37 protein-coding genes, 5 tRNA genes and 1 rRNA gene are annotated in these 45,849 nt (G+C 74.0%); 23 read left to right on the top strand and 20 right to left on the bottom strand.

Annotated elements, in window-relative coordinates; all coding sequences use genetic code 11:
• Positions 1 to 129 precede the first annotated feature (129 nt).
• Both E1300_RS21305 and E1300_RS21300 read right to left on the bottom strand, forming a co-directional pair.
• Entirely contained in the window at positions 130 to 1,827 is a 1,698-nt protein-coding gene (locus tag E1300_RS21305) for an ABC transporter substrate-binding protein (protein ID WP_131758787.1), read from the bottom strand.
• 125 nt (positions 1,828 to 1,952) lie between these two features.
• Entirely contained in the window at positions 1,953 to 2,885 is a 933-nt protein-coding gene (locus E1300_RS21300; protein WP_131758786.1) for a glycoside hydrolase family protein, read from the bottom strand.
• 102 nt (positions 2,886 to 2,987) lie between these two features.
• Between E1300_RS21300 and E1300_RS21295 the strand changes: the two genes are divergently transcribed.
• The 8 genes from E1300_RS21295 to E1300_RS21260 all read left to right on the top strand — a co-directional run bounded on the left by E1300_RS21295 (position 2,988) and on the right by E1300_RS21260 (position 10,959).
• Positions 2,988 to 3,059: transfer RNA gene (locus E1300_RS21295), tRNA-Glu, on the top strand.
• A 4-nt stretch (positions 3,060 to 3,063) separates the two neighbouring features.
• A tRNA-Glu gene (locus E1300_RS21290) sits at positions 3,064 to 3,135 on the top strand.
• The gene (locus E1300_RS21285; RefSeq protein WP_370785077.1) at positions 3,100 to 4,383 is read left to right on the top strand and encodes an MFS transporter; all 1,284 of its coding nucleotides are present in this window, start codon (positions 3,100 to 3,102) and stop codon (positions 4,381 to 4,383) included. Before E1300_RS21290 ends, E1300_RS21285 begins: the two co-directional genes overlap by 36 nt.
• A 72-nt stretch (positions 4,384 to 4,455) precedes the next feature.
• Entirely contained in the window at positions 4,456 to 6,990 is a 2,535-nt protein-coding gene (locus E1300_RS21280) for a carboxylate--amine ligase/circularly permuted type 2 ATP-grasp protein (protein WP_131758785.1), read from the top strand.
• Between the two features lie 87 nt (positions 6,991 to 7,077).
• A complete protein-coding gene (locus E1300_RS21275) occupies positions 7,078 to 8,868 on the top strand; it encodes an N-acetylglutaminylglutamine amidotransferase (RefSeq protein WP_131758784.1) in 1,791 nt (596 codons plus the stop codon).
• A gap of 58 nt (positions 8,869 to 8,926) precedes the next feature.
• The gene (gene egtC / locus E1300_RS21270) at positions 8,927 to 9,691 is read left to right on the top strand and encodes an ergothioneine biosynthesis protein EgtC (RefSeq protein ID WP_131758783.1); all 765 of its coding nucleotides are present in this window, start codon (positions 8,927 to 8,929) and stop codon (positions 9,689 to 9,691) included.
• Positions 9,692 to 9,806: 115 nt separating this feature from the next.
• On the top strand, positions 9,807 to 10,343 hold the full coding sequence (locus tag E1300_RS21265; protein WP_131758782.1) for a cysteine hydrolase family protein: 537 nt from the start codon (positions 9,807 to 9,809) through the stop codon (positions 10,341 to 10,343).
• Between the two features lie 73 nt (positions 10,344 to 10,416).
• Entirely contained in the window at positions 10,417 to 10,959 is a 543-nt protein-coding gene (locus E1300_RS21260) for a hypothetical protein (protein ID WP_131758781.1), read from the top strand.
• 46 nt (positions 10,960 to 11,005) lie between these two features.
• On the opposite strand, the gene E1300_RS21255 is transcribed toward E1300_RS21260, so the two are convergent.
• The 4 genes from E1300_RS21255 to E1300_RS21240 all read right to left on the bottom strand — a co-directional run bounded on the left by E1300_RS21255 (position 11,006) and on the right by E1300_RS21240 (position 15,588).
• Positions 11,006 to 12,229: a L,D-transpeptidase gene (locus tag E1300_RS21255; protein ID WP_131758780.1), complete on the bottom strand. Its 1,224-nt coding sequence runs from the start codon at positions 12,227 to 12,229 to the stop codon at positions 11,006 to 11,008.
• A gap of 141 nt (positions 12,230 to 12,370) precedes the next feature.
• Positions 12,371 to 13,501: a L,D-transpeptidase gene (locus E1300_RS21250; protein ID WP_242619291.1), complete on the bottom strand. Its 1,131-nt coding sequence runs from the start codon at positions 13,499 to 13,501 to the stop codon at positions 12,371 to 12,373.
• A 175-nt stretch (positions 13,502 to 13,676) separates the two neighbouring features.
• Positions 13,677 to 14,396: a VC0807 family protein gene (locus tag E1300_RS21245; protein ID WP_242619290.1), complete on the bottom strand. Its 720-nt coding sequence runs from the start codon at positions 14,394 to 14,396 to the stop codon at positions 13,677 to 13,679.
• Positions 14,397 to 14,661: 265 nt separating this feature from the next.
• Entirely contained in the window at positions 14,662 to 15,588 is a 927-nt protein-coding gene (locus E1300_RS21240) for a LysR family transcriptional regulator (RefSeq protein WP_131758778.1), read from the bottom strand.
• 140 nt (positions 15,589 to 15,728) lie between these two features.
• Between E1300_RS21240 and E1300_RS21235 the strand changes: the two genes are divergently transcribed.
• Positions 15,729 to 17,066, top strand: a complete 1,338-nt coding sequence (locus E1300_RS21235) for a pyridoxal phosphate-dependent aminotransferase (protein WP_131758777.1) — start codon at positions 15,729 to 15,731, stop codon at positions 17,064 to 17,066.
• Positions 17,067 to 17,095: 29 nt separating this feature from the next.
• Here E1300_RS21235 and E1300_RS21230 read toward each other — a convergent pair.
• From E1300_RS21230 to E1300_RS50190, 3 genes are all read right to left on the bottom strand, one after another.
• Positions 17,096 to 17,180, bottom strand: a tRNA-Ser gene (locus E1300_RS21230).
• 53 nt (positions 17,181 to 17,233) lie between these two features.
• Positions 17,234 to 17,304, bottom strand: a tRNA-Ala gene (locus E1300_RS21225).
• A 15-nt stretch (positions 17,305 to 17,319) separates the two neighbouring features.
• A tRNA-Trp gene (locus tag E1300_RS50190) sits at positions 17,320 to 17,391 on the bottom strand.
• Between the two features lie 389 nt (positions 17,392 to 17,780).
• Between E1300_RS50190 and E1300_RS21220 the strand changes: the two genes are divergently transcribed.
• Positions 17,781 to 18,353: a hypothetical protein gene (locus tag E1300_RS21220; RefSeq protein WP_131758776.1), complete on the top strand. Its 573-nt coding sequence runs from the start codon at positions 17,781 to 17,783 to the stop codon at positions 18,351 to 18,353.
• Positions 18,354 to 18,404: 51 nt separating this feature from the next.
• Here the strand turns inward: E1300_RS21220 and E1300_RS21215 are convergent, their stop codons facing one another.
• Entirely contained in the window at positions 18,405 to 19,979 is a 1,575-nt protein-coding gene (locus E1300_RS21215) for a Na+/H+ antiporter (protein WP_131758775.1), read from the bottom strand.
• A 276-nt stretch (positions 19,980 to 20,255) separates the two neighbouring features.
• On the opposite strand from E1300_RS21215, the gene E1300_RS21205 reads away from it, so the two are divergent.
• Positions 20,256 to 20,816 (top strand): CGNR zinc finger domain-containing protein, encoded by a 561-nt coding sequence (locus E1300_RS21205; RefSeq protein ID WP_131758773.1) that lies wholly within the window; start codon positions 20,256 to 20,258, stop codon positions 20,814 to 20,816.
• Positions 20,817 to 20,855: 39 nt separating this feature from the next.
• Here E1300_RS21205 and folP read toward each other — a convergent pair whose 3' ends face one another.
• Complete coding sequence (gene folP, locus E1300_RS21200; RefSeq protein WP_131758772.1) at positions 20,856 to 21,698, bottom strand: dihydropteroate synthase; 843 nt, start codon at positions 21,696 to 21,698, stop codon at positions 20,856 to 20,858.
• A 222-nt stretch (positions 21,699 to 21,920) separates the two neighbouring features.
• Between folP and gmd the strand changes: the two genes are divergently transcribed.
• The 5 genes from gmd (at position 21,921) to E1300_RS21175 (ending at position 27,561) form a co-directional block, all read left to right on the top strand.
• Positions 21,921 to 22,955, top strand: coding sequence for a GDP-mannose 4,6-dehydratase (gene gmd, locus E1300_RS21195; RefSeq protein WP_131758790.1), 1,035 nt, complete (start codon positions 21,921 to 21,923; stop codon positions 22,953 to 22,955).
• Between the two features lie 52 nt (positions 22,956 to 23,007).
• On the top strand, positions 23,008 to 23,271 hold the full coding sequence (locus E1300_RS21190; RefSeq protein WP_131758771.1) for a ubiquitin carboxyl-terminal hydrolase 14: 264 nt from the start codon (positions 23,008 to 23,010) through the stop codon (positions 23,269 to 23,271).
• Entirely contained in the window at positions 23,271 to 24,821 is a 1,551-nt protein-coding gene (locus E1300_RS21185; RefSeq protein WP_131758770.1) for an MFS transporter, read from the top strand. The genes E1300_RS21190 and E1300_RS21185 overlap by 1 nt, the downstream gene beginning before the upstream one ends.
• Positions 24,822 to 24,943: 122 nt before the next feature.
• A complete protein-coding gene (locus tag E1300_RS21180) occupies positions 24,944 to 25,840 on the top strand; it encodes a LysR family transcriptional regulator (protein WP_131758769.1) in 897 nt (298 codons plus the stop codon).
• Positions 25,841 to 25,962: 122 nt separating this feature from the next.
• Positions 25,963 to 27,561, top strand: coding sequence for a Na+/H+ antiporter (locus E1300_RS21175; protein ID WP_131758768.1), 1,599 nt, complete (start codon positions 25,963 to 25,965; stop codon positions 27,559 to 27,561).
• A gap of 106 nt (positions 27,562 to 27,667) precedes the next feature.
• On the opposite strand, the gene E1300_RS21170 is transcribed toward E1300_RS21175, so the two are convergent.
• Positions 27,668 to 28,579 (bottom strand): Lrp/AsnC family transcriptional regulator, encoded by a 912-nt coding sequence (locus tag E1300_RS21170; protein WP_131758767.1) that lies wholly within the window; start codon positions 28,577 to 28,579, stop codon positions 27,668 to 27,670.
• A gap of 779 nt (positions 28,580 to 29,358) precedes the next feature.
• On the opposite strand from E1300_RS21170, the gene E1300_RS21165 reads away from it, so the two are divergent.
• From E1300_RS21165 to E1300_RS21140, 6 genes are all read left to right on the top strand, one after another.
• Positions 29,359 to 30,795 carry a GuaB1 family IMP dehydrogenase-related protein gene (locus E1300_RS21165; RefSeq protein ID WP_131758766.1) on the top strand — a complete coding sequence of 479 codons (1,437 nt, stop codon included), beginning with the start codon at positions 29,359 to 29,361 and terminating at the stop codon, positions 30,793 to 30,795.
• A gap of 144 nt (positions 30,796 to 30,939) precedes the next feature.
• Positions 30,940 to 31,431 carry a hypothetical protein gene (locus tag E1300_RS21160; protein ID WP_131758765.1) on the top strand — a complete coding sequence of 164 codons (492 nt, stop codon included), beginning with the start codon at positions 30,940 to 30,942 and terminating at the stop codon, positions 31,429 to 31,431.
• 197 nt (positions 31,432 to 31,628) lie between these two features.
• Entirely contained in the window at positions 31,629 to 33,080 is a 1,452-nt protein-coding gene (locus tag E1300_RS21155; protein WP_242619289.1) for an LCP family protein, read from the top strand.
• Between the two features lie 117 nt (positions 33,081 to 33,197).
• Positions 33,198 to 33,482 (top strand): hypothetical protein, encoded by a 285-nt coding sequence (locus E1300_RS21150; RefSeq protein ID WP_131758763.1) that lies wholly within the window; start codon positions 33,198 to 33,200, stop codon positions 33,480 to 33,482.
• Between the two features lie 83 nt (positions 33,483 to 33,565).
• Complete coding sequence (locus E1300_RS21145; RefSeq protein WP_306440665.1) at positions 33,566 to 34,639, top strand: enolase C-terminal domain-like protein; 1,074 nt, start codon at positions 33,566 to 33,568, stop codon at positions 34,637 to 34,639.
• Entirely contained in the window at positions 34,636 to 35,202 is a 567-nt protein-coding gene (locus tag E1300_RS21140) for a P-loop nucleotide/nucleoside kinase family protein (RefSeq protein WP_131758762.1), read from the top strand. Before E1300_RS21145 ends, E1300_RS21140 begins: the two co-directional genes overlap by 4 nt.
• Positions 35,203 to 35,246: 44 nt before the next feature.
• Here the strand turns inward: E1300_RS21140 and E1300_RS52630 are convergent, their stop codons facing one another.
• The 7 genes from E1300_RS52630 to E1300_RS21105 all read right to left on the bottom strand — a co-directional run bounded on the left by E1300_RS52630 (position 35,247) and on the right by E1300_RS21105 (position 44,942).
• On the bottom strand, positions 35,247 to 36,509 hold the full coding sequence (locus E1300_RS52630) for a pentapeptide repeat-containing protein (RefSeq protein ID WP_242619288.1): 1,263 nt from the start codon (positions 36,507 to 36,509) through the stop codon (positions 35,247 to 35,249).
• Between the two features lie 6 nt (positions 36,510 to 36,515).
• The gene (locus E1300_RS21130) at positions 36,516 to 37,097 is read right to left on the bottom strand and encodes a class IV adenylate cyclase (RefSeq protein WP_131758761.1); all 582 of its coding nucleotides are present in this window, start codon (positions 37,095 to 37,097) and stop codon (positions 36,516 to 36,518) included.
• A 69-nt stretch (positions 37,098 to 37,166) separates the two neighbouring features.
• Positions 37,167 to 38,348 carry an RDD family protein gene (locus tag E1300_RS21125; RefSeq protein ID WP_165502921.1) on the bottom strand — a complete coding sequence of 394 codons (1,182 nt, stop codon included), beginning with the start codon at positions 38,346 to 38,348 and terminating at the stop codon, positions 37,167 to 37,169.
• 162 nt (positions 38,349 to 38,510) lie between these two features.
• Entirely contained in the window at positions 38,511 to 39,665 is a 1,155-nt protein-coding gene (locus tag E1300_RS21120) for an acyl-CoA dehydrogenase family protein (RefSeq protein WP_131758759.1), read from the bottom strand.
• Positions 39,662 to 41,632, bottom strand: a complete 1,971-nt coding sequence (locus tag E1300_RS21115) for an acetyl/propionyl/methylcrotonyl-CoA carboxylase subunit alpha (RefSeq protein ID WP_131758758.1) — start codon at positions 41,630 to 41,632, stop codon at positions 39,662 to 39,664. Before E1300_RS21115 ends, E1300_RS21120 begins: the two co-directional genes overlap by 4 nt.
• Before the next feature lie 8 nt (positions 41,633 to 41,640).
• Positions 41,641 to 43,173, bottom strand: a complete 1,533-nt coding sequence (locus tag E1300_RS21110; protein ID WP_242619293.1) for an acyl-CoA carboxylase subunit beta — start codon at positions 43,171 to 43,173, stop codon at positions 41,641 to 41,643.
• 56 nt (positions 43,174 to 43,229) lie between these two features.
• Entirely contained in the window at positions 43,230 to 44,942 is a 1,713-nt protein-coding gene (locus E1300_RS21105; RefSeq protein WP_131758756.1) for an acyclic terpene utilization AtuA family protein, read from the bottom strand.
• A gap of 101 nt (positions 44,943 to 45,043) precedes the next feature.
• Here E1300_RS21105 and E1300_RS21100 point away from each other — a divergent pair, with 101 nt between their 5' ends.
• Positions 45,044 to 45,673, top strand: a complete 630-nt coding sequence (locus tag E1300_RS21100; protein WP_131758755.1) for a TetR/AcrR family transcriptional regulator — start codon at positions 45,044 to 45,046, stop codon at positions 45,671 to 45,673.
• Between the two features lie 41 nt (positions 45,674 to 45,714).
• Here the strand turns inward: E1300_RS21100 and rrf are convergent.
• A 5S ribosomal RNA gene (rrf, locus tag E1300_RS21095) occupies positions 45,715 to 45,831 on the bottom strand.
• Positions 45,832 to 45,849: the final 18 nt, after the last annotated feature.

Genomic DNA, 45,849 nt, shown 5'->3' with positions numbered 1-45,849 from the left:
ATCGCGGCCCGGTCGGCCCGCAGCCGCCGCCACGTCCGCCGTCCCCGGGGCGGGGCGTCCGCGCCGGTCGCGGGGGCGGCCGCGGCGACCGCGGACACCTCGGTCTCCGGTGCGGTCACGGCGCGCCGGTCACTTCACCGAGACCGTCGACACGTCGTACCAGCCGCGCCACTCGTCGACGTAGGCGTTCTTGACGTCCTTGCCGTACAGCACCACCGTGCGCGGGTGGAACAGCGGGACGAGCAGCGCCCGCTCGCCGATCTTCGCGTCGAGCGCGCCCCACCGCGGCGCCGCCTGTGCGTTGTCGGTCAGCCTGCTGATCTCGTCGATCTCCTTGTTGACCGCGGGGTCGTCGAGCTGGGCCAGGTTGTAGTTGCCGCCGTCGCGCAGGATCTGCCGGCCGTCGAAGATCGGGATGAGGAACGGCCCGCCGGCCGGCCAGTCGGCGCCCCACGACTGGAGCGACAGCGGCGGCTGGGTGGCGGGCTTGCCGGTGACCGTCCGGTAGTCCTCCTCGCCGAGCTGCTTCTGCACGACCGTGACGCCGGCCTGCTTGAGCGCGTCCTGGACGGCCGCGGCGACCTTCGGCCCGTAGCCGTCGACGTCGGTGTTGGGGAACGCGAGCTCCACCTTGAGCCCGTTCGCGTACCCGGCCTGGGCGAGCAGCTCCTTGGCCTTCGCGGGGTTCCCGGTCGGCCCGGCGGGGAACGGGTCGTAGGGCTGCTGCCCGAACGCCTTGCCCTCCGGGAGGAACGTGGTGGCGGGCGCGGCGAGCGAGGTGCCGCCGACCGCGTTGACGACCGACTGCCGGTTGACCGCGTACGCGAACGCCTGCCGGACGCGGATGTCGTCGAACGGCTTCTTCGTGACGTCGAACGCCAGGTACTTCGTCTCGCCGAACACGCCCCGGGCGACGCGCTTGGCGAGGCCGGGGTCGCCGCCGAGCCGGGCGAGCTGCTCCGGTCCCACGGTGGTGTCGGTGGTGATCGCCTTCGCGTCGGCGCCCGCGCCGCTGACGAGCCGCTGGTTGATCACGGCCTTGTCCAGGCCGGAGGTGACCTCGATGCGGTCCGGGCAGCCGAGCCGCTGCGTGTCGACCGTCCGGTTCCAGTACGCGTTGCGGACGAGGACCAGCTTCTTGCCCTGCTCGTACTTCTCGACCTTGTACGGGCCGCTGGAGACCGGGGCGTTCTTGTACTTGATCCCGGTGTCCTTGGCCTTCGGCACCGGGGCGAACTGGGTGGCGGTGGCGAGGTAGGGGAAGTCGCCGTGCGGCTGCCGCAGCTTGAAGACGATCGTCCTGGCGTCCGGCGTCTCGATCGAGGCGAGGTCGCCGCCCTTGTACGGGCCCTTGTAGTCCGCGCCGCCGATGAGCCAGTCGTGCAGGTAGGGGGCGCCGCCGGGCAGGTCGGGCGAGAACGAGCGCTCGATGCCGTACTTGACCTCGGCGCTGGTGATCGGCGAGCCGTCGTCGAACTTCAGCCCGTCCTTCAGCGTGTACGTCCAGGTCTTCGCGTCGTCGCTCGGCCTGCCGAGGTCGGTGGCGAGGTCCGGGACGGGCTTCGTCCCCGCCTCCCCCGCGACCCGCGCCCGGGTGGTGAGCGTCCGGTAGACCAGCGAGGGCAGCGCGCCGCCGCCCGACGTGTAGAGCCGCGCCGGGTCGAACTCGTTCAGGCCGCTCTGGTTGAGGACGGTGAGCGTCCCGCCCTGGCAGGTCTTCGGGTCGAACGCGGTCGGCGAACCGGAGTCGGACCCGCCGCAGGCCACCGCGCCCGACGCGATGACCAGCGCGGCGGCGCCGAGGGGGACGAGCGGTCTCTTCCTCATGGGAGCTGCCTCTTCTAGATCCGGGCGCCCCGGATCGCGAGGCGCCGCACGACGGATCGGGCACGCCCGGGGGGCGGCACCGTGCGCAGCAACCTAACGCCCGATCCGCCCGAGATCAACTATTCCTACTTGTTTAGTGCAGTACCGTTACCGTTCCGGTGCAGCTCGGTGCGGATCTCGTGGGCGCCGTCCTCGCGCGTCACCTCGTAGTACACGCGCCAGGCGTCCGGGAGGGCGACCGCGCACAGGTAGCGCAGGCCCTCGCCGCGGTGCGGGGACCTGGCGACCGGCAGCGTCCCGTGCGCCGCCATCGCGCCGAACTCCGTCCCGGCGGCGAGCCCGGTGCGCTCCTCGTAGTTCTCCGCGGCCGTGGCGCGGCCGTCGTAGTAGGCGAAGACCCGCCCCTCGTGCGGGACGACGGCGGCGACCCGGACGCCCCGGGCGTCCCAGTGCCCCGGCCTGCCGCTCAGCGCGGTGCCGTGCCAGGTCCAGTCGAGGCCGTCGAGGCTGGTGGCGTAGTCGGTGACCATCTGGTCGGCCTCGTCGGGGTCGGCGAGGGGATGGCAGGACGCCCAGAGGTGCCACTGGTCCCCGTGCCGCAGGATCACGGGGTCCTTGACGCCCGTGCTCGCGCTGCCGGGGAGCACGACCCTCGCCTCCGCGTCCGCCAGGCCCTCCGGCGTGCCCGCTTCGAGGAGCTCGACCCGCCAGTGCTTGGTGCCCGGTGTGGCGCAGCTCACGTACAGCCGCCACCTGCCCTCGTCCGTGTGCACGAGCGCGGGCCGCTCCAGGGACTCGGCGCCCATCCGGTCCTTGTCGATGACCGCCAGCGTCTCGAAGCTCTCCCCGTCCGCGGACCGCGCCACCACGAGCGCGTACCCGCGCCCCTCCCCTATGGGACGGCGCAGCCGGTAGGCGAGGTAGGTCACCCCGTCCACGACGCACGCGCTGGGCGCGCCGGCCCAGTGGCCGGCGCTCTCGTGCGGCGGCGGCACGACCAGCCGCGAGCGGTCGGGACGCGGGGCGGGGAACGGCGGGCGAAATTCCCTAGTCAACATACCCGCATGATAGAGAATCCTGGTCCCGCGGATAAACCCGTTGCGGACGTCCTCACCCGGCGGCCACCATCGATACCACCGAGAGGCAAGCTCTCATCTCCAGGCGCGTTCGTCCAGTGGCCAGGACACCACGTTCTCACCGTGGAAACACGAGTTCGATCCTCGTACGCGCTGCTCGGGCCGGGTCGACTAACGGCAGGTCACCTCATTTTCGCTGAGGCAGGCGCGGGTTCGAGTCCCGTCCCGGCTACCCGTCCACGAGCGCGAGGGCGTCACCGTGCGCGAGGCCGCGGACGAGCTGCTGATGCGGCCCAACAACGTCAGCGCCCTCGTCTCCCAGCTCGGCGGGCTCGGCCTGCTGGAGCGCAGGCGGGACGCCGCCGACCGGCGCGTCGCGGCGGCCCGGGAGCGGCTGGCCGAGGTCCGGCGCGTCCGCTCCGCCCATGTCACCGGCGCGGTGCGCGCCCTCACCGACGGGGAGATGGACGCCCTCGGCTCCGCGCTCGGCGCGCTGTCGTCCTTGCGGCACCTCCACGCCCCCGCCGGCAGATCCTCCGGCACCCGATCCTCAGGCCCTCCGGCGGCGAACCGGCCCAGGGCGGAACCGCACCCCGCACGCCCGCTCGGCGGGCTGCTGATCGAGCACGTCGGCTGGGAGTCGGTGTTCTTCGTCAACGTGCCGATCGGCCTCGCCGCGCCGCTGTTCAGCGCGCTGGTGCTGCCGCGGAGCAGGAACGCGGCCGCCGCGGGGCAGCGCTTCGACGTGCCGGGCGTCGTCCTGCTCGCGCTCGGCCTGCTCGCGGTGGTGTTCGGCGTCGTGAGGGGCGAGACGTGGGGGTGGTCCTCGGCCGCCACGCTCGGCGCGATCGCCGCCGGGCTCGCCGTCTTCGCCCTGCTCGGCATGATCTTCTTCGTGATGCTGTACCTGCAGAACGTCCGCGGGTTCTCCCCCGTCGAGGCGGGCGTGCGGACGCTGCCGCTCAGCCTGGCCTCGGTCGCCGCCGCCCCGCTCGGCGCCGCGCTGACCGAGCGGTTCGGGCCGCGGTTCACGATGCCGCTCGGCATGCTCCTTCAGGCCGCCGCGTGCTTCCTCATGCTCGGCTGGGACGCGGGCTCCCCGTTCGCCGCGATGTGGCCGCCGTTCGTCGCGGGCGGCCTTCAGGCCAGCGTGCTCCAGATCGGCGGCGCGCTCGGCACCTCCGTGCTCGTCTCGCTGATCGACAGTCGGGTCGGCGCGACGCTGTACGGCGAGCTCATCTCCGCCGGGGTCCCCGCGTCCGCCGCGCGGAGCCTCGGTGAGGCGCGGGACGCGGTCGCGATGGGCGTCGCCCCGGTCTCCGCCGGAATGCCGGGAGATGTCAGGGCCGCCGTCGTCGCGGGGAGCGGCCAGGCGTTCATGAACGGCGTGCACACGGCGGTGCTGGTCACGGGCATGCTGTGCGTCCTCGGCGCCGTCCTCGCGGCCGCCGGGGTGCGGCGCCGGCCCGCCGCGCACTGAGCCCGCACCGCCGGTTACGAGTTTGTTTCGTTGTGATATGTCCGCGAAACAGAGGGAACCTAGGGTCGCGTGATGGGAGATCGCGCGAATGTGATGGCCGTCGGGGTGGAAGAGGAGTTCCACACGGTCGACCTGGAGCGGCACCGCCTGCTGCCGCGGGCGGACAGCCTGCTCCAGCAGCTTCCCGAGGACCGCTTCGGCGCCGAGCTCCAGCGCTCGGTGGTCGAGACGAACAGCAGGCCGTTCGTCCGGCTGGCCGACCTGGCCGAGGACCTGGCCGCGCTGCGCCGCGGCGTCGCGCGGGCGGCCGAGCCGCTCGGGCTCGGCATCGTCGCGGCGGGCACGATGCCCGTCGCCGACCTGGACGCGCTGAAGGTCACGCCCGACCCCCGGTACGAGAACATGCTGGAGGAGTACCAGGCGCTGGCGCGCGAGCAGCTGATCTGCGGCGCGCAGGTGCACGTGGACGTCGGCGACCGGGACGTCGCGGTCCGGGTCGCCCACCGGCTCGGGCCGCGGCTGCCCGTCCTGCTGGCGCTGTCGGCGAGCTCCCCGTTCTGGCTCGGCTCCGACACCGGGTACGCCAGCTACCGGACGCTGCTGTGGTCGCGGTGGCCGACGACGGGCCCGTTCGGCCCGTTCCGGGACGCCGCCGAGTACGACCGCGTGGTGCGCGACCTGGTCCGCTCCGGGGTCATCAGCGACCCCGGGATGCTCTACTTCGACGTCCGGCCGTCGGCGCACCTGCCGACGCTGGAGCTGCGGATCTGCGACGCGTGCCCGAGCGTCGAGGACGTGGTGCTGCTCGCCGGGCTGTTCCGCGCCATGGTGTCGGCCGAGCTGGAGGCCGCCGCCGCGGACGCGCCGCCGGCCCCGATCCCGAACGAGATCGTCCGCGCGGCGACGTGGCGGGCGGCGCGGTCGGGGCTGGAGGGCGAGCTGGTCGACCCCGACGGCGGCGGCCCCGTCCCGGCGCCGGAGCTGGTGCGGCGGACCCTGGACGGGCTGCGCCCGGCGCTGGAGGAGCACGGCGACTGGGAGCTCGTCGGCGAGCTGGCCGAGCGGGCGCTGCGCGGCGGCGGGTCGGCGGCGCGGCAGCGGCGGGCGTTCGTCCGCGGCGGGTTCGGCGAGGTCGTCGAGACGCTGATCGCCGAGACCCGCGCGAACACCGAGCCGGCGTCCGGCGCCGGCCCGGCGCGGCGGAACGTCGTCGCGATGCTCCGCGGGTACGACGCGTCCGCCGACGAGGCCGTGGTGTTCGACGGCAGCGCGCGCGGACCGTACGGGCTGCTGCTGGACGCCCTGGAGCGGATCGGCCCGGACGGCCTGGCCGAGCGCGAGCGCCTCCGCGACGAGGTGCAGCGCGGGCTCGGCATGACCTTCCACGTGGACGGCGAGGAGCAGGACCGGCTGTTCCCCGTGGACGTCCTCCCCCGGATCGTCGCCGCGGAGGACTGGGAGCCGCTGCGGGCGGGCCTGCGGCAGCGCGTCCGCGCCCTGGAGGCGTTCCTGCGCGACGCCTACGCCGACCGCGAGGCCGTCCGGGACGGCGTCGTCCCGGCGTGGGCCGTGGACGAGGCGCCGTGCCTGCGCGAGGACGGGCGGCTCGTGCCGCGGGACGCGGTGCGGTGCGCCGTCGCGGGCATCGACCTGGTCCGGGACGGCGCGGGCCGCTGGTCGGTGCTGGAGGACAACCTGCGGGTGCCGTCGGGCATCGGGTACGCGATGGCGAACCGGTGGCTGACGTCGCGGATCCTGCCGGAGGTCGTGCGGGCGTCGCGCTCGCCGGGCCCGGCGCGCGCCACCGCGATGCTGCGGGACGCGCTGGCCGCCGGCGCCACCGGGGGCATCGCGCTCGTGACGCTCGGCGAGGAGGACTCGGCGTTCTTCGAGCACCGCCTCCTGGCCCGCGAGCTCGGCGTCCCGCTGCTGACCCCCGACCGGCTCAGCGTGGACGAGGACGGCGTGCGCGCGGACGGCGAGCGGATCGAGGTGATCTACCGCCGCATCGACGAGGACGAGCTGTTCGAGGCGCCCGGCGCGGACGGCCGCCCGCTCGGCCCCGGGCTGCTGGCGGCGGTCGAGCGGGGGCTGCTGCGGCTCGCCAACGCCCCCGGCAACGGCGTCGCCGACGACAAGGCGCTGTACGCCCACGTCCCGGCCCTGATCGAGTACTACCTCGGCGAGAAGCCGCTGCTGGACAACGTGCCGACGTACCTGTGCCGCGACCCGCGGGCGCGGGAGGAGGCCCTCGACCGGCTGCCGGAGCTGGTCTGGAAGCCGGTCGACGGCTACGGCGGCAATGGCGTCGTGATCGGCCCCGACGCGTCCCGGGACGAGCTGGAGGACGTCCGCGGCCGCGTCCTCGCCGAGCCGGGACGCTGGATCGCCCAGGAGACCGTCCGGCTGTCGACGCACCCGGTGTTCGACGGCGGCCGGCTCCGGCCGCGCGCGGTCGACCTGCGGGCCTTCGTCGTCCAGGGCGCCGCCCAGGGCACCGGGCCGGCCGTCCTGCCGGTGGCGCTGACCCGGGTCGCGCCGGAGGGCAGCCGGATCGTCAACTCCTCGCAGGGCGGCGGGTCGAAGGACACCTGGCTGATGCAGTGACCCGCGGACCCGGATGACGTTCCCGAGCCCCGACCACCCCCTGTCCCCGAGAGTAAGGAGTCAGTTCATGTCCCCCCGGAGGCGCCGATGTGCGGGCTGAGCGGTGAGGTGCGCCTGGACGGCGCGGCCGCCGATGTCGAGGCGGTCGCGCGGATGGCCGCAGTGATGGAGCCGCGCGGCCCGGACGGCGCGGGCGTGTGGGCGTCCGGGCGGGTCGCGCTCGGGCACCGCCGCCTGAAGATCATCGACCTGTCGGACCGGGGCGCGCAGCCGATGGTGGACAGCGACCTCGGGCTCACCGCGGTGTTCAACGGCTGCCTCTACAACTACCCGGAGCTGCGCGAGGAGCTGCTCGCCGAGGGCTACCGCTTCTTCTCCACGTCCGACACCGAGGTGCTGGTGAAGGCCTACCACCGGTGGGGCCGCGACTGCGTCGACCGGTTCAAGGGCATGTTCGCGTTCGCGATCGTGGAGCGGGACTCCGGGACGGTCGTGCTCGGCCGCGACCGGCTCGGCATCAAGCCGCTCTACCTGACCCGGGGCGGCGGCCGGATCCGGTTCGCCTCGACGCTCCCGGCGCTGCTGGCGGGCGGCGGCGTGGACACCGACCTGGACCCGGTCGCGCTGCACCACTACATGACCTTCCACTCGGTGGTGCCCGCGCCGCGCACGATCCTGAAGGGCGTGGAGAAGCTGCCGCCCGCGACCGTCCGGACGATCCCGGCGGACGGCGGCCGCGAGACCGACCACATCTACTGGCGGCCCGGCTTCACCCGCGCGTCCGCGCCGGGGCACAGGGAGATGGGGCGCGCGGAGTGGAGCGAGGCGGTGCTGGCGGCGCTGCGCACGGCGGTGGACCGGCGCATGGTCGCGGACGTGCCGGTCGGCGTGCTGCTGTCCGGCGGCCTCGACTCCAGCCTGATCGTGGCGCTGCTGGCCGAGGCCGGGCAGCGCGACCTCGCCACCTTCAGCATCGGCTTCAACGCGGCCGGGGGCGAGAGCGGTGACGAGTTCGCCTACTCCGACCTCGTCGCGGAGCGGTTCGGCACCGACCACCACCAGATCCGCATCGACGACGCGCGGCTGCTGCCCGCGCTGACCGGCGCGGTCGCGGCGATGAGCGAGCCGATGGTCAGCCACGACGCGGTCGCGTTCTACCTGCTGTCGCAGGAGGTGTCGCGGCACGTCAAGGTCGTCCAGTCGGGGCAGGGCGCGGACGAGGTCTTCGCCGGGTACGACTGGTACCCGCCGCTGGCGGGCGTCCCGCGCGGCGAGGCGGCGGACGCCTACGCGCGCGTGTTCTTCGACCGCCCCCACGAGGAGCTGAAGGGGATCCTCAACCCGGACCGGCTGCTCGGCCGGGACGCCGCCGCCGAGTTCGTCCGCGCCCACTTCGCCGAGCCCGGCGCCGACACCGCCGTCGACGCCGCGCTGCGCCTCGACACGACCGTGATGCTGGTGGACGACCCGGTCAAGCGGGTCGACAACATGACGATGGCCTGGGGGCTGGAGGCGCGCACGCCGTTCCTGGACCACGACCTCGTCGAGCTGGCGGCGGCGTGCCCGCCCGAGCTGAAGCTCGCGTCCGACGGCAAGGGCGTCCTGAAGGACGCGGCCCGCGGCGTCGTCCCGGACGAGGTCATCGACCGCACCAAGGGCTACTTCCCGGTTCCGGCGATCCGCCACCTGTCCGGCCCGTACCTGGACCTCGTCCGGGAGGCCCTGGAGGCCCCGGCGGCGAAGGCGCGCGCGCTCTACCGGCCCGAGTACCTGGAGCGGCTGCTCGCGGCGCCGAGCGACCACCGGACGACCCTCGGCGCGAGCCAGCTGTGGCAGGTGGCGCTGCTGGAGCTGTGGTTGCAGAGCCACGGGGTGTGAGCCGTACGGTGGGCGAGCAACATGTCCCCCGACGGCTTCGTGAGGAGAAACCACGCCGATGTGCCGCCACTTCGCCTGGATCGGTGCCCCCAGGTCCCTGCACGCGCTGTTCTACGAGCCCTCCTACGGGCTCGTGGAACAGGCCAAGATCCCGCGCTGGCAGCAGATCGGCCTCGTCAACAAGGACGGTTTCGGGGCGGGCTGGCACCATGACGGCCGCACCTCCGTCTACCGCGTCACCACGCCGATCTGGGAGGACACCGGCTTCCCGGCGACGGCGCGGGACCTGCGGGCCGGGTGCGTGCTCGGCGCGGTGCGGGCGGCGAGCCCGGGCATGCCGATCGAGCGGACCGCGAACGCCCCGTTCACCGACGGCGCGGTGCTGTTCAGCCTGAACGGCCAGCTCGACCTGGCGCGGACGGCGGAGCTGCTGGAGCCGGGCCGCGAACCGGAGTCCGGATGCGATTCGGCGTTCCTCGCGGCGCTGCTGTGGCAGCGCCTCGACGCGGGCGAGCCGCTCCCCGCCGCGGTGGAGAACCTGCTGTACGACGTCGTCGCCCTGGACCCGGCCGCCTGCCTGAACATGCTGGCCACCGACGGCGCGCTGGCCGTCGCGACGACCTGGGCCGAGACGCTGTGCTACCGGCGGGAGCCGGACGGCGTCCTCGTCGCCAGCGAGCCGCACGACGACGCCGGCGACTGGACGACCGTCCCCGACCGGTCCCTGGTCGTCGCGGACGCGTCCGGCGCCGATGTGCGGCCGCTGCGGCCGGTCCCCGAGGCCGCGCCGGCGGTCGTCCCCGGGGAGGCCGTGCCGGGCTGAGGGCCCGGCTGAGCCTCAGGCGGAGATCCGGGCGCCCGTGCCGCCCGTTCCGCGCTCCTCTCACGTCCGTGCTGGGAGGACGTGTGGAACCGGCGTGCACGGGCATGGCGGGATCATGACCCGGACCGCACTGATCGTCATCGACATGCTCAACCCGTACGACCACGAGGACGCCGACCGGCTGACCGGCAGCGTCGAGGCGGTGGTCGGGCCCCTCCGCGACCTCGTGGCCCGGGCCCGGGAACGGGACGACGTGCGGCTCGTGTACGTCAACGACAACCACGGCGACTTCGCGGCGGCCCGGGAGGACCTCGTCCGCGGGGCGCTGGAGGGGAAGCGGCCCGACCTCGTCGAGCCGCTCGTCCCGCCGGAGGACTGCGCCTTCCTCGCCAAGGTCAGGCACAGCGCCTTCTACGGCACGCCCCTGGAGTACCTGCTCTCCCGCGACGGGACCGAGAAGGTGATCCTCACGGGGCAGGTCACCGAGCAGTGCATCCTCTACAGCGCGCTGGACGCCTACGTCCGGCACTTCCAGCTCGTCGTGCCCAGGGACGCGGTGGCCCACATCCACCCGGACCTCAGCGACGCGGCCCTGCGCATGATGGAGCTGAACATGCGGGCGGAGATCGTGGACTCCGCCGACTGCCTCTGATCCCCGCGCGTGGTCCCGCCCTGCGGGGACGCGCCGTCCCGTTTACCCGGGAGGCACCGGGTACAGGACGCGCATGGACAAGTCGGACGCCCGCAGATACCTGGAGATCTACCTCACCGACCACGCCGCGGCGGCGGCGGGCGGCGTGGAGCGGGCGCGCAGCACCGCGCGGGCCCTCGCCGGCTCCCCCGAGGGGGACCGGCTCCAGGGGCTGGCGGACGACATCGCCGCCGACCGGGGCGCGCTGCTGTCGATCATGAAGTCGCTGGGGATCCCCGTCCGGCAGTACAAGGTGCTGGCGGTCCGGGCGGGCGAGCTGGCCGGGCGGCTGAAGTTCAACGGGCGCCTCCGCGAGCGCTCACCGCTGACCGACCTCGTGGAGTTCGAGGCGCTGCGCCTCGGCGTCGAGGGCAAGGCGGCCTGCTGGCGCGCCCTCGCCGCCCTCACCGACCAGGAGCCCGCCCTGGACGCCGACGAGCTGGCACTGCTCCAGGACCGCGCGCAGGCCCAGATCGACCTGCTGGAGAGGCTCCGCAAGGCCGCGGTCGACGAGGTCTTCCGCGGCCGGGCGGGGCGGCCTTCGAGCACGCCGGCCTCCGCCGAGCGGCCCGGCTGACGGCCCGGCCGGGGCCCGGCTGGGGCCCCGACCGGATCAGGCCGGATCAGGCCGTGGTCACGGTGCGGTCGAGGGCGCTGCCCTTGACCCACTTGTTCCAGGACATCTGGTAGAAGCTCCAGCCGTTGTCCCAGGCGAGGCCGCGCTTGGTGCCGGTGATGACGACCGGGTCGCCTCGGTAGGACCAGTTGTAGAACCACTGGGCCTTGGCGGGCGGGGAGTTGAGGCAGCCGTGGCTGACGTTCTGGTGGCCCTGCGCCCACACGGTCGAGGCCATCGAGTGGATGTACTCGCCGCTGTTGGAGATCCGCACCGCGTGCGGGATGACCTCCTTGTAGCCGCCGTTGGCCTTGTCCTCCGGCTTCACGCCCATCCACTCCGACGTCATGATCGCCGGATTCTCCTTGCCCATGGTCAGGTGGATGCCGCTGGTGGTCAGGTAGGTGTCGACGCCGTTGACGACGCGGCCGCCGCGCCCGGCGCTGATGCCCCAGCCGTTGACCTTCCTGCCGTTCTTCTTGACGACGAGCCGGTGCGTCTTCGTGTTGACGGTGATGAGGTGCGCGTCGCCGATGCGGAACCTGCGCGTGTAGTCGGCGACGCCGTAGGTCCGCTTGCCCGCCTTGACGCCGGACAGCTTCGCCGTGAGCGTGACCGACTGGTTCGGCTGCCAGTACTCGCCGTTCTTGGTGCGGAAGATCACCTGGGTGTCGCTCACCCAGAACCACGCGCCGGTGGCCGCCTTGGTCGACTTCACCTCCAGCGCGCGCTCGACGGCCTTGCGGTCGCCCACGGCGCGGTTGAAGGTGACGATGATCGGCATGCCGACGCCGACCTTCTCGCCCTTGGTCGGGCTGACGTCGGCAATGTCGAGCTTGTTCGCCGCCTTGAGGGTGCTGAACTGCCCGGTCAGCGTGGTGGACTTGCCCTTCGGGCTCTTGGCGACGGCCGTGTAGGCGTACTTGGCCCCGGGCCGCAGCGTCCGCGACGTCCAGCTCGTCTTGTCGGCCGACAGCGCGCCGTCGACCGGCTTGCCCTTGAGGGTGACGCTGACCTGCTCCAGCGTCCCCCCGGTGGCCTTGACGACCACGCCCTCCTCGGGCTTGGCCTTGGTGTCCCCGTTGCCGGGGTTGATCGTCACCTGCGGGGCCGCGGAGTCCCCCTTGCCGCCGACGGTGACGCCGTCGTCCTTCTCGCCGCCGGAACAGGCGGTCGTGAGGAGCAGCACGGCCCCCGCGAGCCCCGCGCCCGTCCGAACCCCTGCGGACATACTCCGCTGCACCAGTACCTCCAGGAAACCCCGCCGTCTACCAGGGGAACAATAACGACAAAAGTCGTCGATCATGCCATGACCCGGGGTTTTGGCGGTAGTCCGAGATCAAAGCGTTGCAAGTGGGCGGATCCGGACGCCTCAGGAGAGGGCGCTGCCGCGCTTCCACTGGTCGAAGGGCAGCTGCCAGTAGCTCCAGCCGTTGTCCCACTCGACCTCCCGGTCGCTGCCCGTGAGATCGATCACGTCGCCGCGCTGCGCGATGTCGTAGAACCAGCTCGCGTCGGACGGGCTGACGTTGAGGCAGCCGTGGCTGACGTTCGCCGACCCCTGCGAGCCGACCGACCAGGGCGCCGAGTGCACGTACTCGCCGCTGTTGGAGAAGCGGACGGCGTGGTTCACCACGGTCTTGTAGTAGCCGGGGTCGCCCTCCTGACGGCCCGGGGACGTCATGGTGACGGGGTCGCCCTTCTCCATGAGGAGGTGGACGCCGCTGGTCGTGGTGAACTCGCGCGTCTCCCCGTTGCCCGCGCTGAACGGGATGGTCCGCAGCGTCCTGCCGTCCCGCTTGACCGTCATGTGGTGGCCGCCGATGTTCCCGGTGGTGATCTGCGCGGCGCCGATCGTGATCGTCCGCCGGACGTCCGCGGCCCCGTAGACGCCGCCGCCCGCGTTGACCCCGGCGAGGTCCGCCTGGAACCGGACGGTCTGGTGCGGCTGCCAGTAGGTCTTCGTCCGGTAGATCACCTGGTCGGAGCCGACCCAGCGCCAGGCGCCCTCGACGGGCTTGTCGGGGGTGACCTTCAGCGCCCGCTCGACGGCGGCCCGGTCGGTGACCGGGCGGTTGAAGCGCAGGATGATCGGCATGCCGACGCCGACCTTCTCGCCCGCGAGGCTCGGCGTGACGTCCTCGACGGTGAGCGTCCGCTCCGGCTTGAGCGTGGTGAACGTGCTGGTCACCGTGCGAGTCTTGCCGCCGTCGCGGGCCTGGGCGGTCACCGTGTAGGACGTGCCCGGCACGAGCGTGCGGGTGGAACGCCACTTTCTGCGGCCGTCCATCCGGCCGGTGATCGGCGCCCCCGTCGCGCCCTTGACGGTCACGTTCTCCAGCTTGCCGCCGCCCGCCTTGACCTCGATCGTCCCGTCCGGCCTGACCTGGGCGGTCCCGTTGGCCGGGGTGATCGTCACGGCGGACCCCGACCCGCCGGAGCCCGCCGAGCCCAGCCCGCAGCCCGCCGCGAGCAGCGCCACCGCGCCCGCGCCGCCGGTCACCACGATCCTGAAACGCCCCTTGACCCGCACAAACTCCCCCAAGTCCCAAGGAGTCACCCCGGTTGGTGACATCCCGCTGTTCTCTGGGAGACGGCCCGAAGCGGCGGAAAGTTCGGGTCCGGACGGTGATCAGGCCGGTGGCCGGCCCGTGCCGAGGCCGCTGATCAGGCCGGGGTCAGGCGGGGCCGGGCTCGGCGTTGACGTGCCGGACGCAGCGCTTGAAGCCCCAGACCGAGACGCCGACGCCCACGGCGCCGAGCCCCGCGACCAGGCCCGTGCGGACCCACAGGTACATGCCGAGCGACTCGTTGAAGAGCATCCAGAGGCTGATGAGGACGTTGGTGAACAGCACCATCGACCACAGCAGGGAGATCCGCAGGAAGAACTGGTGGACCCTGGCGTGCCGGAGGAAGGCCTCGGGGATCGGCGCCATGTCCCTGGCGAGCTTCTTGGCGAGCGGCCTGCCCAGCGGGACCGAGGCGAGGAACGACATGCTCACCATGAGCGTGCCCAGGGTCGGCTGGAGGAAGTAGATCACCGCGCTGTGGGTGGCGGCGGCCAGCCCCGCCCGGACGGTGACGCCGACCGCGGCGAGCATGAGCATCCCGGAGACGCCGTGCCCGCGGAAGTAGCGCCAGGCGATGCCGCCGTAGACCCAGGCGACGGCGGCGACGAGGGCGCCGTTCAGGCCGAGCAGCACGAGCGCGGCGTAGAAGACCGCGACGGGCGCGACGACGCCCTCCAGGAAGCGGGGCAGCGCGTGCAGGAGCAGCGCGGTCACCCGCGGGAGTTCGAAGTGGTGGTCCTTGTGCCGCTCGCCCTCGGCCGGTGGCGTGGGCGCGGGCGGGGCCGTCCCCTCGGACGGGCCCGCGGGCTCGGTCGCCGGTCGTTCCATCGAGCGCTGCGCTCCCCGATCGGTGTGCGTGGACATCGGTGTGCTTGGTCGCGAAGAGGTCACGATTCGCCCCACGGTACGTGATGCTCGGCACGCGCCCACCCGTTTTCGGCGGTTCGACGTGCCCTCGAGGGTTGGTTCGGCTCCGGGCGCCGGAAGGTGCGGGCCCCGTCCGCTTGCGGTCAGCGGTGAACCCGCGGGGCGGTTCCGGCCGTGGCGGCGGCGACCGTCCGGCGGGGCGGGCCCGCCGGGGCGTCCGGGCCGGTCAGCCGCCCAGTTCCGGGGGCTGGACGTCCCGGGCGGCGGCGTAGATCGCGCGCAGCGTGACGGCCACGGAGGGCCTGCGGACGCTGGCCGTCCGGGTGACGGCGTACACCTCGCGGGCGAGCGTGCACTCGGGGATGCGGCGCACCGCGACGCCCTGGTCGCCGGCCGCGAGCGCGAGCGCCGGGACGGCGGTGATCCCGATCCCCCGCGCCACCAGGCTCAGGATCGTGAGCAGGCCCTCGAACTCCCAGGGGACGGGGCGGGCGCCGCCGACCGTGTCCAGGAGCCGTTCCACGGCCTGCCGGGACGGCTCGCCGGGCGGGGCGGCCATCCAGGGCTCGTCACGCAGCTCCTGGAGCCGGACGGGCCGCTCGGGGTCCGACATGGGGTGCGAGTCCGGGACGACGAGGACCAGCGGGTCGCGGCGGAGGTGGAAGAACTCCAGCGCGGCGGGCGACTGGTCGGGGACCTTGCCGGTCCAGTCGTCGATGAGCGCGATGTCCACCTCGCCGTTCTGCACCTGCCGGACGCCGTCCCCGGGCCGGGTCTGCCGCAGCACGAACGTCAGCCCGGGGTGGTCGCCGAGGCTCTGCGCCAGGGCGGGGGCGAACGCGACGGCGGCGGTGGGGAAGGCGGTGACGACGACGCGGCCGAGCGGCGTGTCGGCCTGGGCCGACAGCTCGGCCTCGGCGGTCTCCACGAGCGCGAGGATCTCCTCGGCGCGGGCGGCCAGCCGGCGCCCGGCGTCGGTCAGCTCGGCGCTGCGGGCGGTGCGGTCCAGCAGCGGGACGCGGGCCTCCCGTTCGAGCGCCGCGAGCTGCTGCGAGACGGCCGAGGGCGTGTAGCCGAGGGCGGCCGCGGTGGCGGCGATGCTGCCGCGGCGGGCGAACTCGGCCAGCAGCCGCAGGCGGCGCACTTCGAGCATCAGCCCATCTTACGGTCACCATCGCCGAGACTCGCTTGTGATGATGCTCTGAGCGGGCAAGCATGAGGTGAACCCGGCCGGGTCGCGCACTGGAATCGCTCACTCACCCACCGTTGCTTCGCCATGCCTTGGAGTAGTCCATGCACGCCCAGAGCCCGTCCACGCCCGCCCGGCCCCTGCCGTTCGCCCCGCGCCCGGTGCCGCTGTCGGCGACACTCGCCGTGAACGAGGCGCTCCACCGCAAACGCGGGCAGGGCATGCGCGTGCTCCCCCTCGGCTTCGGCGAGGCCGGGATACCGATACATCCGGCGCTCGCCCGCGAGCTGGAGGCCGCGGCCGGACGGGGCGCCTACGGGCCGGTCGCCGGGTCCGCCGCGCTGCGCGCCGCCGCGGCCGGGTACTGGAGCCGCCGCGGGACGCCCACCGACCCGTCCTCGGTGGTCTGCGGCCCGGGCAGCAAGCCGCTGCTGTTCGCCCTGCTGATGGCGCTGGGCGGCGACGTGGTCGTCCCCGCGCCGAGCTGGGTGACCTACGCGGCCCAGACGGCGCTGGTGGGCGCGGAGCCCGTCCGGGTCGCGACGCCGCCCGGGGAGGGCGGCGTCCCGAGCCCGGCGCTGCTCGCGGACGCCGTCGTGCGGGCGCGGCGCCGCGGGCGCACGGTGCGGGCCGTGGTCGTCACCCTGCCGGACAACCCCACGGGCACCCTCGCCGCCGAGGACACCGTCCGGCGGCTCTGCTCGGTCGCGCGGGACCTCGACCTCGTGGTGATCTCCGACGAGATCTACCGGGACCTCGTGCACGAGCCCGGCCGGACGGTGCCGAGCCCCGTGCGGTTCGCGCCGGAGCGGGCGGTGGTGACGACGGCGCTGAGCAAGAGCCTGGCGGCCGGGGGCTGGCGCCTCGGCGTCGCCCGGCTCCCGGACGGCCCGTTCGGCCGGGCGCTGCGCGACAGCGTGCTCGGCGTGGCGAGCGAGGTCTGGTCCAGCGCGCCCGCGCCGATGCAGCACGCCGCCGCCTACGCGTTCGCCGAGCCGCCCGAGCTGGTCGAGCACGTCGACCGCAGCCGGCGGCTGCACGCGGCGGTGGCGGCGGCGGTCGCGGACCGGTTCGCGGCCGCGGGCGCCCGCGTGCCCCGTCCGCAGGCGGCCTTCTACGTCTACCCGGACCTCGGCCCGCTGCGGGAGGCGCTGGGCGAGGGGCACGGCGTGCGGACGGCGGAGGACCTCACGTCCCTGCTGCTGGAGCGTTACGGCGTCGGGGTGCTGCCGGGCAGCTCGTTCGGCGACCCGCCGGCCGCGCTGCGGATGCGCGTGGCGCCCAGCCTGCTCTACGGGGAGGACGACGAGCAGCGCCTGGCCGCGCTCGCCTCGCCCGCGCCGGCGGCCCTGCCCTGGATCGCGGGCGCGCTGGACCGGCTCGGCGAGGTCCTCGCCGACCTGGCGGAGAGCGCCGCCGCGCCGCAGCCCGCACCGGCCTGAGCGCCGCCATTCGGCGCGCCGCCGGAAAGCGGAGGGTAAGGGAGTCGAACCCCTTCGAGTTTCACCTCGACCACAGTTTTCGAAACTGCTGCCTTACCGTTCGGCCAACCCTCCTCGAACGTCCGCCGCCGGCCGGGAGGACCCGGCCGGCGGGCGGAGCCGCCGCGTGGACCAGCAGGGAGTCGAACCCTGGTCTCTTCCTTGCAAGGGAAGTGTGCTTCCGTTACACCACAAGCCCATTGATCATCTTCAGCAGGGGCGGAGGGAGTCGAACCCACTTTCCGCTGGTTTTGGAGACCAGCCGCCTAACCGGTGGCTCACCCCTTCGAGCCGTCCTTTCCGAACGCCCTTCCAGGATGCGCCGATCATGCGGCGGGCCGCAAAGCATTTTCCGCGCGGTTCGGGAATGCCTCTCGCGGCGGCCCGGCCCGGTGCCCGGGGAACGCGCGGCGCCGATCACGGAGCGGCATCCGGAGAATGCGAATCGTGGCGGCCCGACATAAAGATCACCGCCTTATCACGATCAACCGGCCTCCGGCCCGATATGCGCCCGACCGGCGCGTATAAGCGTGGTGTAAGGTCCAACGACGCAGAGGGGAACGTTCATCGACATCCCCGCCACGGGCCAAGCGGGAGTCCCGCCGGGCCGTCCCGTGGTAAACCCGAGACAGCGTGAAGTCACGTATGTGATGAAAGAAGGCGAGGGGGCCCGCCATGAGGCATGCACGGGACGGGGCTGCCGCGGCGATGAGCGCGGCCTCGAGGATCCTGGTGGCGCGCGGCAAGAACGAGCCTCAGGAGATGGAGAACCCGGACGTCGCCTGGGGCCAGCGCGCCCGGGACGGGGTCTGGGTGCCGACCAAGGACGGGCAGCGCCTGCACCTCGGCATCGACGTGGCCGCCGCCGACACGGTCGCCCAGGTGCTGCGGCCGAGCCTGCGGGTGTTCGTCGGCGTGGACGTCGACACCGACATCGTCGCGCAGACCACCGACAACGGTGTCCGGCTGCTCACCATCGTCCACGGCCCGGACGCCCCCTCGGAGTTCCGCTTCGCGATCTCCCTGCCGGACGGCCTGGCGCTGGAGGCGATGCCCTCCGGCGGCTACGACGTCGTCCACCTGCGGTACGGCGCGACCGTGGGGCGGCTCTACAACCCGTGGGCGAGCGACTCGATGTTCCGCCAGGTGAAGGCCGACTACGCGCTGGAGGGGTCGGTGATCACGATGCGCGTCCAGCACGCGGACGCCTACTACCCGGTCGTCGCCGACCCGCACTACGCGCGCTGAGCCCCCGCACCCCCGCCCGCTCGCGGAGCGGGGGCCCGGAACCGGGGCGGGTCACGCGCGGGTCTTCCTGATGACCACGGGGTCCTCGAAGTCGAGCTCGCGGCTGATCTCGCGGAGCGTCCCGGCCCCGATCCTGCCCTTGCGGTAGAGCGAGCTGAGCTTGCCGCGCTGCGCCCGGACGAGCTCGCTGCGGACGTGCTGGCTGTTCGGCGGGCGCGCATCGTCCCGGTCCTCGTCCTCCAGGAAGTAGCGGACGCGGTCCAGCCGGACCTCCAGCATCTGCCGGAAGGCCTCGGCGGTCTGCTCGTCGACCTCGTCCCGCTCGGCCAGCTCGTCCAGCCGGGCCAGCGCGGCCTGGAGGCCCGCCTTGCGCGCCACCATGGCCTCCTCCCGGCGGCGGTCCGACTCGATCAGCCCGAGCCGGCGCAGCAGCACCGGCAGCAGCGGCGCCTGCCCGACCAGCGTGATCAGCACGACCAGCGCGGTGAGCAGGACGAGGAGGCCGCGCTCGGCGCCGACGGCGGCGGGCAGCGACAGGGCGATGGCCAGCGAGATCGCGCCGCGCAGCCCGCTGAAGCCGATCACCGCCCGCTGCCGCCAGCCGAGCCCCTCCTGGCTGCGCCGGCCGCCGGGCAGCAGCCGGGCGAGCGGGCCGTTGCCGAGCTGCCACACCAGCCGGACGCCGACGAGGACGCCCGCCACGGCGAGGCTGACGAGCGCCACGCCGGTCCAGGTGTGGCCGCCGGGCTCGTGGAGCAGCTGCCGCATCTCCAGGCCGAGCAGGACGAACAGCGCCGACTCCAGCAGGAACGTCAGGACGCGCCAGAACGTGTTGCCGACCATGCGGGACGCGGGCTGGAGTACGCCCTCGCCGTGCGTGCCGATGAAGAACCCGGCGGTGACCGTGGCGAGCACTCCGGACGCCCCGAAATTCTCGGCCGGGATGTAGGCCAGGTAGGGGGTGACGAGCGACACGATGATCTGGCTGATGGGGTCCTGGATGGAGCGCCGGACGCGGCGGATCACGATGCCGGTGACCAGCCCGTACACCACGCCCCCGGCGGCGTACTGCGCGAGCCGCGCCGCGCCGTGCGAGAGCGTGAACCCGGTGCCGAGCGACTCGGCCGCCAGCCCGAAGATCGTCAGGGCCACGCCGTCGTTGATGAGGCTCTCGCCCTCCAGGATCGTGACGAGCCGGGCGGGGGCGCCGAGCCGCTGGAGCACGGCGGTGGCCGCGACGGCGTCGGTGGGCGCGACGGCCGCGCCGAACGCCAGCGCGGCGGCCCAGCCGACCTCGGGCAGGAGGGCGTGGACGGTCCCCGCGACCGCGACCGTGCTGACGGCGGTCAGCCCGAAGGCGAGCGCGACGATCGGGACGGCGTCGGCGCGGGCCTCGCGCGGCGCGGTGAAGAACGCCGCGTGGTAGACCAGCGGCGGCAGGAAGCCGAGCAGGACCAGCTCGGGCGGGACGACGACGTGCGGGAGGCCGGGCACGAACCCGGCGGCCATGCCGAACAGCACGAGAAGGATCGCGTCGGGCGCCTGGAGCCGCCGGGACAGCGCGCGGGCGAGCAGCACCACCACGGCGACGACCAGGAAGACGATGAGTAGCCGGTCCTCCTCCACGCCCCCTGTTGTGTCCCGATCAACGTCGGCTACGCGCGACCCGCGTCACTTTGCTGGAACGCGCCAACCCCGCGGCCCGCGCGACGGCCCGCGTGACCGGCCCGCACGTCCCGGCGGGGTCCGCGCGGACGGGGGCGCTCGGCGTCATATGCTCGGGTCCGGGCCGCGTTCCGGCCCCGGCGGCGTTGCCGGGCGCACGACCTCCCCGTACCGCGCCGGGTCCTGGGTCGGTCCCCCAGGTGCACCACGTCCCGGTCCCCCGAGACTGGAGTCATCGTGATCTTCACTCATGACACCGAGCACGCGCTCGCCGTCGTCGTCGATCTGATCAACACCGGGGCCGCGACCGCCGGCGCGGAGTCGATCGGCGGGGTGCCCGGGCTCCGCGCGTTCGTGGAGCGCAACGCGTTCAGCGACGTCGGCGAGCTGACCGACGCCGACCTGGCCCGGGTCATGGACCTGCGCGAGCGGTTCCACGCCGTCTTCCGGGCCCCGGACGTGCCGTCCGCCGTCCGGCTGATCAACGAGATCGTCGGCGAGGTCCGCACCACCCCGCACCTGACCGACCACGACGGCTACGACTGGCACGTGCACTTCTTCGCGCCGGGCGCCCCCATGGGCGAGCACCTGGCGGCCGACTGCGGCATGGCCCTCGCCTACGTGGTCGCGGCCGGCGAGTTCGACCGGCTGCGCACCTGCGAGGCGCCGGACTGCTCCCGCGTCCTCGTCGACCTGTCCCGCAACCGCTGCCGCCGCTACTGCGACAGCCGCACCTGCGGCAACCGCATGCACGTCGCCGCCTACCGGGCCCGCCAGCGCGAATCGGCCGTGCGATAGCGCGTTCCCGGGTGGCAGCGCGTTCCCGGGCGGGCGTTCTCAGGGGGTCAGGGCGGCGACGGCGGTGAGGGCGCGGCGGGCGGCGGCCACGTCGTGGACGCGGAACACGCGGGCGCCGAGCCAGGCGGAGACGCCGAGGACGGCCATCGTGCCCGGGCCGCGCCGGTCCACGGCCCGGCCGCCGAGGGTCTCGCCGATGAAGTCCTTGTTGGACACCGCGACCAGCACCGGCCATCCCGTCGCGGTCATCTCGCCGAGCCGGCGGCTGATCTCCAGCGACTGGCGGGTGCTCTTGCCGAAGTCGTGCGCGGGGTCGATGAGGACCGCGTCCCGGCGCACCCCGAGCGCCACCGCGCGCTCGGCCTCGGCGGTCACGTGCGCGAGCACGTCCGCCATGACGTCGTCGTAGCCGACGCGGTGCGGGCGGGTGCGGGGGGCGAGGCCGCCGGCGTGCGCGCAGACCAGGCCGATCCCGTGCGCGGCGGCGACCTCGGCGAGCCGCGGGTCCGGGCCGCCCCAGGTGTCGTTCAGCAGATCGGCGCCCGCCTGGGCCACCGCCTCGCCGACCTCCGCGCGCCAGGTGTCGACGCTGATCACCACGCCGGGGTGCCGGTCCCGGACGGCGGCGACGAGGTCCACCACCCGGCGCAGCTCCTCGGCGACGTCCACCTCGGCGCCGGGGCCGGCCTTGACGCCGCCGATGTCGATGATGTCGGCGCCCTCGGCCACGGCCCGGGCGACCGCGTCCAGGGCGGCCCCGAAGGCGTAGGTGGCGCCGCGGTCGAAGAAGCTGTCGGGGGTGCGGTTCACCACCGCCATGATCGCGCGGGGGCCGAGCCCGCGCCCGTTGAGCCGCAGCGGAGCGGCCGGTGCCGTGGTCATGATGGGCACACGCTCGCACATCGGGGGCGCCTCGCGCTACGCAGCGCGACCGCCCCGCACCAGCGCGGACGGGGGCCGCCGGTGAATCAGAAGCGAATTCGGTTCAAACGCCGCCCTCCCTCGTCAGCATCGCGGCGGGGTCGCTAACCTCGTAGGCCACGCACGTTGTGGGAGTCCGCCCGCGGCGGCCCGCGTCTGACCTATTCAGCCATGGAGGATCCGCTGTCCAGGCGAGCACTCATCACCGGCATCACCGGGCAGGACGGCTCGTACCTGGCCGAGCACTTGCTTGGGCAGGGGTACGAGGTGTGGGGCCTGGTGCGGGGTCAGGCGAACCCCCATGTGGCGCGCCTGCGCAAGCACATCGGCGACGTCCAGATCACCACCGGGGACCTCCTGGACCAGGGCAGCCTGATCTCCGCGGTCGAGCGCGTCCAGCCGGACGAGGTGTACAACCTGGGCGCGATCTCCTACGTGCCGATGTCGTGGCAGCAGGCCGAGCTGACGGCCGAGGTCACCGGCATGGGCGTGCTGCGGATGCTGGAGGCCATCCGCGTGGTCTCGGGCATCAGCCCGTCCCGGACGCCCGCGCGGGAGCAGATCCGCTTCTACCAAGCGTCGTCGTCGGAGATGTTCGGGATGGTCCGGGAGACGCCGCAGAACGAGAAGACGCCGTTCCATCCGCGCAGCCCGTACGGGGTCGCCAAGAGCTACGGGCACTACATCACGCAGAACTACCGCGAGTCCTACGGGATGTTCGCGGTCAGCGGGATCCTGTTCAACCACGAGTCGCCCCGCCGCGGCGCGGAGTTCGTCACCCGGAAGGTGTCGCTCGGCGCGGCCCGGATCAAGCTGGGGCTGGCCGCCGAGCTGCGCCTCGGCAACCTCGACGCGCGGCGCGACTGGGGCTACGCCGGCGACTACGCCCGGGCGATGCGGCTGATGCTGGCCCAGGACTCCCCCGAGGACTACGTGATCGGCACGGGCCAGACGCAGTCCGTCCGGGAGCTGGTGGAGTTCGCGTTCCGGACGGCGGGCCTGAACTGGGAGGACCACGTCGTCCTGGACGAGCGGTACACGCGGCCCGCCGAGGTGGACCTGCTGTGCGCCGACCCGAAGAAGGCCCGCGAGCAGCTCGGCTGGGAGCCCGAGGTCGCCTTCGAGGACCTGGTCACGATGATGGTCGAGTCGGACCTGCGGCTGCTGTCGGAGTCGGCGCGGCCCGAGGACGAGCCGTTCAGCCCCGACCACTGGTGAACCCCTGATCCCACCGGCCGGCGCATCCCCGCGGGCGTGCGAACATGCTCTTATGGCGACATGTGAACACGTGCAGAGCGTCCCGGCGCAGGACCCCGCCCCGGCGACGCCGCAGGGCTGCGCGGAGTGCCTCGCCGAGGGCACGCGCTGGGTCCACCTGCGGCTCTGCCTGGGCTGCGGGCACGTCGGCTGCTGCGACTCCTCCCCGATGCGGCACGCCACCAAGCACTTCAAGGACGAGGGGCACCCGATCGTGCGGTCCTTCGAGCCCGGGGAGGACTGGCGATGGTGCTTCGTCGATGAACTGATCGTCTGATGCCGGACGTCCGGCTGGGCACGGGGCCGGGCCGCTGGGTCCTGCTGGCCACCGTGCTCGGGTCGAGCGTGGCCATGCTCGACTCGACCGTGGTGAACGTGGCGCTGCCGAAGCTGGCGCGCGACCTCGGCGCCGACATGGCGGGCCTCCAGTGGACGGTGAACGCCTACACGCTCACGCTGGCCGGGTTCATCCTGCTCGGCGGCTCGCTCGGCGACCGCTTCGGGCGGCGGCGGATCTTCCTGGTCGGCGTGCTGTGGTTCGCGGCGGCGTCGGTCCTGTGCGGCCTCGCGCAGAACGTCGAGATGCTGGTGCTGTCGCGGGCCCTCCAGGGCGTCGGCGGGGCGCTGCTGACGCCGGGCTCGCTGGCGATCATCCAGGCGTCCTTCGTCCCCGACGACCGGCCCCGCGCGGTCGGCGCCTGGTCGGGGTTCGGCGGGGTCGCCGGGGCCGTGGGACCGTTCGCCGGCGGCTGGCTGGTGGACGCGGCGGGCTGGCGCTGGGTGTTCCTGCTGAACGTGCCGCTCGCCGCCGTCGTCGTGCTGGTCGCGGTGCGGCACGTCCCGGAGAGCGTCGACCCGGACGCCCGGGGCCGCTTCGACGTGCTGGGCGCGGTGCTGGCCGCGCTCGCCCTGGCCGGGACGACCTACGCGCTGACGGAAGCGCCCGGCGGAGGCACCGGCCCCGCTGTGATCGGCGCGGCGGGCGCGGTGGGCGTCGCCGCTGCGGTCCTGTTCGTCGTCGTGGAACGCGCCCGCGGCAAGGGACGGCACCTGCCCGGGGTCCGGTCCCGGCGGCCGGCGCCGCGGCCGATGCTGCCGCTGGACGTGTTCGCCTCCCGGCAGTTCACCGCCGTGAACGTCGTCACGTTCGTGGTGTACGGCGGGATGGGCGTGCTGTTCTTCCTGTTCGTCCTCAACCTCCAGGTCGTCTGCGGGTTCTCGCCGATCGCGGCGGGGACGGCGCTGCTGCCCGTCACGGTCCTCATGCTGCTGCTGTCGGCGCGGGCGGGCGCGCTCGCGCAGAAGATCGGCCCGCGGGTGCCGATGACGGCGGGCCTCGCCGTCGCCGCCTGCGGGATGTTCCTCGTCGGCCGCATCGGCGAGGGCGCCTCCTACGTCCGGGACGTGCTGCCCGCCGTGGCCGTGTTCGGGCTGGGGCTGTCGGCGGTCGTCGCGCCGCTGACCGCGACCGTCCTCGCCACCGCCGACGAGCGGCACGCGGGCGTGGCGAGCGGCGTCAACAACGCGGTGGCCCGCGCCGCGGGGCTCCTCGCGGTCGCCGCGATCCCGCCGCTGGCCGGGCTGACCGGCGACGCCTACGACGACCCCGCGGCCTTCTCGCACGGGTTCGGGATCGCGATGGCGTCCTGCGCGGGCCTGCTGGCGCTCGGCGCCCTGCTCAGCCTCCTCACCGTGGACGACGGCGCGCTGCGCCGGCCGTCCGGGGAGCGGTGCCAGCCGCAGGCCAGGAACCACTGCGCGGTCGGCGCGCCCCAGCTCCAGCCCGAAGCGGAGACCGTCCCCGCCGGGCGGGCGGGCGCCGGATAGCGCCGCGCGGCCCCCCGGCGTCCTTGATCACCAGGTCAGGGGCGCGGGGGCCGGGGAAATCTCCCCGGACCGATTCCGGCTATGTCCAGGACCGGATCCCGTCGTTGTCATACGGTCAGGGCATGAATCTGCGGCAGCTGCGCTACGTCGTGGCGACCGCCGACCACGGCACGATGACGTCGGCGGCCCAGGCCCTCTACGTCGCCCAGCCCGCCCTGTCCAGGGCCGTCCGCGAGCTGGAGCGCGAGCTCGGCGTGGAGCTGTTCGCCCGGTCCGGGCGGGGCGTCGTCCTCACCGCCGTCGGCGAGCAGGTGGTCCGGCAGGCCCGGGTGGCGCTGGACGCCGTGGAGGCGATCGAGGGCCTGTCGGGCGCGCGGGCGAACGGCGGCCGGGGGACCGAGCTGCGCATCGCCACGACCGCGTCCCTGGAGCCGGAGCTGACCGGCCGGCTGATCCCCCGCTTCGCGCGCGACCAGCCCGCGGTCCGGGTCCGGGTCGTCCGCTGCGAGGACCGCGACCAGGTCGCCGCGGCCGTGCGGGCCGGCCGCGCCGACCTCGCGCTCACCGACCTGCCCGTGCCGGGCGACATGGCGGCGCACCCGTTCGAGCAGCGGGAGGTGGTCCTGATCTCGCCGCCCGCGCTGAAGGTGCGCGAGCCGGTGCCGCTGACCGCGCTGGACGGCATGCGGCTCGTCCTGCCCGCGCGGGGCAGCGCGCGGCGCGCCGAGATCGACGTCATGCTGCGGCGCATCGGCGCGACGCCGGTGGCGGCCGTGGAGTCCGACGAGCGCGGGGCGTGGCTCGGCTGGGTGCGGGCCGGGATGGGCTCGCTGCTGTGGTACCGCAACCAGGTCGACGACACCGAGGGCGTCACCGTCCGGTCGTTCATGCCGCCGATCACCCGCATGATCGGGCTCGTCCACGCGCACCGGCGGCTGCCGCCCGCCGCCCGCGACTTCCTGGCCTTCGCCAAGGAGACGTCCCGCGACGCCCGCGGCCACCCCACCGACCTGCACTAGGGCTGCCCCAGGCGCCACTCGGGGCTCCGGCCGCCACGGGAGGCCCGCGACGGACGTCCGGTGGTGCGCCCGATGTCGCCCGATGTCCGGAGACGTCGCGGCGCCGTGGGATCATCTGGCAGGTGGAGACGACGCACGCACTGTGGTTGCTGGCCATCCCCGTCTGCGCGCTGCTGGTGGCCGGGACCGCGCGGCGCGCCGGCCTGTCCGCGCCGCTGGTCCTGGTGATCGCGGGCCTGCTGGTCTCGTTCGTGCCGGGCGTCCCGGAGTTCGAGCTCGACCCCGAGTTCGTCCTGTACGTCTTCCTGCCGCCGCTGCTGTTCTCCGCGGCGTGGCAGAGCTCGTACTACGACCTGCGCGAGAACGTCCTGTCGATCGGGCTGCTGTCGGTCGGGCTGGTGCTGTTCACCACGTTCGCCGTCGGGTACGCGGCCTACCTGCTCGTCCCCGGGCTGCCGCTGTCGGCGGCGTGCGTGCTCGGCGCGATCGTGGCGCCGCCGGACGCGGTCGCGGCGGTCAGCGTCGCGCAGCGCCTCGGGCTGCCCCGCCGGGTCGTGACGGTCCTGCTCGGCGAGAGCCTGTTCAACGACGCGACGGCGCTCACCGCGTTCCGGGTGGCGGTCATCGCCGCGACGGGCGCGGGGTTCACGCTCGCCGACGGCGTGCTGCGCTTCCTGTTCGCCGCGGCCGCCGGGGCCGCGGTGGGGCTGCTGCTCGGCCCGCCGCTGCACTGGCTGCGGACCCGGCTGAACGACCCGCTCGTCGAGAACGGCGTGGCGGTCGTGGCGCCGTTCGCCGCCTACCTGCTGGCCGAGACGGTGCACGCGTCCGGCGTGATCGCGGTGGTGGTCAGCGGGCTGTACCTCGGCCACCGGTTCACCGAGTCGCCCGCCGTGACCCGGCTGATCGGGCACTCCTTCTGGAAGGTCATGGTCTTCCTGCTGGAGAGCGTGGTGTTCCTGCTCATCGGGCTCCAGCTGCCGCCGGTGATCGACGGGCTGTCCGGCTATCCGTGGCCGCGGCTGGCGTGGTGGGCGGTGGCGGTGTTCGGGGTGACCGTCGCGGCGCGGTTCGTGTGGGTGCTGCCGGCGTCGTTCCTCCCGCGGTGGCTGTCGCGGCGGGTGCGGGAGCGCGACCGCGACCTCGGCTGGCGCGGCCGGGTCATCGTGTCGTGGGCGGGCATGCGCGGGGTGGTGTCGCTGGCCGCGGCGTTCGCGATCCCGTTCGTCACCTCGGCGGACCGCCCGTTCCCGGGACGCGACCTCATCCTGTTCCTCACCTTCACCACCGTCCTCGGGACGCTGCTGGTGCAGGGGCTGACGTTCCCGGCGCTGATCCGGATGCTGCGCGTCGGCAGCGACCGGGAGCGCTACACCGACACCGTCGCGGAGGCCGGCGCGCAGCACGCGGCCGCGAACGCGGCGCTGGAGCGGCTGGCGGAGCTGACCGCCCGGGAGGAGCTGGACGAGTCGGTCGTGACCCGGCTGCGCGAGCTCGCCGAGCAGCGGCAGCTCCGGGCGTGGGAGCGGCTCGGCGGCGGGACGGGCCCGGAGGGCGAGGAGGTCCCGACGACGACCTACCGGCGGCTGCGGCGCGAGATGCTCGCGGCCGAGCGGGGGGTGTTCATCCGGCTGCGGGACGAGCGGCGCATCGACGACGAGGTGCTGCAACGCGTCCTGCACGAGCTGGACCTGGAGGAGGTCGCGCTCAGCCGCGACTGACCGGCGCCCGGCCGCAGGCCGGGCCGTACACCCGGCCTCGGCGCCCCGGCCACACGGCCCGGCCGGTGCCCCGGCCGCGGTGTCCGCCGCGGCCGGGGCGCCCGTCTCACTGGCCGTTGAGCGGCTGCTCCGGGAGTTCGACCGCGTAGGACTCCTTCACCACGTCCAGGTGGTGCCAGGACTCGCGGACCGTCACGCCGGGCACGGAGCGGATGGCGTCGAGGACGGCGACGAGCTCCCCGCGCGAGCCGGCCTCGGCCTGCCCGACGATGTCGTAGCGGCCGAACCCGGTCGCGAGGTAGCGGACGCCCTCCTGGGCGGCGACCGCCTCGGCGACCTTCCGCAGCCCGCCGGTGACCACCAGGCCGAAGCCGCCGAGCTCGGCGGCGCCGAGCGCGAGCGGGTCGGCGAGGCCGGTGACCTGGATGACGCCGGTGCGCATGAGCCGGACCACCCGGGCCCGGGTCGCGGCCTGCGAGAGCCCGATGATGTGCGCGAGCCGGGTGTAGGGCGCGCGGCCGTCGCGCTGGAGCTCCTGGAGGAGGCGCCAGTCGATGTCGTCGAGGGTGACCTCGCCGAGCTCGCGGACGACCGCGTGCGTGTCGCGCACGGTCGAGACGGAGCGGAACACCTCGGCCGAGCGCACGCCGTGGACGGACCGGATGTGGTCCACCTCCGCCGCGAGCGCGGCGTCGTCGCGGGTGCGCACCTGCGCGACCAGGTCGTACGGGCCCGCGGTCAGCGCCGTGAAGCTGACGGCGGGGCGCTCGGCGACGGCCGCGGCCACCTCCCGCGCCGAGCCCTCGACGGTGACCGAGACGTGCCCGATCGCCTCGGCTCCGACGACGGCGGCGTGCACGATGCCGACGACGCGGACGACCTGGGTCTCAAGGAGGTTCTGCACCCGTGCCCGCACGGCCGTGCGGGAAAGCCCGACGCGGTCGGCGAGCGCCTGGAACGTCGCTCTGCCATCCCGCTGGAGCTCGCGGACGAGCACGGCGTCGACCGCATCCAGCACGACTGTCCTCCTCGACATGTGATGAATCGTTTTGCCAGCAACTGCAAGATCATTCCATTTCGGGACGGTCTGACGTCAAATATTGATCTTGCTCGTGTTCGCCCTGCCCGGCGACCGTCGAAGCGTCGGTGTTCGGTTCTGGACGGCGCCGAATTCGACGCCGCGTCAACCGGCCCGGGAGCGCAACGCCGCCGGGCGCGCACCGGGCGCCCGGCACGGCGGCGCGCCGGGCGGAGGCCGGCGGGACGGCCGGCGCGGTGGCGGGGATCACGTCGCGGGGTGCCGCGCGGGCGGGGCGGCCCGCGGCGCGGACGAGCGCGGCTGACCGGGTCCAAGTGCGTGTCCTGCATGCGCTTCTCCCGGTGTTCTGATGTCACGCCCCTACGGCGGGTCGGCCGTCCACGCGAGGCACATGTAAGAAAAGTGCATCGGTGGCGCACTTACGTCAAGAGGTAACTTTACAGAGAGCTAAGCCTCACGTTGCACCGTTTTCCGCCTTGTCCGCACAGTCACCGGCGTTACGGCTGGAAGCGGGCGGACAGACCGTTCAGAATCATCCGGACGGACCTTGGGGACAGACGGTCATCACCCCGGAGCACGGTTCCGGTCCGCCCTCCCCCTCACGGCGGCGCAGGGGCCGGTCCGGGCACGTCGGGGGCACCGGGGCGGGGCCGGGGCGCGGGGCCGCGGGGGCGGGCTTGGCCGGAGCACCTGCGGGTATGGCTCACAATGTACGGTGGCCCAGCCACTTTGATCCGCGATTGGTGTGTAGTACAGCCGTGCGCCTGCTGAACGGTGAGCGTTCCGCTCACGACCTCACCTACAACGACGTTTTCATGGTCCCGCGCCGCTCGTCGCTGGGATCCCGTCTGGAGGTCGACCTCTCGACCGTCGACGGCAGCGGGACGACCATTCCGCTCGTCGTGGCGAACATGACGGCCGTCTCCGGCCGCCGGATGGCCGAGACCGTCGCCCGGCGCGGCGGTGTCGCGGTGCTCCCGCAGGACATCCCGGTGGACGTGGTCGCCGAGGTGATCGGCTGGGTGAAGGGCCGCGACCTGGTCGTGGACACCCCGATCCGGCTGGGCCCGGCCAGCACCGCGGGCGAGGCGCTCGCGCTGCTGCCGAAGCGCGCCCACAACGCGGTCATCGTCGTCGAGGACGACCGCCCGGTCGGCGTCGTCACCGAGGCCGACTGCCAGGGCGTGGACCGGTTCGCGCAGCTCCGCGACATCATGGCGCGCGACCTCGTCACCCTGCCGGCCGGCGTGGACCCGCGCGAGGCGTTCAACCGGCTGCACGAGCGCGGGCACCGGCTCGCGCCCGTCGTGGACGCCGACGGGCGCCTCACCGGCGTCCTGACCCGGACGGGCGCGCTGCGCGCCACGCTCTACAAGCCCGCGGTGGACGGCGGCGGCAGGCTCCGCATCGCCGCGGCGGTCGGCGTGAACGGCGACGTCGCCGGCAAGGCGAAGGCGCTGCTGGAGGCGGGCGCCGACCTGCTCGTCGTCGACACCGCGCACGGCCACCAGGACAAGATGATCGGGGCGCTCGCCGCGGTCCGCGGGCTGGACCCGGGCGTCCCGGTGGTGGCGGGGAACGTGGTGACCGCCGAGGGCACCCGCGACCTGATCGAGGCGGGCGCCGACATCGTCAAGGTCGGCGTGGGTCCCGGCGCGATGTGCACGACCCGGATGATGACGGGCGTCGGCCGCCCGCAGTTCTCCGCCGTGCTGGAGTGCGCCGCCGAGGCGCGCCGCCTCGGCCGGCACGTGTGGGCGGACGGCGGCGTCCGGCATCCGCGCGACGTGGCGCTGGCCCTGGCCGCCGGCGCCGCCAACGTCATGGTCGGCTCCTGGTTCGCCGGCACCTACGAGTCGCCGGGCGACCTCCAGCGCGCCGCCGACGGGCGGCTCTACAAGGAGAGCTTCGGGATGGCCTCGGCGCGGGCCGTCCGGCTGCGGACCGCCGACGACTCCCCGTTCGACCGCGCCCGCAAGGCGCTGTTCGAGGAGGGCATCTCGACCTCCCGCATGTTCCTGGACCCGCGGCGCCCCGGCGTGGAGGACCTGATCGACGAGATCGTCGCCGGGCTGCGCAGCTCCTGCACCTACGCGGGCGCCCGCACGCTGGAGGAGTTCCACGAGCGGGCGACCGTCGGGATCCAGAGCGCGTCGGGCTACGCCGAGGGAATGCCGCTCGCCACGAGCTGGTAACCGAGCCGGTAACAGGGGGCCGGTGAACCGCCCGGTTTTCTCCGACACGCGCGCCGCTCGACCGCGATCACGCTCTGACCTGCACTCTTTACCTGGGACGGGGCGCGGCGGACCCGCGTCCCGCAGGCCCCGGGAGGGGGGAGCATGGGCGGGGACGGGCACGCGAGGGCGCTGCCGCGGCTGGTGGAGGCGCTGCTGGTCGCCGCGGTCTCCCCGGTCCTGCCGGGCATCGCGCACCTGCGGGCCGGGCGGGTCGGGCCGGGACGGCTGATGCTGTTCGCCCAGGCACTGGCGCTGACGGCCGCGGCGCTCGCCGCCCGCCGCGGCCCGGTGTCCCCCGCGGCGCTGGACGGGCGGCCGGGGCCGCTGTTCGCGCTCGCGGCCGGGGGCGTCCTCGTGGCCGTGCTCTGGACGCTGCTGATCGTCCGCTCGTACGCGGTGCTGGTGCCCGCCGGGCTGCCGCCGCGGCTGCGGATCGCCGGCGGGGCGGGCGTGTGCCTGCTGTGCCTGCTGGCGGCCGTCCCGCCGCTGGCCGTGGCCCGGTACGGCGTCGTCCAGCGGGAACTGGTCTGGATGCCCGCCGCGGCGGGGCCGCGGCCCGGATGCGCCGATGATCAATTCTCGGGGTCGGGCTAACATCGCGGGACGCGATTGCCTATTGTGGAAGATGCCGCCCTATGGGCGGCGAAAAGCTCGCATGCGGCCGGCTCCCACGCAACCTTCGCCCGGTTCCAGACGTCCATAATGTGAGCCCAAGTGTGGTTTCACGCAGCTGGGGGATCGGAGCGGACATGTCGAGGCGATCAGCGGGTCGGCGTGTCCGGAAAGACGGCGTGGACCGTTCCCCCAGCGAGTCCGGGGACCTGCCGAGGGCGCTCGCGCTGACGCTGGCGTCCGCGCTGGCGTGGGGCGTCGCGCACCTGGTGACGGGCCGCCGCCTCACCGGCGGGCTGCTGCTGGGCCTCTACCTGGCGCTGGTGGCCGCCGCGGTCGCCGTCGCGACCGTCTTCCGCTCCGACCTCGACCACCTCGCCGTCCGCCCCGACGCCCTCCAGCGGATCGCCGGCGGGCTCGTGCTGCTCGGCCTCGTCTGGATCGCGGTGGTCGTCCGCTCCTACCAGGTCGTGCGGCCCGCCGGGCTCTCGGTGAGCGGCCGCGCGCTGGGCGCCGGCTCCGTCGCGGTGATCTGCTTCGCGGTCGCCGTGCCGACGGCCTGGTCCGCGCACACCACCTACGTCTACCGGGACGCGCTGACCAGCATCTTCCGCACCGGCAACGAGAACGGCCGGCAGATCGACGCCGCGGACCCCTGGGACGGCCAGCCGCGCGTCAACATCCTGCTGCTCGGCGGCGACGCCGCCGCCAACCGCGAGGGCGTCCGCACCGACAGCATGACGCTCGCCAGCGTCGACACGAAGACCGGTGACACGGTGCTGCTGAGCCTGCCGCGCAACCTGGAGGGCTTCCAGCTCCCGCCGGGGCCCGCCCGCGACCGGTTCCCCTACGGGTTCACCGGCGACGGCCCCGAGACGCCGGGGCTGCTGAACGAGGTCTACCAGTACGCCGAGGAGCACCCGGACGTGGTGCCGGGCGTCGCCAAGAACCACCGCGGCCCGACGCTGCTGAAGGACACGATCGCCGGGATCCTCGGCATGCGGGTCGACTACTACATCCTCGTCGACATGTTCGGGTTCGCCGACATCATCGACGCGATGGGCGGCGTCAAGATCAAGATCACGCAGCCGATCCCGTACGGGCGGCAGGGCGGCGTCCTCCAGCCCGGCGAGCGGACGCTGAAGGGCAAGGAGGCCCTCTGGTACGGCCGGTCCCGCACCGACAGCGACGACTACGTCCGGATGGGCCGGCAGAAGTGCCTGATGCGCGCGATCGCCCAGCAGGCCGACCCGCAGACCGTGATCACCAAGTTCGACAAGCTCGCCTCGGCCGCCAAGCGGACGCTGTCCACCGACCTGCCGCAGGAGCTGCTGCCCGCGCTGCTGAAGCTGTCCGGCAAGGTCAAGGACGGCGCGCAGATCGACAGCCTCCAGTTCGTCCCGCCGCTGATCAGCACCGGCAGCCCCGACTTCGCGCTGATCCGCAGGCTCGCCGCCAAGGCCGTCGAGGACAACGGCGCGAGCCCCTCCCCCAGCGCCAGCGCGTCGCCGAGCCCGAGTGCGTCGCCGACCGGGGACGGGTCGCTGGCGCGGCCGACGCCGCGGTCCGCGACGAGGTCGCCGGCGCCGCAGACCAAGCCGGTGTCGCTGGAGTCGACCTGCCCGTCCTGACCGCGTGATCAGGGGATGGCGGGTCCTCACTCACCTCCCGGTGCCCTCCGGCTCCGAACCCGGACGCCTCCGAGCACGTCACAACAGATGACGCCGGACACGGCACAGGGGGCAATGATGGACCACACCGCCACGGACCTAGCGATCCTGGACGACCTCGGCCGGGCGCTCGCCCGCCGCGGCTTCCTCACGATGATCGTCACCGCGGGGGCGAGGCCGCGCCTGGAGGTCCTGGACCGCACCTCGCCGGACCGGTACGGCACCGTCCTGTGCGAGCGGGACGGCCGCGGTGACCGCTGGTACTGGTGGTCGTGGGCCGACCGGATCGCCCCCGCGGGCGAGCTGGAGCGCGCCGCGGAGGCCGTCGACCGCGACCTGCGTCAGGTGACCTGGGCGGCCTGACCGGCGCCCCGGCCGGCGGCGGTGTCGCCCCTGGTCCCCGGAGGGGGGATCATTGAGGGGGAACACTTCCGACGGAGGGACGGGTGCGGGTGCCCCGGATCCAGGGCTGTGACGCCTTCCGCGTGGCGATGCCGCGCGGCAGGCGGCCGGAGAGCATCCTCGTCCGGCTCACCGGCGACGAGGGCGCGGTCGGCTGGGGCGAGGCCGCCGCGCCGGGCGGGACGGCCGGCCCGCTCTGGGCCGACATCGAGGAGCGGATGGGGCCCGCCCTCATCGGGCTCGACTGGGACCGTCCCGAGGACGTGTCCGGCGCCGCCGACCTCGCCGCCGACCGCGGCGCCCGCGAGGCCGCCGCGGCGATCGACACGGCCTGCTGGGACCTGTGGTGCCGGGCGCGGGGGCTGCCGCTCGCGCACGCGCTCGGCGGCACCCGCACCTCGATCGTGACGGGCGCGCGGATCACCCCCGAGCCCGCGCTGGACACGGTCACGGGCCGCGTCAACCAGGCCGTCGGCGCGGGCCACGTCCGCGTGACGGTGGACGTGCGGCCCGGCTGGGACATCGAGCCCGTCCGCGCGATCCGCCAGGCCTACCCGGCGCTCGCGCTCGTCGCCGACGCCGGGCACGCCTACACCGCCTCGCCCGAGCACCTCGCGGTGCTGGAGGGCCTGGACGCCTACGGCCTGGTCGCGCTCGAACGGCCGTTCGCCTCCGGCGACCTCGCCGCGCACGCCCGGCTCCAGCAGCAGGTCGGCATGGCGGTCGCCCCGGACATCGGCGACCTCGACACCCTGGACGCGGCGCTGTCGCTGGACGCGGGCCGCGCCCTGCACCTGCGCCTCGACCGGCTCGGCGGGCTGACCGCCGCCCGCAGCGCGCACGACCTCGCGTACGCGGCGGGCTGGGACGTCTGGTGCAGCGGCAGCGGCGCGTTCGGCATCGGCCAGGCCGCCGCCGTCGCCCTCGCCGCCCTGCCCGGCTGCACGCTGCCGAGCGACGTGTCCGATCCGGCGGGCGGCCCGGTGTTCGTGACGCCGCCCGTCCGCTCGTCCGGCGGGGTCGTCGGCGTGCCGCTCACCCAGCCGGGCCTCGGCCACGAGATCGACGACGAGCGCATCGGCCGCCTCGCGACCCGCCGCATGCGGCTGTCGGCGTGACGCCGGCGCCCGCCTGGGTCGTGGCCGGCCCGCCCGGCGCCGGAAAGACGACCGTGTCCGGGCTGCTCCTGGCCCGGCTGCGTCCCGTCCCGGCGCTGCTGGACAAGGACACGATGTACGGGCCGTTCGTCGCGGCGACCCTCGCGTCCCATGGCCGGGACCCGGGCGAGCGGGAAGGCCCCTGGTACGACGAGCACGTCAAGGCCCACGAGTACGCCGGGATGACGGCGACGGCCCGCGAGATCCGCGCGCACGGCTGCCCGGTGCTGCTCAGCGGGCCCTTCACCGGCCAGATCCGCTCCCCGGAGCGCTGGGCGGAGTGGGTCGCCGGGCTCGGCGGGGCCCCGGTGAACCTCGTCTGGATCCGCACCGACGCCCCCACGCTGCGCCACCGGCTCCGGCGGCGCGGCTCGTCCCGCGACGCCGGGAAGCTCGCCGCGTTCGACGCCTTCACGGCCCGCATGCTGCCGGACGTGCCGCCCCCGGTCCCGCACACGGCGATCGACAACCGGCTGACCGCGCCCGAAACCCTTGAGCGGCAGGTGGACGCCCTGACCGCCTGAGGCACCCGTCCGCGCGGACCGCACCCGTCACGGCGTCCCGGAGATCAGCCGGTGAGGGCCGCGGGCGGCCAGTAGCCGCGGGGCTGGTCGTCGCGGACGCGGTAGCCTCCCTCGCAGGGGCTGGAGAACGAGCGGATCTCCTCGGCGGCGCCTGCGGGCCATCGGGTCGTGCCGTCCCACAGCGCGCCCGCGAAGAACTCGCCGGAGTTCCGCAGTTCCAGCTCCGCTCCCGTGAAGTCCGTCCCGATCAGGGTCGCGCCTTTGAAGCTCACCGGGTCGAGCGCGGGCATGAAGCCGGCGAGGTCGCGTCCGGCGAGGCTGACGCCGGTGAGGTCGGCCGCGTCGAGACACTGGTCGGTGCCGATGAACGCGCCCGTGAGGTCGGCGCCGGAGAGGTTCGCGCCGCGGAGGAGGGCTCCCGACAGGTCCGTCCAGCGCAGGTCGGCGCCGCTGAGGTCGGCGCCGGCGAGGTCGGTGCCCTCGTCGAAGGCGACGCCCCGCAGGTCGGCGCCCCGCAGGCCGGGACGCCCGGCGCCGTCCCCCATCACGCTGCGGTGGTCCGTCCGGTGCCCCGGAGGCGGCGGCGTGCCCGACCGGGCGCTCATCGCGACGTGCTCGGGCAGCAGGCAGCCGTTCAGCGCGTACAAAGTGAAGCCGTCGCGGTACCGCATCGCCGGACCGTCGGCGCGGTGCAGCCGGACGGCTCCCCCGCCCCGCTCGGGCGCGGGTTCGGCGTGCACCTCGACGGGCCGCTCCGACACCACGCACACCGACGCGTACGGCCACCAGCCGCCGCAGGACGCGACCAGGTCCGCCCACAGCGCCAGACGGCGCGGCCAGATCCGCCGCAGCTCGGCCTCGACCCGCCGCGTCGGGGTCGGGAGGAACACCTCCCGGAACGTCGGTTCGCGGTGGCGATGACGGTGGCGGTGGCGCCAGGGCGTGACCTCGCCGGCGAGGGCGCGCAGCAGGGACGTCCTGCCGTCGATCTTCCGGGCGGCCTCGGGGACCAGCGGCGCGCCGAAGTCCTCGTCCCGGACGGGTTCGGTGAACCGGCGCTCGTCCGCGGGCGAGCCCACCCAGACGATCTCGGGTGCCCGCTCGCCGATCAGGTCGTAGAGCTGGGCGATCGCCGCCTCGGCGGTGGCGCGGTCGGCCGGCGCCGTCGCCCGCGCCTCCCCTGGCCAGTGCGCCGCGAACCGGGATGCGGCCCGGACGTCCTCGGCACTCAGGACGCTCTCGCCCTTATCCGCCTCCCGCCCAAGAATGGACAGAAGGTCGGTGTTGACCGGGTACGGCGGGGCCATGCCCTCTCAGTACCACGGTGCCCCGGACGCGTCCATGCCCCGGCCGCCCGCTGCCAGTGCCGCCGCGTGCGCGAGGGTGTCGTAGGTCTCGTGGACGCGCTCGCCCTCGATGCCGAGGGCGTCCACGTAGGCGGCCAGGCCGTCCTGCACCGCCTCCGCCGGGACGTGCTCGGGGACCATGCGCTCCAGTTCGAGGAACGTGCCGACGCCGTCCAGGTCGTCGAGGCACAGCGCCACGTCGCTGTCCGAGGCCGCCCGCCGGGTCTTGGCGATCCGCACGGCCGGGCGGTAGCCCATCCTCAGGATTGCCTGGTGCATCTGGCCCCGGTCGGCGATCTCGGTCTCGTGCTCCAGGCACGCCTGCGCGTTGGCCCCGGGCTGCTTCAGCGCGAAGAAGTGCCGCCCGTCCACCGTGCGGAGACGCAGGAACGCGACGCCGAGCCTGCCGTCCCCGAACTCCCATCCGGCGGGCGCGTAGGCCAGGTCGTCCTGGCGGGCGGCCGGGCCGAACTCGATGCCCCGCGCCCCGAGCACGGCGATCACCGCCCGGCCGTCCGCGACCCGGAACTTGACCTCGACCTCACGCATGGACGCCCTCCCGCCGACCATCACAGCCTGTCAGTGATGAACCCCGGAGAGCAAGCGGTTTCGGACGGATCAGGGATGTTCTGGACGCCTTCCGTCTTCATCTGTTTCGTTCTGACCGCCGGAGAGGGGTTGCGGCGCGGCGTACGGCGGCTGGTTCGCGTAGGGCGGCTCGGGAGTCGCTTGCGGGTAGGCCTGCGGGTACTGGGCGTAGGCGCCCTGCGGCGGGACATAGGGGTTGTGGTACGGCTGGGGCGGCGGGAGCGCGGGCTGCTGCCCCACCCCCGCCACGGCCGGAGGGACGGCCGGAGGAAGGGGCCCCGGCTGGTCCGTGCGGGCGGCGCGCCGGTCCTCGTAGGCGTTCTTGAGGCGGCCGCCGAGGCGCTTGCCCATGTCCTGGACCTGCTGCGACCGCTCGCCCGTCATCGCGTCGCGGACCTTCCCGGCGGACTGGCGGCCGAGGTCCTGGAGGCGGCGGGCCTGCTCGGACTCCAGGGCGCGCCGCATCTGCTCGGCCTGCGCCAGCCGGGCGGCGTTCTCGCGGACGGCCTGGCCCGCGACCTGCCCGGCGGCCTGGGTGCCGTCCCAGGCCATGCCCGCGCCCTGGACGGCCAGCTCGGCGGCGCGGCGGTAGGCGCCGGCGCGGACGACGGCGGTCCCGGCGACGAGGTCGGCGAGGGTCCGGCGGCGGCGGCCGATCAGGGCGGGGGCGCTGTTGGCCACGAAGACGGCGAGCGCGGCGAACCAGACGACGAGGGAGAGGAAGAACAGCCCCTCCAGGAGCAGGACCCAGGCCAGGCAGTACAGGCCGGTGCCGCCGGCGGTGGTGACGAGGGCGCGGCGGAAGGCCTGCGCCTTTCCGAGCCCGGTGTCGTTCGCGGCGTCCACGCGCAGGTCCAGGGCGGCCTTGCCGAGGGTGCGGCCCGCCCACGCCTGCGCGGCGAAGTGGTAGAGCAGCTCGGCGAGCACGAGCAGCAGCAGGGCCTGCTGGATGTCGGAGGAGATCGTCGCCCACACCCCGGCGCCGAAGTCCTCGGCGGCCTGCTGGGCGTCGCCGCCGGACAGCAGCAGCCCCCCGGTCGCCGTGAGCGCCTTCCACCACAGGTCGTCCACCAGCAGGGCGTGGAGGCGGCCCCAGGTCATCGCGGCGAGGAGCCCGGCCACCGCGACGAGCAGGGCGGTGTCGACGCCCCACGCGCCGAGGCGGCGACCGCGCGGCGCGCCCGCGGCCGGTGCGGCGTCCGGCACGGGCACCGGTACCGGGGACGGCGGGACGGGCGGCGGGAGGGGAGGAGGGCCGTACAACGAGAGCCCCTAACTGAGGCGGTCGGGACGCGGAAACGTCGAGAGTGTACGGCGCCCGCCCCTCCCCCGTCATCTACCTACCGAGTACGACTTGGCTGAGTACGACGTGGCTCAGTACGACTTGGGCAGCCCCAGCGAGTGCTGCGCGACGAAGTTGAGGATCATCTCGCGGCTGACCGGGGCGATCCGCATGAGGCGGACGACCCCGGCGAGCATGCCGACGCCGTACTCGGTGGTGAGGCCGTTGCCGCCGTGCGTCTGGATCGCCTGGTCCACGGCGTGGATCGCGGCCTCGGCGGTGGCGTACTTGGCCATGTTCGCGGCCTCGCCGGCGCCCATGTCGTCGCCCTCGTCGTACAGCCAGGCGGCCTTCTGGGCCATCAGCCGCGCGAGCTCCAGCTCGATCTTGGCGGCGGCGAGCGGGTGCGCGAGGCCCTGGTGGGCGCCGATCGGCGTCCTGAAGACCTGCCGGTCCTTGGCGTAGGCGATGGCCTTGCCGAGCGCGAGCCGGCCGATCCCGGCGCCCATCGCGGACGCCATGATCCGCTCCGGGTTCAGCCCGGCGAACAGCTGGAGGAGGCCGCCGTCCTCGTCGCCGACGAGCGCGTCGTAGGGCAGCCGGACGTCGTCGAGGTGGCAGATGAACTGCTTCTCCGGCGACACGATCTCCATGTCGATCGGCGTCCAGCTGAAGCCGGGCGCGTCCGTCGGGACGATGAACAGCGACGGGCGCAGGTTGCCCTGCTGGTCGGCGCTGCGGCTGACGAACAGGACCGCGTCGGCCTCGTCCACGCCGGAGATGAACGTCTTCTGCCCGCTGAGGACCCAGCCGTCGCCGTCGCGGCGCGCCGTGGTCGTGATCCGGTGCGAGTTGGACCCCGCGTCCGGCTCGGTGATCGCGAACGCCATCTTCACCGAGCCGTCGGCGAAGCGCGGCAGCCAGTGCTTCTTCTGCGCCTCCGTCCCGGACCGGGCGATGATCGTGGCGCAGATGGCCGGGGAGACGACCATGAGCAGCAGCGGGCAGCCCGCCGCGGCGAGCTCCTCGCAGACCGCGGCGAGGTCGCCGATGCCGCCGCCCCCGCCGCCGTACTCCTCGGGCACGTTGACGCCGAGGTAGCCGAGCCGTCCGGCCTCGGCCCACAGCTCGTCGGTCTTCTCACCGGCCTTCGCCTTCGCCACGTAGTAGGACGGGCCGTACTTCGCGCCGAGCTCGGCGACCGCGGCGCGCAGCGCCCGCCGCTCCTCGGTCTCGATGAAGCTCACTCGGGGGTCCCTTCGATCACGGCGAGGACGGCGCCGGCCTCGACCTGCCGCCCCGCGCCGACGTTGAGTTCCGCCACGGTCCCGGCGGAGGGGGCGGCGATGCGGTGCTCCATCTTCATCGCCTCCAGGACGAGCAGGGTCTGCCCTTCGGCGACCGTCGCGCCGGCCTCGGTCTCGACGCGCACGACCGTGCCCGGCATCGGCGCGAGCAGCGAGCCCGGAGCGATCCGGTCGCTCGGATCGGCGAACCGCGGCACGGCCGTGAGCGCCACCGGCCCGAACCGCGAATCGACATGGACGGCCACGCCCGCGGTCGCGACGGCGAACGTCTCCCGCAGCCCGCCGCGGTCGAGGACGACCTCGGACGGCGTGGCGCTCACCAGGGACACTCCCGGGCACAGCTCCGACACCAGCCCGTCCCGGCCGAAGACGTAGTCCACCTCGACCGTGCCGGACGGCCCCTCGTACGCGCGGCGCTGCGGCTGCGACCGCACGTTCCGCCACCCGGACGGCAGGCCGCCGAGCACCCGCGCCGACGCCCGCTCGGCGGCGGCGGCCGCGAGCGCCGCCGCCAGCGCCGACACCCGCACGGCCTCGTCGTCCGCGAGGGGCGCGGCGAGGACGTCCAGGCCGATCCGGTCGAGGTAGCCGGTGTCGGTCTCGCCGTCCAGGAAGCCCGGCTCCTCCAGCACGCGGACGAGCAGGTCCCGGTTCGTGGTGAGGCCGTGGACGCGGGCACCGCGCAGGCCCGCCGCGAGCCGCCGCGCCGCCGCCCGCCGGGTGGGCGCCCAGGCGATCACCTTGGCGAGCATCGGGTCGTAGTGGACGCCGACCTCGGCGCCGCTCTCCACACCGCTGTCCAGCCGCAGCCCCGACCCGGCGGACCCGGCCGGGACGGCGAACTCCGCGTCCACGCCCGGCACCTCGAAAGTGTGCAGCGTACCGCTCGCGGGCCGCCAGTCCAGCGCCGGGTCCTCGGCGTACAGGCGCACCTCGATTGCGTGCCCGCGCGGCTCCGGCGCCGCGTCCGGGAGGCGGGCGCCCTCGGCGATCTCAATCTGGAGCCGGACGAGGTCGACCCCGTACACGCACTCGGTGACCGGATGCTCGACCTGGAGGCGGGTGTTGACCTCCAGGAAGAAGAACCGGCCGTCGGGCGCCAGCATGAACTCGACCGTCCCCGCGCCGACGTACCCGATGGCGCGGGCCGCGTCCGCCGCCGCCCCGCACAGCGCGGCGCGCAGCTCCGGCCCGACCGCGGGCGACGGCGCCTCCTCCACGATCTTCTGGTGGCGGCGCTGGATCGAGCACTCGCGCTCCCCCAGCGTCCACACCGTCCCGTGCGCGTCGGCGAGGACCTGCACCTCGATGTGCCGGGCCCGCTCCAGCAGCGGCTCGCAGAACACGGTCGGGTCGCCGAACGCCGACTCCGCCTCGCGGCGCGCCCCGGCGACCGCCTCGGCCAGGTCCGCCGCGTCACGGACGACCCGCATGCCGCGCCCGCCGCCGCCCGCGGACGCCTTCACCAGCAGCGGCAGGTCCTCCGCCGCCACCCGCGCGGGATCCAGCTCGGGCAGCACCGGCACGCCCGCCGCCGCCATCAGCTTCTTCGCCTCGATCTTCGAGCCCATCGCCGCGATCGCCGCGGGCGGCGGGCCGACCCAGACCAGCCCGGCGTCGATGACCGCGCGGGCGAAGTCCGCGTTCTCCGACAGGAAGCCGTAACCGGGGTGGACGGCGTCGGCCCCGGCCCGGCGCGCCACGTCCAGCAGCAGCGCGGACGCGAGGTAGGTGTCCGCGGGCGCGGCACCGGGCAGCCGCCCCGCCACATCCGCCTCCCGGACGTGCGGAGCGCCCGCGTCCGGATCGGAGTGGACGGCGACCGTCCCGATCCCGAGGTCCCGGCAGGCCCGGAACACCCGGCGCGCGATCTCGCCGCGGTTGGCGACCAGCAGTCTCTTGATCATTTGATCGCTCACATCCGGAAGACGCCGAAGCCGTCGGCTCCGCGCACGGGCGCGTTGTGGACGACGGACAGGCACAGCCCGAGGACGGTCCGGGTGTCGCGCGGATCGATCACACCGTCGTCGTACAGCCGCCCCGACAGGAAGAACGGCAGCGACTCCGCCTCGATCTGCGCTTCCACCATCTCCCGCATCGCGCGGTCCCCCTCCTCGTCGTAGACCTGCCCGCGCGCCTCCGCCGCCTGCCGCGCCACGATCGACAGCACGCCCGCGAGCTGCTGCGGGCCCATCACCGCCGACTTCGCGCTCGGCCAGCTGAACAGGAACCGTGGATCGTAGGCGCGGCCGCACATGCCGTAGTTCCCGGCGCCGTACGAGGCGCCCATCACCACCGTCAGGTGCGGCACCCGGCTGTTCGCCACCGCGTTGATCATCAGGGCGCCGTGCTTGATGATCCCCGCCTGCTCGTACTCCCTGCCGACCATGTAGCCCGTCGTGTTGTGCAGGAACAGCAGCGGCGTGTCCGCCTGGTTCGCGAGCTGGATGAACTGCGCCGCCTTCTGCGCCTCCGCGCCGAACAGCACGCCCCGCGCGTTCGCCAGCACCCCGACCGGATAGCCGTGGATCCGCGTCCAGCCGGTGACGAGGCTCGTCCCGTACAGCGGCTTGAACTCGTCGAACTCCGAGCCGTCCGCGATGCGGACGATCACCTCACGCGGGTCGAACGGGACCTTCAGGTCCTCCGGGACGATCCCCGCCAGCTCCTCCGCGTCGTACAGCGGCTCCACCACGGGCCCCGGCGCCGGGCCGAGCCGCCGGTGGTTCAGCCCCTTCACGATCTGCCGGCCGAGCCGCAGCGCGTCCGCCTCGTCCACCGCCATGTAGTCGGCCAGCCCGGACGTGCGGGCGTGCATCTCGGCGCCGCCCAGCTCCTCGTCGTCGGCCTCCTCACCGGTCGCCATCTTCACCAGCGGCGGCCCGCCGAGGAACACCTTCGCGCGCTCCTTCACCATGACCACGTGGTCGCACATGCCCGGGATGTACGCCCCGCCCGCCGTGGAGTTGCCGAACACCAGCGCGATCGTCGGGATGCCCGCCGCCGACAGCCGGGTCAGGTCGCGGAACATCCGCCCGCCCGGAATGAAGATCTCCTTCTGCGTCGGCAGGTCCGCGCCGCCCGACTCCACCAGGTTGATCACCGGGAGCCGGTTCTCCAGCGCGATGTCGGACGCCCGGAAGCTCTTCTTCACCGTCCACGGATTGCTGGAGCCGCCCCGCACCGTCGGGTCGTTCGCCACGATCATGCACTCGACGCCCTCGACGACCCCGATGCCGGTCACGACGCTCGCGCCGACCGGGAAGTCGCTCCCCCACGCGGCGAGCGGGCTCAGCTCCAGGAACGGCGAGTCGGGATCGAGGAGCAGCTCGATGCGCTCGCGCGCCAGCAGCTTCCCGCGCTTCCGGTGCCGCGCGACGTACTTCTCGCCACCGCCCTCCAGGGCCTTCGCGTGCTCGGCGTCCAGCGCCGCCAGCTTCTCCAGCATCGCCGCGCGGCGCTCCCGGTACTCGGGGCCGTGCGGGTCGAGCGTGCTTCTGAAGGTCAAAGGACGGCCTCCGGGATGTCGACGAGACGGGACCGCAGCCACTCCCCCAGGGCCTTGCCCTGCGGATCGAACCGGGTCGAGGCGGACACACCCTCCTGCAACAGCCCTTCAACGACGAAGTTGACCGCGCGGAGGTTCGGCAGGACATAGCGCCGGACGGCATGGTCCCGCGTTTCGGGCAGCAGCTCCCCCAGCCGCTCGACCGTGAGGAAGGGCTCCAGCCAGCGCCACTGCGCGTCCGTCCGCGCCCACACGCCGATGTTGGCGTCGCCGCCCTTGTCGCCGCTCCGCGCCCCCGCGACCCGTCCGAGCGGGACACGGACGGTCGACCCTTCCTCCGCGCGAGCCACGGGAGCCTCGTGCGGCGCTTCGACGATCGCGGCCGTCTCCGGAGCCGGGGCGATGACGACGCGGCTGCCGTCGGGCAGGACCGCGACGTGCTCGATCTCCTCGTTGGCGACGAACGCGGGCTTGTAGACCCCGTAGGGAGCGCCCTTGCCGGGCGGGGACGTCATGGTGAAACCCGGATAGCCGGCGAGGGCGAGCTCCACGACGGCGCCGCTGAACGCCCGCCCGACCTTCCCGGGATCCGGGTCCAGGACCGCGCAGCGCAGCAGGGCCGTCGCCTCGCCCTGCGTCGACGGATCCGGCGCGGCGGTGCCGACGAGCGTCCACTCGACGCGCGCCGGAGGGTCGTCCCCGAAGGCCGCCTCGACCTGAGCGCGCGCGAACGCGGCCTTGGCGTCGATGTCGAGGCCGGTGAGCACGAAGGTCATCTCGTTGCGGTGGCCGCCGAGATGGTTCAGGCACACCTTCGTCGTCGCGGGCGGCGGGGCGCCGCGGACACCGCTGATCCGCACCCGGTCCGGGCCGTCCTGCGCCAGCTCGACCGTGTCGAACCGCGCCGTCACGTCGGGACCCGCGTAGGACGGGCCGCCGATCTCGTAGAGCAGCTGGGCGGTGACGGTCTCGACGGTGACCGCGCCGCCCGTCCCGTCATGCTTGGTGATCACGCTGGAGCCGTCGGCGGCGACCTCGGCGACCGGAAAGCCCAGCGCCTTTACGTTGTAGATTTCTTGGAAGAAGGCGAAGTTGCCGCCCGTCGCCTGCGCGCCGCACTCCAGCACGTGCCCGGCGGCGGTCGCGCCCGCCAGCGCGTCCCAGTCGTCGCGCGCCCAGCCGAAGTGCGCGGCGGCCGGCCCGGTGACCAGCGACGCGTCCGTGACGCGACCGGTCACCACGATGTCCGCGCCGGCCCGCAGGCACTCGGCGATCCCCCAGGCGCCCAGGTAGGCGTTGGCGGTGAGCGGCTCGCCGTACCGCGCGTCGGCCAGCCCGAGCTCCTTGGCCCGCGGCAGCAGGTCGTCGCCCTCCACATGGGCGACGGCGACCTCGATGCCGAGCCGTCCGGCCAGCTCCCGCAACCGGTCGGCGAGCCCGCGCGGATTCAGGCCCCCGGCGTTGGTCACGATCTTCGTGCCGCGCTCGGCGGCGAGGCCGAGGCACTCCTCCATCTGCCGCAGGAACGTCGACGCGTACCCGCCGTCCGGGTCCTTCATCCTGCTCCGGCCCAGGATCAGCATCGTCAGCTCGGCGAGGTAGTCCCCTGTGAGGACGTCCAGCGGCCCGCCTTCCAGCATCTCCCGCACCGCGGAGAAGCGGTCGCCGTAGAAGCCCGAGGCGTTGCCGATCCGCAACGGTTGGCCCATGGCTGCACCCTGCCAGCCCCGCCCGAAAAAATCAATCGTGCTTGATTGTTTTTGCGGGTGGTCGTTTGGTTGACTGGGAGCCGTACCGAGCCGAGGAGACCATGACCACCCAGGCGCCCTCCCGCGAACCCTCCCGCGAGCCGCGGCAGGACCGCAGCCGCGCGACCCGCCGCCGGCTCCTGGAGGCCGCCGTCGACTGCCTCGCGTCCGTCGGCTGGGCCGGAACCACCGTCGCCGTGGTCGCCGAACGCGCCGGCGTCTCCCGCGGCGCCGCCCAGCACCACTTCCGCACCCGCGAGGAACTGGTCACCGCGGCGGTCGAGTACGGCTCCGCCGTACGGATCGCCCAGATGCGCGAGCGCCTGGACGCGCCGTCCGACCGCCGCCCCTCCACCCTGGAGGTCGTCAGGCTGCTCGGCGAGATGTACACCAGCCCGCTCTTCCGAGCGGCACTCCAGCTCTGGGTGGCGGCCAGCTCGGACGAACAACTCCGCGCCCAGGTCCTCCCCCTGGAGGCCCGCGTCGGCCGCGAAGCCCACCGCCTGACCGTGGAGGCCCTCGGCGCGGACGAGTCGATTCCGGGCGTCCGCGAAACCGTCCAAGCCACCCTCGACCTCGTCCGCGGCCTCGGCCTCGCCGCCCTGCTCACCGACGACTCCGCCCGCCGCGCCCGCCTCCTGGCCGAATGGGCGAAAACCCTGGACAAGGCCCTGGACCGTCCCGAGAAATGAGGAAGGCCCCGCCGTGACGGCGGGGCCTTCCTGCACTATGAGTCCGGCGGTGTCCTACTCTCCCACACAGTCTCCCGTGCAGTACCATCGGCGCTGAGAGGCTTAACTTCCGGGTTCGGGATGGGACCGGGTGTTTCCCTCTCGCCATAACCACCGAACGACCAACCCCAACACCC

The organism is Actinomadura fibrosa, from assembly GCF_900659615.1.
GTDB classification, from domain to species: domain Bacteria; phylum Actinomycetota; class Actinomycetes; order Streptosporangiales; family Streptosporangiaceae; genus Spirillospora; species Spirillospora fibrosa.
The sequence above is the reverse complement of the archived record's forward strand: the minus strand, read 5'-3'. Positions and strand labels throughout refer to the sequence as shown.

Bases quoted from the DNA above. Each gene is read 5' to 3' on its own strand.
- E1300_RS21305 (WP_131758787.1), bottom strand. From the start codon at position 1,827: ATGAGGAAGAGACCGCTCGTCCCCCTCGGCGCCGCCGCGCTGGTCATC.
- E1300_RS21300 (WP_131758786.1), bottom strand. From the start codon at position 2,885: ATGTTGACTAGGGAATTTCGCCCGCCGTTCCCCGCCCCGCGTCCCGAC.
- E1300_RS21280 (WP_131758785.1), top strand. From the start codon at position 4,456: ATGGGAGATCGCGCGAATGTGATGGCCGTCGGGGTGGAAGAGGAGTTC.
- E1300_RS21275 (WP_131758784.1), top strand. From the start codon at position 7,078: ATGTGCGGGCTGAGCGGTGAGGTGCGCCTGGACGGCGCGGCCGCCGAT.
- egtC (WP_131758783.1), top strand. From the start codon at position 8,927: ATGTGCCGCCACTTCGCCTGGATCGGTGCCCCCAGGTCCCTGCACGCG.
- E1300_RS21265 (WP_131758782.1), top strand. From the start codon at position 9,807: ATGACCCGGACCGCACTGATCGTCATCGACATGCTCAACCCGTACGAC.
- E1300_RS21260 (WP_131758781.1), top strand. From the start codon at position 10,417: ATGGACAAGTCGGACGCCCGCAGATACCTGGAGATCTACCTCACCGAC.
- E1300_RS21255 (WP_131758780.1), bottom strand. From the start codon at position 12,229: ATGTCCGCAGGGGTTCGGACGGGCGCGGGGCTCGCGGGGGCCGTGCTG.
- E1300_RS21245 (WP_242619290.1), bottom strand. From the start codon at position 14,396: ATGGAACGACCGGCGACCGAGCCCGCGGGCCCGTCCGAGGGGACGGCC.
- E1300_RS21240 (WP_131758778.1), bottom strand. From the start codon at position 15,588: ATGCTCGAAGTGCGCCGCCTGCGGCTGCTGGCCGAGTTCGCCCGCCGC.
- E1300_RS21235 (WP_131758777.1), top strand. From the start codon at position 15,729: ATGCACGCCCAGAGCCCGTCCACGCCCGCCCGGCCCCTGCCGTTCGCC.
- E1300_RS21220 (WP_131758776.1), top strand. From the start codon at position 17,781: ATGAGGCATGCACGGGACGGGGCTGCCGCGGCGATGAGCGCGGCCTCG.
- folP (WP_131758772.1), bottom strand. From the start codon at position 21,698: ATGACCACGGCACCGGCCGCTCCGCTGCGGCTCAACGGGCGCGGGCTC.
- E1300_RS21190 (WP_131758771.1), top strand. From the start codon at position 23,008: ATGGCGACATGTGAACACGTGCAGAGCGTCCCGGCGCAGGACCCCGCC.
- E1300_RS21185 (WP_131758770.1), top strand. From the start codon at position 23,271: ATGCCGGACGTCCGGCTGGGCACGGGGCCGGGCCGCTGGGTCCTGCTG.
- E1300_RS21180 (WP_131758769.1), top strand. From the start codon at position 24,944: ATGAATCTGCGGCAGCTGCGCTACGTCGTGGCGACCGCCGACCACGGC.
- E1300_RS21160 (WP_131758765.1), top strand. From the start codon at position 30,940: ATGGGCGGGGACGGGCACGCGAGGGCGCTGCCGCGGCTGGTGGAGGCG.
- E1300_RS21150 (WP_131758763.1), top strand. From the start codon at position 33,198: ATGGACCACACCGCCACGGACCTAGCGATCCTGGACGACCTCGGCCGG.
- E1300_RS52630 (WP_242619288.1), bottom strand. From the start codon at position 36,509: ATGGCCCCGCCGTACCCGGTCAACACCGACCTTCTGTCCATTCTTGGG.
- E1300_RS21130 (WP_131758761.1), bottom strand. From the start codon at position 37,097: ATGCGTGAGGTCGAGGTCAAGTTCCGGGTCGCGGACGGCCGGGCGGTG.
- E1300_RS21115 (WP_131758758.1), bottom strand. From the start codon at position 41,632: ATGATCAAGAGACTGCTGGTCGCCAACCGCGGCGAGATCGCGCGCCGG.
- E1300_RS21110 (WP_242619293.1), bottom strand. From the start codon at position 43,173: ATGCTGGAGAAGCTGGCGGCGCTGGACGCCGAGCACGCGAAGGCCCTG.
- E1300_RS21105 (WP_131758756.1), bottom strand. From the start codon at position 44,942: ATGGGCCAACCGTTGCGGATCGGCAACGCCTCGGGCTTCTACGGCGAC.
- E1300_RS21100 (WP_131758755.1), top strand. From the start codon at position 45,044: ATGACCACCCAGGCGCCCTCCCGCGAACCCTCCCGCGAGCCGCGGCAG.